The organism is Mesorhizobium sp. CNPSo 4670 (assembly GCF_057784235.1).
The window spans coordinates 108,266-163,702 of the sequence record NZ_JBWJFQ010000009.1 but is presented as its reverse complement, the minus strand read 5'-3'; the positions used below and the strand labels follow the sequence as shown (position 1 = coordinate 163,702).

At 64.0% G+C, this 55,437-nt stretch carries 56 protein-coding genes, 1 tRNA gene and 1 pseudogene (2 of these 58 only partly in view); 27 read left to right on the top strand and 31 right to left on the bottom strand.

The features are described 5' to 3' along the window. Both AC0ZT5_RS17230 and AC0ZT5_RS17225 read right to left on the bottom strand, forming a co-directional pair. Window positions 1–715, bottom strand: partial view of a carbohydrate ABC transporter permease gene (locus tag AC0ZT5_RS17230; protein ID WP_184872491.1) — the 5' portion only. It extends 155 nt beyond the left edge of the window; the window shows 715 of its 870 coding nt (coding positions 1–715); its start codon is at window positions 713–715; the stop codon falls past the left edge of the window. Between the two features lie 212 nt (window positions 716–927). Beyond that, the gene (locus AC0ZT5_RS17225; protein WP_488497393.1) at window positions 928–2,163 is read right to left on the bottom strand and encodes an ABC transporter substrate-binding protein; all 1,236 of its coding nucleotides are present in this window, start codon (window positions 2,161–2,163) and stop codon (window positions 928–930) included. A gap of 181 nt (window positions 2,164–2,344) precedes the next feature. Between AC0ZT5_RS17225 and AC0ZT5_RS17220 the strand changes: the two genes are divergently transcribed. The 3 genes from AC0ZT5_RS17220 to AC0ZT5_RS17210 are packed head-to-tail and all read left to right on the top strand — an operon-like array spanning window position 2,345 to window position 5,113. Further along, window positions 2,345–3,151: an SDR family NAD(P)-dependent oxidoreductase gene (locus tag AC0ZT5_RS17220; protein WP_488497392.1), complete on the top strand. Its 807-nt coding sequence runs from the start codon at window positions 2,345–2,347 to the stop codon at window positions 3,149–3,151. A 2-nt stretch (window positions 3,152–3,153) separates the two neighbouring features. Further along, the gene (locus AC0ZT5_RS17215; protein ID WP_488497391.1) at window positions 3,154–4,221 is read left to right on the top strand and encodes an ABC transporter ATP-binding protein; all 1,068 of its coding nucleotides are present in this window, start codon (window positions 3,154–3,156) and stop codon (window positions 4,219–4,221) included. Window positions 4,222–4,231: 10 nt separating this feature from the next. Further along, window positions 4,232–5,113 carry a MurR/RpiR family transcriptional regulator gene (locus AC0ZT5_RS17210; RefSeq protein ID WP_488497390.1) on the top strand — a complete coding sequence of 294 codons (882 nt, stop codon included), beginning with the start codon at window positions 4,232–4,234 and terminating at the stop codon, window positions 5,111–5,113. 12 nt (window positions 5,114–5,125) lie between these two features. Here AC0ZT5_RS17210 and AC0ZT5_RS17205 read toward each other — a convergent pair whose 3' ends face one another. Continuing rightward, window positions 5,126–5,443 (bottom strand): DUF167 family protein, encoded by a 318-nt coding sequence (locus AC0ZT5_RS17205; protein WP_488497389.1) that lies wholly within the window; start codon window positions 5,441–5,443, stop codon window positions 5,126–5,128. A 12-nt stretch (window positions 5,444–5,455) separates the two neighbouring features. Continuing rightward, window positions 5,456–5,746, bottom strand: coding sequence for a YggT family protein (locus tag AC0ZT5_RS17200; RefSeq protein WP_184872497.1), 291 nt, complete (start codon window positions 5,744–5,746; stop codon window positions 5,456–5,458). 160 nt (window positions 5,747–5,906) lie between these two features. On the opposite strand from AC0ZT5_RS17200, the gene AC0ZT5_RS17195 reads away from it, so the two are divergent. From AC0ZT5_RS17195 to AC0ZT5_RS17180, 4 genes are all read left to right on the top strand, one after another. Continuing rightward, window positions 5,907–5,982, top strand: a tRNA-Ala gene (locus AC0ZT5_RS17195). A 339-nt stretch (window positions 5,983–6,321) separates the two neighbouring features. After that, window positions 6,322–7,104, top strand: coding sequence for a helix-turn-helix domain-containing protein (locus AC0ZT5_RS17190; RefSeq protein WP_488497388.1), 783 nt, complete (start codon window positions 6,322–6,324; stop codon window positions 7,102–7,104). Between the two features lie 556 nt (window positions 7,105–7,660). Next, on the top strand, window positions 7,661–7,912 hold the full coding sequence (locus AC0ZT5_RS17185) for a hypothetical protein (RefSeq protein WP_477284617.1): 252 nt from the start codon (window positions 7,661–7,663) through the stop codon (window positions 7,910–7,912). A gap of 4 nt (window positions 7,913–7,916) precedes the next feature. Beyond that, window positions 7,917–8,171 carry a hypothetical protein gene (locus AC0ZT5_RS17180; RefSeq protein WP_488497387.1) on the top strand — a complete coding sequence of 85 codons (255 nt, stop codon included), beginning with the start codon at window positions 7,917–7,919 and terminating at the stop codon, window positions 8,169–8,171. A gap of 196 nt (window positions 8,172–8,367) precedes the next feature. Here the strand turns inward: AC0ZT5_RS17180 and AC0ZT5_RS17175 are convergent, their stop codons facing one another. Genes AC0ZT5_RS17175 through AC0ZT5_RS17160 form a run of 4 tightly spaced genes read right to left on the bottom strand, consistent with a single transcriptional unit; the run spans window position 8,368 to window position 10,620 of the window. Next, entirely contained in the window at window positions 8,368–9,294 is a 927-nt protein-coding gene (locus AC0ZT5_RS17175) for an energy transducer TonB family protein (RefSeq protein WP_488497386.1), read from the bottom strand. Continuing rightward, window positions 9,291–9,758, bottom strand: a complete 468-nt coding sequence (exbD, locus tag AC0ZT5_RS17170) for a TonB system transport protein ExbD (RefSeq protein ID WP_488497385.1) — start codon at window positions 9,756–9,758, stop codon at window positions 9,291–9,293. Before exbD ends, AC0ZT5_RS17175 begins: the two co-directional genes overlap by 4 nt. A gap of 26 nt (window positions 9,759–9,784) precedes the next feature. Beyond that, complete coding sequence (gene exbB, locus AC0ZT5_RS17165) at window positions 9,785–10,501, bottom strand: tonB-system energizer ExbB (protein ID WP_488497384.1); 717 nt, start codon at window positions 10,499–10,501, stop codon at window positions 9,785–9,787. Further along, entirely contained in the window at window positions 10,492–10,620 is a 129-nt protein-coding gene (locus AC0ZT5_RS17160) for a hypothetical protein (protein WP_488497383.1), read from the bottom strand. Before AC0ZT5_RS17160 ends, exbB begins: the two co-directional genes overlap by 10 nt. A gap of 230 nt (window positions 10,621–10,850) precedes the next feature. Between AC0ZT5_RS17160 and AC0ZT5_RS17155 the strand changes: the two genes are divergently transcribed. Further along, window positions 10,851–11,525: a cysteine hydrolase family protein gene (locus tag AC0ZT5_RS17155; RefSeq protein ID WP_488497382.1), complete on the top strand. Its 675-nt coding sequence runs from the start codon at window positions 10,851–10,853 to the stop codon at window positions 11,523–11,525. Between the two features lie 16 nt (window positions 11,526–11,541). Here AC0ZT5_RS17155 and AC0ZT5_RS17150 read toward each other — a convergent pair whose 3' ends face one another. Beyond that, window positions 11,542–12,483: an LLM class flavin-dependent oxidoreductase gene (locus AC0ZT5_RS17150; protein WP_488497381.1), complete on the bottom strand. Its 942-nt coding sequence runs from the start codon at window positions 12,481–12,483 to the stop codon at window positions 11,542–11,544. A gap of 138 nt (window positions 12,484–12,621) precedes the next feature. Next, on the bottom strand, window positions 12,622–12,777 hold the full coding sequence (locus tag AC0ZT5_RS17145) for a hypothetical protein (protein WP_477284601.1): 156 nt from the start codon (window positions 12,775–12,777) through the stop codon (window positions 12,622–12,624). Between the two features lie 291 nt (window positions 12,778–13,068). Between AC0ZT5_RS17145 and AC0ZT5_RS17140 the strand changes: the two genes are divergently transcribed. After that, the gene (locus tag AC0ZT5_RS17140) at window positions 13,069–13,836 is read left to right on the top strand and encodes an SDR family NAD(P)-dependent oxidoreductase (protein ID WP_488497380.1); all 768 of its coding nucleotides are present in this window, start codon (window positions 13,069–13,071) and stop codon (window positions 13,834–13,836) included. A 92-nt stretch (window positions 13,837–13,928) separates the two neighbouring features. On the opposite strand, the gene AC0ZT5_RS17135 is transcribed toward AC0ZT5_RS17140, so the two are convergent. From AC0ZT5_RS17135 to AC0ZT5_RS17105, 7 genes are all read right to left on the bottom strand, one after another. Next, on the bottom strand, window positions 13,929–14,873 hold the full coding sequence (locus tag AC0ZT5_RS17135; protein ID WP_488497379.1) for an ABC transporter permease: 945 nt from the start codon (window positions 14,871–14,873) through the stop codon (window positions 13,929–13,931). Further along, window positions 14,873–15,925, bottom strand: a complete 1,053-nt coding sequence (locus tag AC0ZT5_RS17130; RefSeq protein ID WP_488497378.1) for an ABC transporter permease — start codon at window positions 15,923–15,925, stop codon at window positions 14,873–14,875. Before AC0ZT5_RS17130 ends, AC0ZT5_RS17135 begins: the two co-directional genes overlap by 1 nt. Further along, entirely contained in the window at window positions 15,925–17,439 is a 1,515-nt protein-coding gene (locus AC0ZT5_RS17125; protein WP_488497377.1) for an ABC transporter ATP-binding protein, read from the bottom strand. The genes AC0ZT5_RS17130 and AC0ZT5_RS17125 overlap by 1 nt, the downstream gene beginning before the upstream one ends. Window positions 17,440–17,708: 269 nt before the next feature. Beyond that, window positions 17,709–18,740: a BMP family protein gene (locus AC0ZT5_RS17120; protein ID WP_488497376.1), complete on the bottom strand. Its 1,032-nt coding sequence runs from the start codon at window positions 18,738–18,740 to the stop codon at window positions 17,709–17,711. 153 nt (window positions 18,741–18,893) lie between these two features. After that, entirely contained in the window at window positions 18,894–20,099 is a 1,206-nt protein-coding gene (pcaF, locus tag AC0ZT5_RS17115; protein WP_488497460.1) for a 3-oxoadipyl-CoA thiolase, read from the bottom strand. A gap of 1 nt (window position 20,100) precedes the next feature. After that, on the bottom strand, window positions 20,101–20,898 hold the full coding sequence (locus AC0ZT5_RS17110; RefSeq protein ID WP_488497375.1) for a CoA-transferase subunit beta: 798 nt from the start codon (window positions 20,896–20,898) through the stop codon (window positions 20,101–20,103). Next, window positions 20,895–21,752 carry a CoA transferase subunit A gene (locus AC0ZT5_RS17105; protein WP_488497374.1) on the bottom strand — a complete coding sequence of 286 codons (858 nt, stop codon included), beginning with the start codon at window positions 21,750–21,752 and terminating at the stop codon, window positions 20,895–20,897. The genes AC0ZT5_RS17110 and AC0ZT5_RS17105 overlap by 4 nt, the downstream gene beginning before the upstream one ends. A gap of 119 nt (window positions 21,753–21,871) precedes the next feature. Between AC0ZT5_RS17105 and AC0ZT5_RS17100 the strand changes: the two genes are divergently transcribed. Next, window positions 21,872–22,642, top strand: a complete 771-nt coding sequence (locus AC0ZT5_RS17100; protein WP_488497373.1) for an IclR family transcriptional regulator domain-containing protein — start codon at window positions 21,872–21,874, stop codon at window positions 22,640–22,642. 66 nt (window positions 22,643–22,708) lie between these two features. Here AC0ZT5_RS17100 and AC0ZT5_RS17095 read toward each other — a convergent pair whose 3' ends face one another. The 4 genes from AC0ZT5_RS17095 to AC0ZT5_RS17080 are packed head-to-tail and all read right to left on the bottom strand — an operon-like array spanning window position 22,709 to window position 27,615. Continuing rightward, window positions 22,709–23,998 (bottom strand): NAD(P)/FAD-dependent oxidoreductase, encoded by a 1,290-nt coding sequence (locus AC0ZT5_RS17095; protein WP_488497372.1) that lies wholly within the window; start codon window positions 23,996–23,998, stop codon window positions 22,709–22,711. Then, window positions 23,998–25,377, bottom strand: coding sequence for a glutamine synthetase family protein (locus AC0ZT5_RS17090; protein WP_488497459.1), 1,380 nt, complete (start codon window positions 25,375–25,377; stop codon window positions 23,998–24,000). Before AC0ZT5_RS17090 ends, AC0ZT5_RS17095 begins: the two co-directional genes overlap by 1 nt. Before the next feature lie 5 nt (window positions 25,378–25,382). After that, complete coding sequence (locus AC0ZT5_RS17085) at window positions 25,383–26,666, bottom strand: nucleotide disphospho-sugar-binding domain-containing protein (RefSeq protein ID WP_488497371.1); 1,284 nt, start codon at window positions 26,664–26,666, stop codon at window positions 25,383–25,385. Between the two features lie 10 nt (window positions 26,667–26,676). Beyond that, complete coding sequence (locus AC0ZT5_RS17080; RefSeq protein ID WP_488497370.1) at window positions 26,677–27,615, bottom strand: GntR family transcriptional regulator; 939 nt, start codon at window positions 27,613–27,615, stop codon at window positions 26,677–26,679. A 231-nt stretch (window positions 27,616–27,846) separates the two neighbouring features. Between AC0ZT5_RS17080 and AC0ZT5_RS17075 the strand changes: the two genes are divergently transcribed. The 9 genes from AC0ZT5_RS17075 (at window position 27,847) to AC0ZT5_RS17035 (ending at window position 35,610) form a co-directional block, all read left to right on the top strand. Continuing rightward, window positions 27,847–28,914, top strand: coding sequence for a polyamine ABC transporter substrate-binding protein (locus AC0ZT5_RS17075; protein ID WP_457152144.1), 1,068 nt, complete (start codon window positions 27,847–27,849; stop codon window positions 28,912–28,914). A gap of 99 nt (window positions 28,915–29,013) precedes the next feature. Beyond that, window positions 29,014–29,856, top strand: a complete 843-nt coding sequence (locus AC0ZT5_RS17070; RefSeq protein WP_457152152.1) for an ABC transporter permease — start codon at window positions 29,014–29,016, stop codon at window positions 29,854–29,856. Beyond that, the gene (locus tag AC0ZT5_RS17065; RefSeq protein WP_488497369.1) at window positions 29,849–30,643 is read left to right on the top strand and encodes an ABC transporter permease; all 795 of its coding nucleotides are present in this window, start codon (window positions 29,849–29,851) and stop codon (window positions 30,641–30,643) included. Before AC0ZT5_RS17070 ends, AC0ZT5_RS17065 begins: the two co-directional genes overlap by 8 nt. Continuing rightward, window positions 30,640–31,713 (top strand): ABC transporter ATP-binding protein, encoded by a 1,074-nt coding sequence (locus AC0ZT5_RS17060; protein WP_488497368.1) that lies wholly within the window; start codon window positions 30,640–30,642, stop codon window positions 31,711–31,713. The genes AC0ZT5_RS17065 and AC0ZT5_RS17060 overlap by 4 nt, the downstream gene beginning before the upstream one ends. A gap of 12 nt (window positions 31,714–31,725) precedes the next feature. Next, window positions 31,726–33,000, top strand: coding sequence for a glycosyltransferase (locus AC0ZT5_RS17055; RefSeq protein WP_488497367.1), 1,275 nt, complete (start codon window positions 31,726–31,728; stop codon window positions 32,998–33,000). Further along, entirely contained in the window at window positions 32,997–33,347 is a 351-nt protein-coding gene (locus AC0ZT5_RS17050; protein WP_488497366.1) for a cupin domain-containing protein, read from the top strand. The genes AC0ZT5_RS17055 and AC0ZT5_RS17050 overlap by 4 nt, the downstream gene beginning before the upstream one ends. Window positions 33,348–33,365: 18 nt before the next feature. Beyond that, complete coding sequence (locus AC0ZT5_RS17045) at window positions 33,366–33,707, top strand: cupin domain-containing protein (RefSeq protein ID WP_488497365.1); 342 nt, start codon at window positions 33,366–33,368, stop codon at window positions 33,705–33,707. A 29-nt stretch (window positions 33,708–33,736) separates the two neighbouring features. Then, complete coding sequence (locus tag AC0ZT5_RS17040; RefSeq protein WP_095084091.1) at window positions 33,737–34,081, top strand: cupin domain-containing protein; 345 nt, start codon at window positions 33,737–33,739, stop codon at window positions 34,079–34,081. 20 nt (window positions 34,082–34,101) lie between these two features. Beyond that, on the top strand, window positions 34,102–35,610 hold the full coding sequence (locus AC0ZT5_RS17035; RefSeq protein WP_488497364.1) for an aldehyde dehydrogenase family protein: 1,509 nt from the start codon (window positions 34,102–34,104) through the stop codon (window positions 35,608–35,610). Window positions 35,611–35,651: 41 nt separating this feature from the next. Here the strand turns inward: AC0ZT5_RS17035 and bla are convergent, their stop codons facing one another. Beyond that, a complete protein-coding gene (bla, locus tag AC0ZT5_RS17030; protein ID WP_488497363.1) occupies window positions 35,652–36,539 on the bottom strand; it encodes a class A beta-lactamase in 888 nt (295 codons plus the stop codon). Between the two features lie 104 nt (window positions 36,540–36,643). On the opposite strand from bla, the pseudogene AC0ZT5_RS17025 reads away from it, so the two are divergent. Beyond that, window positions 36,644–37,530 (top strand): annotated as a pseudogene (locus AC0ZT5_RS17025) (LysR family transcriptional regulator). Between the two features lie 65 nt (window positions 37,531–37,595). Here AC0ZT5_RS17025 and AC0ZT5_RS17020 read toward each other — a convergent pair. The 8 genes from AC0ZT5_RS17020 to AC0ZT5_RS16985 form a co-directional block, all read right to left on the bottom strand. Next, window positions 37,596–39,662 carry a 3-hydroxyacyl-CoA dehydrogenase NAD-binding domain-containing protein gene (locus AC0ZT5_RS17020; RefSeq protein WP_488497362.1) on the bottom strand — a complete coding sequence of 689 codons (2,067 nt, stop codon included), beginning with the start codon at window positions 39,660–39,662 and terminating at the stop codon, window positions 37,596–37,598. Between the two features lie 229 nt (window positions 39,663–39,891). Beyond that, window positions 39,892–40,839 (bottom strand): ABC transporter permease, encoded by a 948-nt coding sequence (locus AC0ZT5_RS17015; RefSeq protein ID WP_488497361.1) that lies wholly within the window; start codon window positions 40,837–40,839, stop codon window positions 39,892–39,894. Between the two features lie 2 nt (window positions 40,840–40,841). Continuing rightward, window positions 40,842–41,822, bottom strand: a complete 981-nt coding sequence (locus AC0ZT5_RS17010; protein WP_488497360.1) for an ABC transporter permease — start codon at window positions 41,820–41,822, stop codon at window positions 40,842–40,844. Between the two features lies 1 nt (window position 41,823). Further along, window positions 41,824–43,293 (bottom strand): sugar ABC transporter ATP-binding protein, encoded by a 1,470-nt coding sequence (locus AC0ZT5_RS17005; protein WP_488497359.1) that lies wholly within the window; start codon window positions 43,291–43,293, stop codon window positions 41,824–41,826. Between the two features lie 49 nt (window positions 43,294–43,342). Continuing rightward, window positions 43,343–44,356 (bottom strand): substrate-binding domain-containing protein, encoded by a 1,014-nt coding sequence (locus AC0ZT5_RS17000; RefSeq protein WP_095084081.1) that lies wholly within the window; start codon window positions 44,354–44,356, stop codon window positions 43,343–43,345. Window positions 44,357–44,450: 94 nt separating this feature from the next. Continuing rightward, on the bottom strand, window positions 44,451–45,341 hold the full coding sequence (locus tag AC0ZT5_RS16995) for an SMP-30/gluconolactonase/LRE family protein (protein ID WP_488497358.1): 891 nt from the start codon (window positions 45,339–45,341) through the stop codon (window positions 44,451–44,453). 213 nt (window positions 45,342–45,554) lie between these two features. Further along, window positions 45,555–46,289, bottom strand: a complete 735-nt coding sequence (locus AC0ZT5_RS16990) for a response regulator (RefSeq protein WP_457150201.1) — start codon at window positions 46,287–46,289, stop codon at window positions 45,555–45,557. After that, complete coding sequence (locus tag AC0ZT5_RS16985) at window positions 46,289–47,575, bottom strand: sensor histidine kinase (RefSeq protein WP_488497357.1); 1,287 nt, start codon at window positions 47,573–47,575, stop codon at window positions 46,289–46,291. The genes AC0ZT5_RS16990 and AC0ZT5_RS16985 overlap by 1 nt, the downstream gene beginning before the upstream one ends. Before the next feature lie 152 nt (window positions 47,576–47,727). Between AC0ZT5_RS16985 and AC0ZT5_RS16980 the strand changes: the two genes are divergently transcribed. Genes AC0ZT5_RS16980 through AC0ZT5_RS16965 form a run of 4 tightly spaced genes read left to right on the top strand, consistent with a single transcriptional unit; the run spans window position 47,728 to window position 53,326 of the window. Continuing rightward, entirely contained in the window at window positions 47,728–50,169 is a 2,442-nt protein-coding gene (locus AC0ZT5_RS16980) for a glucan 1,4-alpha-glucosidase (RefSeq protein ID WP_488497356.1), read from the top strand. 25 nt (window positions 50,170–50,194) lie between these two features. Further along, the gene (gene gnd / locus AC0ZT5_RS16975; RefSeq protein WP_488497355.1) at window positions 50,195–51,208 is read left to right on the top strand and encodes a phosphogluconate dehydrogenase (NAD(+)-dependent, decarboxylating); all 1,014 of its coding nucleotides are present in this window, start codon (window positions 50,195–50,197) and stop codon (window positions 51,206–51,208) included. 22 nt (window positions 51,209–51,230) lie between these two features. Then, on the top strand, window positions 51,231–52,607 hold the full coding sequence (gene zwf / locus AC0ZT5_RS16970; protein WP_488497354.1) for a glucose-6-phosphate dehydrogenase: 1,377 nt from the start codon (window positions 51,231–51,233) through the stop codon (window positions 52,605–52,607). Window positions 52,608–52,621: 14 nt separating this feature from the next. Beyond that, window positions 52,622–53,326, top strand: coding sequence for an ROK family protein (locus AC0ZT5_RS16965; RefSeq protein WP_488497353.1), 705 nt, complete (start codon window positions 52,622–52,624; stop codon window positions 53,324–53,326). A 25-nt stretch (window positions 53,327–53,351) separates the two neighbouring features. Here AC0ZT5_RS16965 and AC0ZT5_RS16960 read toward each other — a convergent pair whose 3' ends face one another. Further along, entirely contained in the window at window positions 53,352–53,483 is a 132-nt protein-coding gene (locus AC0ZT5_RS16960; protein WP_488497352.1) for a hypothetical protein, read from the bottom strand. 59 nt (window positions 53,484–53,542) lie between these two features. Between AC0ZT5_RS16960 and AC0ZT5_RS16955 the strand changes: the two genes are divergently transcribed. The 3 genes from AC0ZT5_RS16955 to AC0ZT5_RS16945 form a co-directional block, all read left to right on the top strand. Continuing rightward, window positions 53,543–54,004 carry a Ros/MucR family transcriptional regulator gene (locus tag AC0ZT5_RS16955; RefSeq protein ID WP_488497351.1) on the top strand — a complete coding sequence of 154 codons (462 nt, stop codon included), beginning with the start codon at window positions 53,543–53,545 and terminating at the stop codon, window positions 54,002–54,004. 121 nt (window positions 54,005–54,125) lie between these two features. Beyond that, entirely contained in the window at window positions 54,126–55,226 is a 1,101-nt protein-coding gene (locus AC0ZT5_RS16950; protein WP_488497350.1) for an aminotransferase class I/II-fold pyridoxal phosphate-dependent enzyme, read from the top strand. A gap of 161 nt (window positions 55,227–55,387) precedes the next feature. Next, window positions 55,388–55,437, top strand: the 5' end (the start) of a protein-coding gene (locus AC0ZT5_RS16945) for an MFS transporter (RefSeq protein WP_488497349.1). The gene runs 1,189 nt beyond the window's last position; 50 of the gene's 1,239 nt are visible here — the first part of the coding sequence; its start codon is at window positions 55,388–55,390; the stop codon falls past the right edge of the window.

The window sequence follows — 55,437 nt, the reverse complement described above, 5'->3', positions numbered from 1 at the left end:
TGGCCGGCCCGCCCTGTGTCATCACCCAGATGATCGGGAAGGAATTGAAGACGTAGATGGTGTTGAGCACGATGGCGATGTTGATGAACGGTTTCAGCAGCGGAAAGGTGATCTCGCGGAACTGTTGCAACGGTGTCGCGCCTTCGAGTGCTGCCGCCTCGTAGAGGTCGTCGGGGATCGACGACAGGCCGCCGAGGAAGATCGTCGTCGTGAACGGCACCGTCACCAGGATGCCGATCATCACCTGCATCGGAAAGGCGGTCTCGGCGCTCGCCAGCCACTGGATGTTGTGGTCGATGAGGCCGAGGCCGATCAGCGCCGAGTTCAGCATGCCGCTTTCGCCGCTCAGCGCCCAGCGCCAGACCACGGCGGTCATCGTCAGCGACACCGCCCAGGGCAGCATGATGATGACGCGGGCGACGCCGCGGCCATAGAAATCGGTGTTGAGGATCATCGCCACCGGGATCGACAGCAGCAGCGCACCACCGACGACCAGCACCGTCCACTGTCCGGTGCGCCAGAGCGCGGCCATGAAATCGGGGTCGGCAGCGAGCGCCGCGAAATTGGCGAAGTCGTTGAATTCGCGAAGCTGGCCGAAGCGGCTGACTTCATGCGTCGAGATCTGGATCAGGTCCCACACCGGCCAGAAGATGACGACAGCCGCCAGGAACAGACTGGGCAAGGTCAGGAGATAGGGCAAGAAGCGATTTTGCATCGGCTGACCTAGAGCAATTCCAGGAAAATGCGGAGCGGTTTTCCGTCCGGGATTGCGTTGAAAACGGAGAGATAGAGCTGTCAGGCGTTTTCTGTTGAACGATGACCCGCTCCGTGGCGAATTCGATATTCGCCTCGGAAAAATGCGGCGCGCCCGATCGTCAGGACGCGCCGCGGGCGCGGGAGAGACGCCCTATTTCTTCAGCACTGCCCCTATTTCTTCAGCACTGCATTGGCCTTGGCGGCGGCGCCCTTCAGTGCCACCTCGGGCTCGGCGCTGCCGAGATAGATCTTCTGCATGGCGTCCGACGTGATCTGGGCGACTTCTTCCCAGCCAGGGATGATCGGTGCGAAGCGGGCGTCAGGCAGCAGGGCGGTGAAAGCCGCCAGATCGGCGTTGTTCACATAGTAGTCCATTTTGGCTTCTTCCTTGTTCACCGGCAGGAAGCCTTCGCCTTGCGTGAACTTGGCGCGCTGCTCGGTGGTGAACAGGAAATCGAGCAGCTTCCAGGCCTCGTCCTTGTTCTTGGAGTTCTTGAACATGATGATGGAATCGGTCACGCCATAGGTGCCGCGCGCACCGGTCGGTCCGGCCGGAATGGCCGCCACGCCGTATTTCAGGTTTGGCGCCTCGTCCTTGATCTGGTTGGACAGGAAGGGTGCCGTGATCATCATGCCGACCTTGCCCTGCTTGAACAGGTTTTGCACATCCTCGCGGTTGTTGGAGGTGACGCCCGGCTCGGTCAGGCCTTCGTCGATCATCGACTTGTAGAGCTTGGCGGCTTCGAGCGCGCCCGGCGTGCCGAGGCCTGAGGTACCGTCCTTGTTGAGGATTTCCGTGCCCTGGGACCACATCGCATAATAGTAATAGACGTCGGTCTCGATCTCCTTGCCCTGCAGGCCGAAACCGAAGGTGCCGGTCCCAAGCGCCTTGATCTTGCGCGCGTCTTCCTGCAGCTCGGTCCAGGTTGCCGGCGGATTGGAGATGCCGGCTTTCTCGAACAGCTCCTTGTTGTAGTACAGCGCACGCGCCGAGGCCGCGATGGGCAGGCCGTAGGTCTTGCCGTCCATGATCGACGGCGACAGGAAGGTGTCGATGAAGCGGCCCTTGAAGTCGGGCGTGATGTAGCTGTCGAGCGGCGCGGCGACATCCTGCTGGACGAAGTCGATCAGCCAGCGCGTGCCGATGATCGACAGATCCGCATTGGTGCCGGCGGTGATGTCGGTGGTCAGCTTCTGCAGCAGCACTTCCCACGGCACCACTTCGAACTTGACAGTGATGCCGGGGTTTGCCGCCTCGAATTCCTTCTTGACGCTGTCGAAATAAGGGCCAGTCTTGGCGCTGTACTCGGCAACGGTGACGCGCACCTCGCCCGCGTTCGCCTGCGCCGCAAATGCCAGCATGCTCATTCCGGCCATCAGGCCGACGGTCCATTTTGCAAGGCTCATTCGATGTCTCCCGTTTTGATTTTGCGCCTGCGCGCCTCTTCGCGACCGGCGCAGAAGATTTATGTTACTTTCCTACATTATCGATGATTTCAGCCCTTGCAAGCGGATTATTCTGTTGCTTAATTACATTTCGTGGACTAGGCCGGATACGATTGTCAGAGCTCCCAGAGGATGATGCACGGTGGTTTCGCAAGCCGAATTCGAAGGCAGGGCCAAGTTCGAAAGCAGGGCCGAGTTCGAAGGCAAGACTGTCGTCGTGACCGGTGCCGGCGGCGGCCTCGGCACCGCCATCGCGGCACTGCTGGCGCAACGGGGCGCCAGGGTCATCGGCTGCGACCAGTCCGGCGAAGCGTTGAACAGCCCACACCTTGCCTCCCGCCATGTCTTCGATCTTCTCGACCGGGCTTCGCTAGACGCTGCGATCGCCGCGATCCTCGACCGGGATGGCGTGCCGGACATTCTCATCAACAATGCCGGCTGGACGCGCGCCGAGACGCTTTCCGCCCTTACCTCAGACAAGATCGAGCACGAACTCGACCTCAACCTGACCGGCGTCATGATGTTCGCCGATCCGCTGGTCAAGGCGATGGCTACCCAAGGCTCCGGCAGCATCGTCTTCATCTCCTCGGTCAATGCCATCGCGCATTTCGGCAATCCCGCCTATGCGGCGGCCAAGGCCGGCATCAACGCCTATGCCAAGGCGATCGCCGTCGAGCTCGGCCGCAGCGGCCTGCGCGCTAATGTGGTTTGCCCCGGATCGATCCGCACTGCCGCCTGGGACCATCGCCTTGCCAAGGATCCTGAAATCCTCGGCAAGCTGCAGCGGCTCTATCCGCTCGGCCGCATTGTCAACGCTTCGGAAGTGGCCGAAGCCGTCGCCTTCCTTGCCTCCGATCGCGCGTCGGGCGTAACTGGGGTGGTGATGCCGGTGGACGCTGGCCTGACGGCAGGTTGCCTGCCATTCATCGACGACATATTGGGAGCGTGACCATGACCGACGTCGAGTTCCGCGACCTGTCGAAATCCTTCGGACAGCACAAGATCCTCGAAAACATCAGCCTCGACATCAAGAGCGGCGAGTTCGTCGTGCTGGTCGGGCCATCCGGCTGCGGCAAGTCGACCTTGCTGCGCATGCTGGCCGGGCTGGAGACGATCACCTCCGGCGACCTGTTGATCGGCGGCGTGCGCGCCAACGCGCTGCCGCCGCAGCAGCGCAACATCGCCATGGTGTTCCAGTCCTATGCGCTGTTTCCGCATCTGAAGGCGTCGGACAATATCGGCTTTGGCCCAAAGATCCGCGGCGAGGCGCGCGCCACGATCGAGGCAAAGGTCAAGAAAGCGTCCGGCGTCCTCAATCTGTTCTCCTATCTCGACCGCTACCCCCGCCAGTTGTCGGGCGGCCAGCGCCAGCGCGTTGCCATGGGCCGCGCCATCGTGCGCGAACCGTCGGTGTTCCTGTTCGACGAGCCCTTGTCCAACCTCGACGCGCAATTGCGCGTGCAGATGCGCGTCGAGATCAAGGCGCTGCACCAACGGCTGAAATCGACGATCGTCTATGTCACCCACGACCAGATCGAGGCCATGACCATGGCCGACCGCATCGTGGTGATGGACCGCGGCAGGATCCAGCAGGTCGGCGCGCCGCTGGAGCTCTATGACCGGCCGGCCAACAAATTCGTCGCCAGCTTCCTCGGCTCGCCTTCGATGAGTTTTGTTTCCGGTTCCCTCAAGACAACGCCTGAGAAAACCTGGTTCGAGTCGACAGGTGGCGGGCGGCTCGCGCTTGCCGGCAAGCAGGTGTCGGCGGGTAGTGCGGTGGAGGCCGGCATCCGGCCCGAACATTTTGTTATCGGCGAGGCCGCCGACGCGATGGCGATCAAGGTGGATGTCGTCGAGCCGACCGGCTCCGAAACCCATGTCTATGGCGCCATCGGCACCGATACGGTGCGCGCCGTGTTCCGCGACAGGGTGCCGGTCAGGCCTGGCGACGTGCTGCCGGTGAGCGTCGATCCCGGCAACATCCACCTGTTCGACAAGGCGACGGGCCTGCCCGTATGAAGACACGGATATGAAGACGCCGGCCGACATCATCACGCGCCTGCAACTGATATTGCAGGACGGCACGAAATCGGATCGCAAGCTGGCCGCCTTCGTGCTTGCCGACCTCGATCTGGTCTCCAAGGCGGCGATCTCGGAAATTGCCGCCCGCGTTGGCGTCAGCGAGCCGACGGTGACCCGGTTCTGCCGCAACCTTGGTTGCGAGGGACTGCGCGACTTCAAATTCTATCTGGCGCAAGCCATCGCCATCGGCGGCCAGTATCTGTCGCCGGAGCCGTTGAGCCGCGACGCCCGCGAACAGCGCATCGCTTCCGCCATCACCGAGGCGGCGATTGCCGCCATCCAGCGCGCCAGTGAAAACCTCGACATGACGACGCTGGTCGCCGTCGCCGCGCGCATCGCCGTCTCCGGCAACGTTCTGTGCATCGGGTCGGGCGGCATTTCCTCTATGATGGCGACCGAGATGCAGAACCGGCTGTTCAGGCTGGGCGTTTCGGTGCTGGCGCAGATCGACGGACAGCTGCAGCGCATGTACGCCGCCGTTGCCACGCCCGACACCACGCTGATCGCCTTTTCGGTTTCCGGCTATGCCCGGTCGGTCATTGATGCGGTGCAGGTCGCCCAGCAATATGGCGCCACAACCATCGCCATCACGCCGCCTGACTCGGCACTCGCCAAAGCCGCTGACACGGTCATCCATTTCCAGTCGCTCGAGGACGGCAACATCTACAAGCCGACATCGTCGCGCTATGCGCTGCTGTCGATCGTCGACATGATCGTCACATCGGTCGCCGAGACGCGCGGACCAAAGGTTCTGGAAAACCTGCGCCGCATCAAGCAGAGCGTGAACACGTTGAAAGTCGACGATCCGCGTCTGCCGCTGGGGGATTGAATCGCCAGCGCATCAGGACTGCTGGCCGAGCGCCTCGATTTTTTTCGCCAGCATCGCCGGGTCGCCTGCAATGCGCACGGTCTTCAGCCGGGCGGTGCCGCCGGCGACGATCGAGACTGCGGACGCCGGCGCGCCCAGCGCCCTGGCGATCAGCTTTTCCAGCGCTTTGTTGGCGGCACCGTTTTCCGGCACGGCGCGGACGCGGGCCTTCAGGTGGCTTCGCCCATCCGCCAGGGTCTCGATGCTTTCAAGCCTGTCCAGCGCCGCTTTTGGTGTCAGCCGGACGAACAGGTCGATACCGTCATCGCGCATGCGGAACGGCGTGCTCATGCAGTCATGGGTTCACAAGACCAGAGGCGCCACTGTGGTGAGCAGGAACTGCCGGAGGAAGAACAGGATCAACAGGAGGATGATCGGCGAGATGTCGATGCCGCCAAGGTCCGGTATGAAACGCCGGATCGGCCGCAACGCCGGCTCGGTCAGCCGGTAGAGCATGTTGCCAATGCTGCCGACGAACTGGTTGCGCGAGTTGACGACGTTGAAGGCGTAGAGCCAGGAAAAGATCGCCGAGGCGATGATGACCCACCAGTAGAGGTCAAGCGCCATGACGATTGTTTGAATGAGGGCGAGCATGCCGGTCTCCAATTGTTGCCGACATGTAGCCATTGCGGGCGAAACCGGCAAGGGCCGCCTTCTCTCGCACGAGGCCTGACGCCCGGCGGCCGCGGATTTCGGCAAAACGCCGCCTTGACAGGAAAGCGCGGCGCCCGATAAATGCGCCAATCCGCTGGACGGGGCTGTAGCTCAGCTGGGAGAGCGCGTCGTTCGCAATGACGAGGTCAGGAGTTCGATCCTCCTCAGCTCCACCAGCGGAATAATCGATTTTCTGCTCTCCACGACAAGAGGAAAGGCACGACGTTTCGCGCTGCCTCCTCTGCGGGCGATATTGTTGTGCCAGCGCACCTCGCAGGCTGCGGCGCAATACTGTGCCGTTATCTCACGCAATCCGGCGAAAACTGCTGTCAATTGGACTTATGGCCGAAGCCGCAAGTCGATTGTTTCCATGTTATTTGCAGGCCGCTCTATTATATTGACGTCACCAGACCAGTTTTTTGTGCGTTGTGACGAGGGCATTTCGGCGAGGGGCGACCGAAGACGCTATATGGATTCTCGAATCGAAATGAAAAGCCGCCTGCGGAAGCAACCACGTGTCAATTCGCGAGAACCTCGCTGCAAACCTTAGACGCCTCTGCAAGGACCATGCCTCCGTAAGCGCGGTATGCCGCGAGCTGGGCATCAACCGCACGCAGTTCGAACGCTACCTGCAAGCACAGACCGTTCCAAACAAGGCCACCGCCAAGCTCATATGCGACTACTTCCGGGTCGACGAAGCCGAACTATACCGGGATCCCGGTATCCCCGAACCCAGGGGGCGCGGCCTGCAGCCGATTTCCGAGAGCCTGTTCACCCGGATGATCCGTCCTCCCAGTCCATCGATCGCGGGAGGCACCTATTTCACCTATTTTTCGATTCCGCACCGCCCCGACCTGTTGATGCGATCGGTGACCTTCGTGCGGCGCGACGCCGAACTGGTCACCTTCAGAAGGGTCAGCGGATGGTCGGAACGGCGGGGATCGGCATGGGCACAGGCGCGCGGCAACCACTATGGGGTAGCGATCTCGCGTCTGAACTGGATCTATTTCGGCGGCATCAATCGCCGCCAGACCGGCGAGCCGTCGCTGATCTCCGTGCAATGGGCCCCCATCTCCGAACCGGTGCTAACGGGCAAGGCCATGCTTCTGACCGAGGCCAGGCCGGCATTCGTATCAGTCATCATGCGGCGCGACACTGCCAACATCCGCCCGAGGCACGCCATCAGCATGGCACATGTCGTCAGGCTCGACGATCCGGGCGTCGACCAGTTGGTGGTCAGCCTCATCCGGGACGGGCCGGGGCTAACCCGTCCCGGCCACGCCGTTTACGCTAAATAAGAATAAGAACGCACCAAAAGAGCGCATACCAACGATTGTCAACTCTGTATCTGAACAAAATCGATATTTTACACTTAAACCTAAGGAAAGATAAGTCACACGACCGCCTTTTTGCGCGCTGCTTTACTACAATTTTAACAAACCATTAACTCTTTCGACCTTACCTTTCTTGTCGTGGATCCCCGTTTTTAGGGTCTTTCAACGGGTCCAATGACGGTGGAGAAGGGATGAAAATGGCCAAGAAAGCGACCCCCGCTCCGAAGCTGACGATTGCCGCCGGCACGCAGACTGTCTTCTTTTCGCAGGCCGGCCATATCGGCCAGAACATGATGCTTGCGCGACCAATCATGGCCAGTCGGCATGCCCCACCGCCGCGCTCGGTCATTCGGCGATCAAGCGCCTGCCTGGTCTCGATCGCCTCACCGATGCGCCGATCTATGCCTTGACCATCTCGACCCCGCAAACATGCCCGTTCCCGGCGGGTCACTCCATCAATTAGCCGGCTTGGTGTGCCAGTGACGCGTCCCTGAGTTCCACCAGATGACAGGAGAAGCACGTGCCAAACCAATCCTTACGTCAGTCCGAGATCGATAGTCTTCAATATATCTCGTCGATGACCAATGAGCTCGTGCAGATGGCCGAAGCAAGCCGTTTTCCCATGATCTCCTATCTGCTCGGCATGGCCTATGCCGAAGCATTCGACGTCCTTCGCGGCGCACGGCCGGCCAGGCATCCGCAGCTCAGCGGCAACCCGCTGCACCCTAAGGCGCAGCCAAAAGACAATCGCGCTCACGCAAGGAGAGCGTAGCCGCATGCAGGCGCCAGCCGCATGCGCGGCGGCAGATTCGACCTTCCGGCCAAACCGTTGGGAGACACTGTGCGCGTTGCAAGGCCTGCTGCCGCTGCTGAAAAGAACCGCCGCGGATATTGGCAGCGCCGACATGGTCTACTGGTTCGAACAGGCCGATGCCGAGGTTGCCAACATCATCAGGGGCAGGCCGTTCGATGCGGCAGCCATTGCGGCCTTGATTGCATCCTGCCCGCACAGCATCCGATCGCCCATGTAAGAGAGGCGTCGGGTTTGATTGAGCCCGCTCCAACCTTTTGTTTTGACGCAATTCCTGGCGGGGACCACACGCAGGTCAGGCCGCGGCGAAAATGATGGGCTCCGAGAACCGGAGCGGAGCGTATGTTTGGGTACGTGAGCATCGGAAGCAGGAGCCCGCCATTTGCAGGCCGGCCTCACCTGAATACCAACAGACCTTAGTTGCGCAGGCTGAACACGAATGGTGCCGTACGGCTTTGACGCGCGCCGAGTTCCGGCGGCGGTGCCGGCACGGTGGCGCCTTGCAGCACGGCGAGCGCCGCACGGTCCAGATCGGCATCCCCGGAGGACCGGGTGAGCCTGGTAGAGAGGACCCGGCCGGATGAGTCGACCGTGAAGGCGACATACGGCTTGCCTTCCACGCCTCGGGCCTTGGCTGAACTGGGGTAGCGCGTGTGCCGCTTGATCCAGGCCCCCAGGCGAGAGTCCCATTTGCTGGAATCGCCGGACCGCGATGCCGATTCCGCCGACTTCGGCGCGGCCGTCCTGGCCGCCGGCCTCGCATCGGCACTGGCGATGCTTGCCGTGTTCGGCGGCGCCGCCTTCTCCTTCTTAGGCCGCGGCTTTGGCTTCTCGACAGGGTTTTTCGCCTTGGCCTCGACCGGTTTCTTGTCCTTGGGAGCCTCGACCGGCTTGGGCTGCGGCAATGGAATAGCCACGTCGGGTGCGACGGCCTCGACAATATCGGGGACGACCTCATCCGGCGGCGGCTGGTCGACCTGTTCAGCCACCTCGGCCTGGGTGGGTTCGGTCTCGTCGGGCGGCACGACTTGCGGCTGTTCGACGACCGGCTGCGCCTTGTCGGCCGGATCTAAAGGCGTCGGCTCGGTATGATCGGGCGTCATCGCGTCCAGCGCGGCCACCTGTTCCTCGACCGCCGGCATCACCACCATCGGCGCCATCTCGATCACCTGGGCCGGTGACGGGCCGCCATCGGCCTCGTTGACCATGCTGAAGTTCTGCACGGCATAGGCGACCGCGACATGGGCTCCAAGCACCAGCGCGGCCGCACCCGCCCACAGGCCAAGGTCGCGCCGGCTGAAGTGCGACAACTCGACCAAGGGCAAGGCGGCCACTCGCGTCATGGCACTGCTGCTCTGGTGGTGGCGGGCGCCGGGGCATCGGCCGCGGGACCCGTTTCCAGGCCGACCAGCGCAATCTTCAGATAGCCCGCACCGCGCAGCAGGTTCATCGCCTCCATCAGGTCGCCATAGGCCACCGCCTTGTCGGCGCGCAGGAAGATGCGGGTTTGCTTGTCGCCCTTCGTCCTGCTGTCGAGCGTGGCGGCGAAAGCCGGGCGTGGTACGCTGTCGTTGCCGATCGCCAGCGTCAGATCGTCCTTCAGCGTCAGGAACAACGGTTTTTCCGGCCGCGGCGCGGGCATAGCGGTCGAGCCCGGAAGATCGACATTGACATCCACCGTCGCCAGCGGTGCGGCGACCATGAAGATGATCAACAGCACCAGGATGACATCGATGAACGGGGTGACGTTGATCTCGTGGCTTTCCTCGAGATCGTCGTCCATGGTCTGTCGGATTCTGCTTGCCATGGCCTTGCTCCGCTAGTCCGCCGCCATCATTCCGCGGCCATCGCCGTTGCCGGCGCGACACTGCGGAAGTCGAGGTCACGGCTGACGAGCCGTTCGACACCCGCCGAGGCATCGGCGAGGATCTGCCGGTAGCCGGCTATCGAGCGCGCAAAGACGTTGTAGATGACGACAGCCGGTATGGCAGCGATAAGGCCCATCGCCGTGGCCAGCAGCGCTTCGGCGATGCCTGGCGCGACCACGGCGAGATTGGTGGTCTGCGCCTGAGAGATGCCGATAAAGGCGTTCATGATGCCCCAGACGGTACCGAACAACCCGACGAAAGGCGCGGTCGAGCCGATCGTCGCCAGCAGGCGTGTGCCGCGCGACATGCGCCGTGACGCCGCCGCCTCGATGCGCGACAGGCGCGAGGTGACCCGTTCCTTCAGCCCGTCTCCCGAGACATGATCGAGCGCTCCGGCCGAGAGGGCGACTTCCTCCTCCGCCGCCCGCACCAGAAGCGCGCCGGGGCCGCCGCTGCGGTCGAGCGCACGGCTGGCCTGCTTTAAGGTGGCGGCATCGCCGATCGCCCGTACGGCATGACGGATGCGCAGCTTGCCGGCGAAAATCTCCAGCGATTTGGCCAGCCATACCGTCCAGGTAGCGAGGGAGGCGAAGGCCAGCCCGATCATCACCGCCTTGACGATGATATCGGCCGCCATGAACATGCCCCATGGCGACAGATCGTGCGGCAAGGTTAGTTCCATCGCTGTCGAAGGCCCTCCGGTTCGAGCGAAACCAGACCGAGCAGCGTCCGCTCGCCGACGGCAAAGCGCACCGCGTCGATGTAAAAAGCCGTCTGGGCATCGGTTCCAGCCACGGTCATGGCTCTTCTCCAGTACGGCCGCCGCATTTGCAGATACTGGTTTTCGGCAGGCCGATGCCCGGTTGATTATAAAACATGACATTGCTAGTCAACATTGAAGATGCCTACAACGATCAACAATTTGTCCCGACCGTCGATATCGGCGAAATTCGGATCCGTGCTGCCGGCATCTGGTGTCGTCGCGTTGTTGCAAAGCAGCTATGGTGTCGGTCGAAGACCGGGAGCCAAAGATGATCAAGGCGACGCCCTTCGACTTCCCTTATGACGGCAGGCTGGTCGCCGAAAACACCGCGCTTGTCGTGATCGACCTGCAACAGGATTTCCTGTCGACGACGGGCTATTTCGCCAGGCAGGGATATGACCCCTCGCCGCTAAGGGCGATCCTGCCGACCGTGAGCCGGCTGATCGCCACCGCCCGCAAGGCCGGCATCAGGATCATCCACACGAGACAGGGTTATCGGGCTGACATGGCCGACATGACGCCGTACGAGAGATGGCGCCGCAAGCGCGCCGGTCTCGAAGGCACCGAAATCCTGCTTCGTTCAGGCCCGGGGTTTCAGATCGTTCCGGAGATCGACGTCGCGCCGCAGGACATCATCGTCGACAAGACCTGCAACAGCGCCTTCACCTATACGGATTTCGAGCTTGTGCTGCGCGCACAAGGCATCACGCATCTGATGTTTACCGGCTGCACGACCGATGTCTGCGTCCACACCACGCTGCGCGAGGCCTGCGACCGCAACTTTCAATGCCTGACGATTTCCGATGCCTGTGCCAGCGGCGACAGACAGGCCCACGAGGCGGCGCTTCATATGGTGACGGTCGAGGACGGCGTCTTCGGCGCCCTGACGGAATCTGCCGCCGTCATCGAAGGCCTGTCGCGGCTAAGTGGCGCGACAGGTTGATTCCAAGGGCGCCTGCTCAGCCCGCTGCACGCACCACTTGTTGCACGCGCGGCGCATATGCCCCGGGCTGCGGCACCTCAGCCTCGCGGCGCGCCAGGGAATTGCGCAGCAGGGCGATCGTTTCGCGGCCGACGGTTGCGATCTCGCGCGGCGTGTCGACGCCGACAATCATGAATTCATCGATCCCGAGAGCCGCATAGGCAAGCAGCGACAGGGCCGCCTGGGCCGGCGGCCCGGCAACATCGACCGCCTTGTGGCCGGTGGCGGAAGCGCCCCGGTGAATCCTGACCGGAAGCGCAAAGCGCAGCTTGCCGGCCCGGCCATGCTCGGCGGCGGCGCCGCGCACCCGCTCCATCAGCCGGCGGACCTCGTCGATCGAACCCGGCGCCAGTTCGAAGACATCGGCATGCCGGCCGGCCACCTTGAGCGCCGTTCCGGACTGCCCGCCCATGCGGATGACGAGATCGGCGCCGTGCGGACCCTTGCGCGGCACATAACCGCCTTTGATGCTGTAGAACGCGCCTTCATGGTCGAACGGCCGGTCGTTCGACCACAGCCGCTTCAACAGCACCAGATATTCGTCGATGCGCTTCCAGATGACGGTGTGCCCGACCGGCCGCGTTTCGGCATCGTCGTCGTTCAGCGGTTCGCTGATCATCCTGAGCGCCAGCCGTCCGCCGCCCTTCCTGTCGATCGACGCCAACTGGCGCGCTGCCACCGTCGGTTCGACCACGCCCGCCCAGTGGGTGAGCACGACTTCCAGCGACGACGTCCGGTCCAGCACCTGGGCTGCAAGATCCATATTGGTCAGCAGCCCGGCCGAATCGTCGACGACGATCTTCCTGAAGCCGCCATCCTCGATCAGCCCGAGCTTGGTCGCGGTCTCGGCAAAGTCGTAGAAAAAGGGAACGGCGGCGTCGGCGGTCTTGCTGGGGACATGCGTAAACTCGATCGGCATTGCCATCTCCTCCATCTCTGGAATCACTGATGCTGTGAAATTCGAATCCCAGCCGCGCGAAAGCGCACCGAGGATCCGGTTCATTCAACTCCGATTGCCTGAAAGCGGTGGCCGGCTAGTCCCGGTCGATCTGATAACTCAGGGAATGAGACCCAGAACAACTGCCCCGGTGAACACGAACGCAAGGGCAAAGACGATATAGGCGAAAGCACCCGCATAGGCCGGGCGAAAGGGCTGTGCATTGACCAGCCGCTGGCCGCTGCGATCCGTCTGAGCGTTCTGGATATAGGACATATCGACCTCCGTCTCGCCGATTAATCTATAAAACTTGTAGACTTTGTCGATTGCTATTTTTCGGCGATGGGCAGAATAATTTTCTGATATTTGATCAAGAATTGGTACTGAGTTGCTGGGACGGCGTGCTTTGGCCACCGCTCGACATGGCACGCCGTGCATTGCTCTGGCCCTGAATGGACCTATGGCCTTGTCCTCGCCGCACCCAATTCGTGCATTGGCCGCCCGGAGCGCGCGGGATAGCATTGCCCAATCGGCAAACACGAAATCGTCTGACAGGGGAGCAGGAAAATGGGCGCGAGACTGGCCGGCAAGGTCGCCATCATTTCGGGCGGCGCGACGGGAATGGGCGGGGCGGCCTCGGAGCTGTTCGCCGCGGAGGGCGCCAGGGTGGCGATCGTCGACCGCAATGGCGAGGCGGCCGCCGCAACCGCAGCGGCGATCCGCGCGCGGGGGCACATAGCCGAGCACTGGGTTGCCGACGTGTCGGATGAGGCCCAGGTCGAGGCGGCTGTGAAGGGCGCAACCGAAACGCTCGGCCCGGTCACCGTCCTGTTCAACCATGCCGGCACCATCGTCATAAAGCCGTTCCTGGAGACGACGGTGCAGGAATGGGACTGGCTGCATGCCGTCAACGTGCGCTCGATGTTCCTGATGACGCGCGCCGTGCTGCCCGGCATGATATCGGCCGGCGGCGGTTCGATCGTCTGCACCTCGTCGATCTCGGCGGTGGCGGCGACACCGATGGAGGTGCTCTACGACACCACCAAGGGGGCCTGCCACATGTTCGCGCGCGCCATCGCCGTCGAGTTCCGCGACCGCAACATCCGCTGCAACGCGGTCTGCCCCGGCTTCATCCGCACGCCGCACGGCCTGCGCGAGGTCGCCGATCTCGGTCGGCTCGGCATCGACGTCTCCGACGCCGCGCTGGCCGCGCAGCAGGGCCGTATCGGCGAGCCGGAAGAGGTGGCAAGAGCCGCGCTTTACCTTGCCAGCGACGAATCCAGCTTCGTCAACGGCACGCATCTGTTCGTCGACAATGGGTTTACCGCGATGTGAGGTTTTCCGGAGTTTAGGTTCTTCGTCCTAAGGACAGCTTGGCGCCTTCCTCTACCCCGTCGATCGGGGGAGAGGAAAAGACACCTACTCGCCTACCGCTCTTCCCTGCGAAACGGCTTCAACAGTGCTGACGGCGCCACCGCGTTGCGCGACATGACAGCCATGGCGACTATGGTGAAGATGAAGGGCAGCATCAGGAATGCCTCGTAGGGGATATGCCCCAGCCCGCTCGCCTGCATGCGCAGTTGCAAGGCATCGACAAAGGCGAACAGCAGCGCAGCCCCTGCCGAACGCCACGGATCCCAGCGACCGAACACGACCAGCGCGATCGCCACCCAGCCGCGCCCCGACACCACGCCGAAGGTGAACGCGTTGAACTGCGCCATCGACAGGAACGCGCCGGCCAGCCCCATCAGCGCACCGCCGAGGATGACCGCCTGGAAACGCGTCGCGATGACGCTGACGCCGGCCGAGTCGGCGGCGCGCGGATTTTCGCCGACCATGCGCACCGACAGGCCCCAGGGCGTGCGATAGAGCACGAAGGCGGCCAGCGGAATGGCAAGGATCGCCATGTAGACCAGCGCAAACTGGTTGAATACCGCCGGTCCGAGCACCGGAATGCTGGAGAGAACCGGGATCGGCAGCGTCTCGAAACCCTTGATGCTTGGCGGTACCGATTGCTGGCCGAAGATCAGCCGATAGAGGAAATAGGCGAGGCCCGAGGAGAACAGCGTGACACCAATGCCGCAGACATGCTGGCTGAGGCCCAGCGCCACCGTGAACAGCGCATGCAGCGCGCCCATCAGCATGCCGGTCAGCACGGCGACGAACACGCCTAGCCACAAGCTGCCGCTGAGGCTGGTGGCGGTGAAGCCGGTCATAGCCGACAACAGCATGATGCCTTCGATGCCGAGATTGAGCACGCCAGCGCGCTCGGAGAACATTTCGCCAAGCGTGGCAAACGCCAACGGCGTGGCGATCCGGATGATCGCGGCCAGGAAGCCGACTTGAAATATCTGTTCGAACACCGCGCTCATCAGGCGGCTCCAACGCGGCGGATGCGGTAGGCAGTGAACAGTAGCGCCACCAGCATGGCAAGCAATGCGGTGCCCTGGATGACATCGCTGAGGAAGGCCGGCACGCCGGTCGCACGCGACATCGCCTCGGCGCCGGTCATCACGGCGGCCAGGAAGATCGCCGCCGGGACCACGCCCAGCGGATTGAGCCGCGCGAGCATGGCAACGACGATGCCGGAATAGCCGTAGCCCGGTGAGATGTCGCTCATCACCTGGAAATGCACGCCGCCGACTTCGCCGACCCCGGCCAGCCCGGCCAGCGCGCCGGACAACAGCGCGGTCGAGATCAGCACGCGCTCGACATGGATGCCGCCATAGCGTGCGGCTTCGGGATTCTCGCCGGTGACCCTGATCCTGAAGCCGAGCGTCGTGCGCACGATCAGGAACCAGATGACCGGCGCTGCGATCAGCGCCACGACAACGCCGAGATGCAGCCTTGTGCCATCGAGCAGAACCGGAAAATTCGCCGAATCCTCGATCGGCGGCGAGATCGGATAGCCGCTGAAACTGTCCTTCCACGGCCCTTCGATCAGCGCCATCAGTGCATAGTAGATGACCGAGTTGAGCAGCAGCGAGCTGACCACGTCGTCGACTTTGAACTTCACCCGCAGCGTCGCCGGCACCAGGGCGACAGCGGCACCAGCCGCAGCACCGGCCACCGCCATCAACAGCATGGCGAGCGGCCCCGGCATCGGGATCGCGCCGACAAAGCAGCTCGCGACCGCGCCGGCCAGCAATTGCCCCTCGGCGCCGATGTTCCAGAATTTTGCCCGGAAGGCGACCGCCACCGCCAGCCCGGTGAAGATCATCGGCGCGGCACGCACCATCGTTTCGGTGATGGCGTAGCTGTCGCCCAGCGAGGCCGTGAACATCACCCCATAGGCATCGATGACGCCGGCGCCGGCCAACGCAATCAGCCCACTGCACAGGACAAGCGTGGCTGCGATCGCCAGCAGCGGCAGGGCCAAATTGAACCAGGCGGGCGTCGAGGTGCGGACTTCCAGGCGAAACATCAGCTATGGCCCTCCGCCCCGGTCATCATCAGTCCGAGCCGGGCGATCGTCGCGTCGGCGCTGTCGAGCGTGCCGACGATGCGGCCCTCATACATCACCGCGATGCGGTCGCAGAGCACCAGCAGCTCCTCTTCCAGATCCTCGCCGATGACGATGATGCCGCAGCCCTTGGCCCGCATGTCGAGGAACTTTTCGTGGATGAAGCGGGCGGCGCCAATGTCGAGCCCGCGCGTCGGCTGCGAGACGATCAGCACCTTCGGATCGAAGGCGAGCTCGCGTGCCAGCAGCGCCTTCTGCAGATTGCCGCCGGACAGCGCCCCGGCGCGGGTCATCGGTCCGGGGCAGCGAATGTCATAGGCCTTGATCTGCGCCTCGGCGAAGGCACGGATCGCATCCGGCTTGAGCAGACCCCTGCTGCTGAACGCCGCTGTGCCGATCCGCGGCAGCACCATCGAATCGGCGAGGGGCAGGTTGGTGACCAGCCCGGTCGTCATGCGATCCTCCGGGATGCGGCCGAGACCGAGCGCCTGCACCTCGCGCGGCGAAAATCCCGACACTTGTCGGCCGGCGATGGTCATCTGGCCGGCATCGGGCACGCGCGTGCCTGAGATCACCTCCGCCAGGGCGCGCTGACCATTGCCCGAGACACCGGCAATACCGAGGATCTCGCCAGCGCGGACCGAAAGCGACACGTCGCGCAACGCCGTGCCTGAATGCCGCAATGTCGAAATGCCATCGAGCGTCAGCACAGCTGCACCGGGGGTCGATGGCCCCCTCGCCGGCGGCACGATCTCGTGGCCGCACATCAGTTGCGCCATTGCGGCAGATGTCGTGTTGGCGGGGTCGTCGACGCGGCCAGCGACGCGGCCATGCCGCAGCACCGTGCAGCGATGGGTCAGTGCCCGCACCTCGTTGAGCTTATGCGAGATGAAGATGATGCCGAGGCCCTGCGCCGCCATCGACCGTAGCGCCGAAAACAGCCCGTCGACCTCCGTTGGCGCCAGCACCGCTGTCGGCTCGTCGAGGATCAACAGCCTGGCGCCGCGAAACAGCGCCTTGACGATTTCGAGCCGCTGCTGCTCGCCGACCGACAGCGCCGACACCGGAAGGTCGGGATCAAGCGTCAACCCATGTTGGCGGCCGATCTCCGCCAGCCGCGCCAACCCTCCAGCGCGGTCGATCCGCCCCGTTTTGCCGGGGATGCCGATGAGCAGGTTCTCCAGCACGGTGAGCCTTGGCGCCAGATGGAAATGCTGGTGCACCATGCCGATACCGGCGGCCAGCGCATCGGCCGAACTGCTGATCCGCACCGGCTGGCCCTGGATGAGGATCTCGCCCGCATCGGGCGCATAGGCGCCGAACAGCACGTTCATCAGCGTCGTCTTGCCGGCGCCGTTCTCGCCCAGCAGACCGAGAATCTCGCCCGGCGCAACGCTGAGATCAACGGCCTCGTTCGCCTTGACGGCGCCGAAGCTCTTGATGATGCCGCGCATTTCGATGAGTGGGGCGGGCAAGATGGCTCCCGGTGAGATGGCGTTGGCGCAGCTCTTCACCCTCCCCCTTGTGCGGGTGAGAAGCGATCCGCGCAGCGGACGAAAAGCCAATTGCTTGGCTTTTCGAGCTTCGAACGCCCTGAGCCTGCGAAGGGCCGGGCGGTGAGTTGCCGGGTCCCCGCTGCTTCGCAGCGTCCCAGCGTTCGCTGGCCTTTCATCGTGCCCGCGGCACGATGAATTCGCCTGCGGCGAACCGGCTGCTCACCCCCACAAGGGGGAGGATAAAAACCTCAATCCGAAACCGGCGTATTCTCATCCACATCGACGCGGAAATTGCCTTCGAGGATTTCGGCCTTCTTCTTCTCGACCAACTCCTTCACGTCCGCCGGCAGCGTCTTGTCGAACTTGTGGTAGGGCGCGAGCTGCGAACCGCCCTTGGCCATGCGCGAGAAATCGCCGTAGTCCTGCGCGGTGAAGACGCCGGCCTTGACCAGTTTGATCGCCTGCTGGACGGTCGGATACATGTCCCAGACCGGGCCGGTGATGACCGTGTCGGGACCGAGGCTCGACTGGTCGGACATGTTGGAGATGGCGAGGATCTTCTTGTCCACCGCCGCTTCGATGACACCGAAACGCTCGGCATAGATCACGTCGACACCGGCGTCGATCTGCGCGACGGCCGCTTCCTTGGCCTTCGGCGGATCGAAGAAGGAACCGATGAAGGCGACCTTCTTCTTGATGTTGGGATTGACCTCCTTGGCGCCGGCGAAGAAGGCGTTGACCAGCCGGTTCACTTCCGGAATGCCCATCGCCGCGACAGCGCCGATCGTGCCCGACTTCGACATCTTGCCGGCGATCATGCCGGACAGATAGGCTGGCTCGTGGATCCAGTTGTCGAAGACGCCGAAATTGGGTTCCGCCGGTCCGGCTCCGGAGCCGAACAGGAAGGCGGTCTTCGGGAATTGCTTGGCGGTGCGGCGCGATTCACGCTCGGCGGCGAAGGCATCGCCCAGCACCAGCTGGTAGCCGCCTTGCGCATATTCGCGCATGACGCGGCTGAAATCGGCGGTCTGCACCTTCTCCGACCATTTGTACTCGATGCCGAGTTCCTTCTCGGCCTTCTGCAAGGCGACATGGATCTGGTTGTCCCATGGCTCCTCGATCGGCGTGGCGAAGATCGCCGCCACCTTCAGCTTCTTGTCCTTGCCGAAGGCGGCGCCTGGCAGCATCGCCGCAGCCAGGCCAAGCGCGCCCAGCTCAAGCACATTGCGTCGCGAAAGCCCTTCGCTTTTTATCTGGAATCTATTCTTCGGATTTTCCATTGCATTCCCCTCTGTTCGACAGCCGTGTCGAGCCGGCCGTTCGTGAAAATGTCAGACAGGGAACTATGGAACGGGTCCGCACTTTTGTCCACATGGTCAAATTTGCGCGCCCGAATCAGCCTCGATCTTAGCCGGCCAAGAAGAGGCTGCCGCTCAGGCCCGTTCGAGCGCGATCGCGATGCCCTGGCCGACACCGATGCACATGGTCGCCAGCGCATAACGGCCGCCGCGTTCGCGAAGCTCCAGCGCCGCCGTACCGGATATGCGGGCGCCGGACATGCCCAAGGGATGGCCGAGCGCGATGGCGCCGCCGTTCGGATTGACGTGCTCGGCATCCTCGGCAATGCCGAGTTGGCGCAGCACGGCGATGCCTTGCGAGGCAAAGGCTTCGTTGAGCTCGATGACGTCGAATTGCTGCGGCGTCAGCCCAAGCCGCGCGCACAGTTTTTGCGTCGCCGGCGCCGGGCCGATGCCCATGATGCGCGGCGCCACACCGGCGGCGGCGCCGCCAAGGATACGGGCGATCGGCGTCAGGCCATATTTCTTGACGGCTGCTTCCGAGGCAACGATCAACGCCGCCGCCCCGTCATTGACGCCGGAGGCATTGCCGGCCGTCACCGTGCCGCCCTGCCGGAATGGCGTCGGCAATTTGGCCAGTGCCTCGACCGTCGTGCCGGCGCGCGGATGCTCGTCCTTCGAGACGACCACCGCATCGCCCTTGCGCTGCGGGATGGTCACCGGGGCGATTTCCTTCGCCAGCCGGCCATTGGCCTGTGCGGCGACAGCCTTGTCCTGGCTGCGCGCGGCAAAGGCGTCCTGGTCGGCGCGCGACACCGAGAAATCCTCGGCGACGTTCTCGCCGGTTTCAGGCATCGAATCGACGCCATACTGCTTTTTCATCACCGGGTTGACGAAGCGCCAGCCGATGGTGGTGTCATAGATCTCGGCATTGCGCGAAAACGCCGTGTCGGCCTTGGGCATGACGAAGGGTGCGCGGCTCATCGATTCGACGCCGCCTGCGATCATCAGTTCGGCCTCGCCGGCCTTGATCGCCCGCGCGGCGATGGTCAGCGCATCCATGCCGGAGCCGCACAGCCGGTTGACGGTGGAGCCCGGGATCTCCTTTGGTAGACCGGCCAGCAGCAGCGCCATGCGCGCCACGTTGCGGTTGTCCTCGCCGGCCTGGTTTGCGCAGCCATAGACGACGTCGTCGATCCCCTGCCAGTCGATACCGGGATGGCGCTCGACCAGTGCTCTCAGGGGTATGGCGCCAAGGTCGTCGGCGCGCACCGAGGACAGCGAGCCGCCGAAGCGGCCGATCGGCGTGCGGATGTAGTCGCAGATATAGGCCTCGGCCATGTCATGCAGCCTTTGCTTTTCCGCTTCCCTCATGCGCCGCCTTGGTACGGGCCTGCAGGTCGCGCAATGTCGTCAGTTCGAGTTCGCTTGGCGCCGGCGTTTCGTCAAGCGCCTCCGCGAACTTTACCATCCAGCCACAGGTCTCCTGCACCTGCTGGCGCGTGACACCGGGATGCAGCGACACGACCGTGAATTCCTTGGTCACCGGATCCGGCTTCCAGATGGCGAGGTCGGTGATCAGCAAGGTCGGGCCCGCAGTGTCGATGCCAAGCCGCTTTCGATGGTCGCCGCCCTCGCCATGGCCGAAGGAGGTGAAGAAGTCGATCTTTTCGACCATGCCGCGCCTGGTCTGCGCCATGGTGATGTAGATCTCCTTCGACGACGTCGCGATCTCCGGCGCACCGCCGCCGCCGGGCAGCCGGGTCTTGGGATGGAAATAGTCGCCGATGACCGTGGTGTTGATATTGCCGAACTTGTCGAGCTGGGCAGCACCCAAAAAACCGATCGAGATACGGCCGCCCTGCAGCCAGTAGCGGAACATTTCCGGCACGGCGACGGTGGTGACGGCTGTTTCGCACAATTCACCATCGCCGATCGACAGCGGCAGCACGTCTGGCGCAGTGCCTATCGTACCGCTCTCGTAGATCAAGGTGATGTCAGGCGCATGCGTCAGCCGCGCGACATTGCAGGCGGCGGATGGCGCACCGATGCCGACGAAGCAGACATCGTCATTGCCCAGCGCGCGGCTGGCGGCGATCGTCATCATCTCGTTGGGGGTGAAGTCCGGACTGTCGCTCATGCCGCTTTCCTCAGATGCTCGACACGGGGCGCGAAATCGTCGGCGCTCCTCTCGATGACGTTCGCCTGCATCCACGCCTGGAATTTGTCCCGGTCGGCGGCGATCTCGTCCCATTCCAGATAGGCCGCATTGTCACGCGCATAATAGCCATGCGCGTAGGACGGGTGCGAGCCGCCGGGCACGACGGAGATCGCCGCGATCGTCCAGCGCGGCAGCACGGTCAGATTGGGGTGCAGATCGTCGAAATTGTCGACCACTTCCTCTACCGTCACCACTGACCGTTTCGCCGCCAGCACCGCCTCCTTCTGGATGCCGACGATGCCTTCGACCAGCACATTGCCTTTCCGGTCGGCCCTCTGCGCATGGATGAAAGTGACATCAGGTCGGATCGAAGGAACGGCTGCCAACACCTCGCCGGTAAACGGACAGGTGACCGACTTGATGTTCGGATTGACTGCCGCGAGGCCTGCGCCGCGATAGCCGCGGAACACCGCGCAGGGCAGGCCGGCAGCACCCGCCTCATAGGCGTTGGCCATGCCGGCATGGCTGTGTTCCTCGATCTCGATCGATCTGGGAAAACCGTTCTCGATGGCGTCGCGAGCGCGGCGCAGCAGACCGACGCCGGGATTGCCGACATAGGAGAAGACGATCTTCTTCGCCATGCCCATGCCGATCATCTGGTCGTAGATCAGGTCCGGTGTCATGCGGATCAGGGTCAGGTCGCGAAAGCCCTGGCGGATCGCCTCATGCGCCGCCGCCGTCGGGATTAGATGGGTGAAGCCCTCGAAGGCGACCGCGTCACCATCGTTCAGGTTCTCGGCCACAGCCTGTTTGAGCGGCAGGAACTTGACCATCGCATCGGCTCCGGGTTCAAAAGTTCGTATTGCGAACATATGTTTTGTATGCGATACTTTCTACACTGGGTGAGAGCATTGAGTCAATCCGGGCGACGGTGCCGCTCCGTGGAGCTGAGATGGACGAAGAGGCCGCTTCCCGTGATCATGTCGGCTCGCTCGAGCGCGGCCTTGCCGTCATGGAGATCCTGGCCCGGCACCCTGCGGGCATGACGCTGACCGAGATGGCCGAGGAAGCCTGCCTGACCCGCGCCGGCGCCCGCCGCTTTCTATTGACGCTTGTCGCCACCGGCTACGCCACCCAGGCCGGCCGTGTGTTTTCGCTGTCGCCGCGCTTGCTGACCGTTGCCCGCACCTGGCTCGGCGGCGCCTCGCTGTGGAGCTTCGCCGCCCCCATCATGCGGGCCGTGGCGGCGCAGTTGAACGAGGCCTGCTCGGCGGCGATCCTGTCGGGCCAGGATGTCGTCTACGTCGCACGCATTCCGGGCCGCCGCATCCTCAGCGTCTCGCTCGACGTCGGCACAAGGCTGCCGGCCTATTGCACCTCGATGGGGCGGATCCTGCTTGCCGGCCTCACGCCAGAGGAATTGAACACATTTCTCGGCCAGGCGACGATCGAGAGACGGACGCCGAAGACGATCACCGATAGGCATTTGCTGGCCGAAGCCATCGGCAAGGCCAAGGCTGGCGGCTTTGCCATCGTCGACGAGGAGCTGGAACTCGGCCTGCGCTCGATCGCCGTGCCGATCCGCGACCGCGCGCAACGCACGGTCGCGGCCATCAACGTCTCGACCCAGTCCGCCCGCTTCTCCGTCGCGGAGATGGAACGGGAAATCCTGCCGGCGCTGCTCGAGGCCAAGCTGCGCATCGAGGATTTTTTCGTCGTCTAAGGGCCTTCGTCCACCCTTCCCAACACGACGGACAGCGCCAGCGTTCGGTCGCCGCGCCGCCAGCGCTCAATGCTTGATGCGGTCGCGCATCGCATACCACAGCATGCCGAGCACATAGAGCGGTGCGCGCAACGCCGTGCCGCCCGGGAACGGCATGGGCGTGAGCGTCGAGAACAGGTCGAGCCGCGAAGCGTCGCCGGTGATCGCCTCGGCCAAAAGCTTGCCCGACAGTGTCGACAGGATGACGCCTTTGCCGGAATAGCCATGCGCGAAATAGACCTCGCCATAGTGCCCGACATGCGGCAGCCGCGACGTCGTCACCGACACCAGCCCGCCCCAGGCATGATCGATGCGGCAGCCCTGAAGTTGCGGAAAGGTCTTTTCCATGTGCGGCCGCACGAAGCCGGCAATGTCGGCCGGCGGCGACGGCGTGTAGCGCTCGCCGCCGCCGAACAGCAGGCGCCCATCGGCCGACATGCGGTAGTAGTTGACGACGAAGCGGGTGTCGGACACCGCGACATTGGCCGGGATGACATTGCGTTTGCCCTCCAGCGGCTCGGTGGCGACGATGTAGTTGCCGACCGGCATGATGCGGCTGTTGACGCGCGGCTCCAGCCCGTTGAGCAGCGCATCGCCCGCCAGCACGACATGTTTCGCCCGGACCGCCCCCTTGGCCGTAGAGACGCGGATCGATGGCTCGCGCTCAAGCCGCACGGCGACCGACTTCTCGTGGATGACGACGCCGGCCGCGACCGCCGCGCGGGCGAGGCCGAGCGTGTAGTTCAGTGGATGCATGTGGCCGCCGAGCGGCTCGTACATCGCGCCGTGGTAGGGCGTGTCGACCTTGCGGCGGGCTTCCGCCGCCGACAGGATCTCGGCATGCGGGAACTTCATCACCGTGGCCAGGCACTCCGCCTCTTCCTCGAGGTCTTTGAGGTCGGAGCTGTTGACCGCCCCGACCAGATGGCCGGTCAGCCTGAGATCGCAATCGATGGCGTGGCGCTCGATGATGTCGAGCACCAGCCCGCGTGCCTCGAAGGCGAGGTCGAACAGCACTTTCGCCCGCTCGGGCCCGTAGAGCTTGACCAGGCCCTTGGCACCCTTGCGCAGGCCAGGGATCATCTGGCCGCCATTGCGGCCCGACGCACCCCAGCCGATCTTGCCGCCTTCGAGCAGCACCACCTTCAGGCCGCGCTCGGCGGCGTGAAGGGCCGCCGACAGGCCGGTGCAGCCGCCGCCGACGACAACCAGGTCGGCGTCGACATCGCCCTGCAGGGCGGGATGGTCGGGCGACGGATTTGCCGTCGCGACATAGTAGGATTTGCCGATATCCAAACCGGAATTGAAGCCCATCATTACACCTTCAGCAGCAGGTGGTCGCGTTCCCAGCTCGTCACCACGCCCTGGAACAGGTCGAGCTCGACGCTCTTGACGCGCAGATAGGTCTGGAAGAAGTCCTCGCCGAGCAGCTCCCGCACCGGCTCGCAAGCGGTGAAACGATCCAGCGCCTCCTCCATGGTTTTCGGCAGCGTGCTTTTGATCTTGTAGGCATTGCCCGACGCCTCTATCGACCGCGCCAGCTTCTGCTCGACACCGAGATAGCCCGCGAGAAGCGAACCGGCGATCGCCAGATAGGGATTGGAATCGGCACCCGGCAAGCGGTTCTCCACCCGCCGCGCGGCGCGGCCACCGGCCGGCACCCGCAGGCCACAGGAGCGGTTGTCGTGCGACCATTCGATGTTGGCCGGCGCGCTGTGGTTCGGCCGGATGCGGCGGAACGAGTTCACGTTCGGTGCAAACAGCGGCATGATCTCCGGGACATATTTCTGCAGGCCGCCGATGAAATGGCCGAACATTTCGGTGTCGGCATCATCAGTGTCGGCAAACAGCGTCTTGCCGGCCTCGTCGATGACCGACATGTGCAGATGCATCGAGCTCCCCGCCTGTGCCGCGATCGGCTTGGCCATGAAGGTGGCATGCATGCCGCTCTGCTGCGCGGCCTGGCGCGTCAGCCGCTTGAACAGCAGCACCTTGTCGGCCAGCGGCAACGCATCGCCGTGCAGGAAGTTGATCTCCAGCTGCGCCGTGCCCGATTCATGGATCAGCGTGTCGAGCGGCAGTCCGGATGCCGCCGCATAGTCATAGATGCGGCGGACCACCGGCTCGAACTCCTCCAGTGCCGCCATATCGTAGGGATGCTGCACGCTCTCGGCGCGGCCATTGCCGCCGACCGGCGCCGTCAGCGGCCGGTCGGGATCGGGATTGGGCGCGGTCAGGTAGAATTCGAGCTCCGGCGCCACCACCGCCCGCCAACCGCGCTGACGGTAGAGGTCGAGCACGGCTCTCAGCACATGGCGCGGCGAGGCCATCCATGGCCGGTCGTCCATGTGAAAGGCATCGGCGAAGACATAGGCCTTGGCTGCCCCGGCGCCGGGCGCCAGGGTAAGCGTCGAAACATCCGGCACCATGCGCATGTCCGGGTCCGAATAGGCAAAACCCTCGTCGATCGAACCGGTATAGCGGCCGTCAATGCTGACCAGGAAGGCGCTGCTCGGCAGATAGAGTGCGCGGTCCTCCAGCGCCTTGAGGAACTTGGCTACCGGCAAGGCCTTGCCGCGCAGGACGCCGTTCATATCAGGCACCAGGCACTCGACTTCGTTGATGCCGTGCTGGGCCAGCCAGGCCTTGGGATCGTTGCCGCTGGAGAGGGAAGTATTCGTGTTCATGTCAGGCATTTCGTTCATGTCCGTATCACAGAGAGTATGGCTTGCGCGGCCACATCCGTTCCGGGTTTCAGCGCCATATGGGTTGCATTGTCCCTTAGGCGGGCGCGCATTGCGTCGTCGGCCAGCAGGCCGAGAATGGCTTTCTCCAATACTCCTTCGGTCCAGGCATCACGGCCGATATGGTCGCCAACGCCGGTCTCCACGGCGCGTCGGCCATTGTCGTGCCCGTCCCAGCAATAGGGCATGATCAGCGACGGCACGCCGAAGCGCAGCGCTTCGCAAAAGCTGTTATTGCCGCCGTGGTGGATGAACAGGTCTGATTTCGCCACCACCGATGGCTGCGGAAACCAGGCGTCGAGGTAGACATTGTCGGGCACAGCGCGATAGGCGTCGCGCAGTCCTCCGGCATTGACGATGAAGCGGGCCGGCAGCCTATCGAACACGGAGAGCATCCGCTCGATCAGGCCGACATCCATGGCGCCGAGACTGCCGAAGCTGAGATAGACCAATGGCCCCTCATTGCGCGGGAACACCGGCACCTGGAACGGTCCTTCCGAACGCACGCAGCCTTCGAGATAGACGAAGCGGGCCGGGTCGAGCGGCTCGGCGCGCTCGCGGCGCACGATCGTCGGTGTCAGCAAAAGGTTGAGGTCTGGCGAGGCTTCGAGAAACAGGCCCTTCGGCAGCGGCGCCAGGCCGGCATCGGTGCGGAAGCGGTTGAAGCGGTCATGCGCGGGCGCCGAGGCCTTGAGATAGCGGGCCTCGAACGCCGCGCGTTGCGGGTCGTCGGCGCCAAGCCCCGACAGATAGGGGGGCACCCGCGCGTCCGGAAGCTCGGTCTCGGCGCAGGAAACGACGCGCACCCATGGGCAGCCGGCGGCAGCGATCGCCGGGAACATGATGACATTGTCGAGCACCACGGCGTCCGGTTTCAGCCGCGCCAGCAATTGGCGCAGCGGCGCTTCGGCGTTGACCGCGGTGTCGACGATCGCCTGCCAGGTCGGCGCGACATAGGTTTCCAGCTGGTCGATGGGGCTCAGCCTGAAATGCGGCAGATGCCTGCGCACGAACGCCTGCCAGTAGCTCTGTCGATCGCTGTCGCTCAGCGGCTCGTCGGTTGGCAGCTGGTATTCCTGAAAACCATAGTCGGCAAAGACACCGGAGAAGCCGGCATGACAGATGAAAACAGGCCGGGCGCCGTTCGCCCGTAGCGCCTGCGCGATGCCGACGCAATTCAACGCCGCGCCGAAACTCGCTTCGGGAAACAGCGCGATGGTCGGGCTGGCTTTTCGCGTCAATTAATCCTCGTCATTCCGGCCGGCTGATCATGCCGAACAGGGCGGGCGCCCCGCGACTGGCCGCTTGCGGTCGCTGGTTGCGGGAGAGCCGCAGGTGAATGCGAAGCAGATCGGCAGCCACCTCATACTGCCGGCTTTCAAGATGGTCGAGTATGTTCAGGTGCTCACGCAGCGATTGCCGCAGCCGGAAGACGTTGACGCCGGCATAGATGCCCGGCAGCCGGCGCAGCCTGAGGTGATCGGCCAACGCGTCGGCCACGAAGCGATTGGCAGAGCCCTCCGCCAGCATGCCGTGAAAATCGATGTCCAGCCGCTGGAACTCGCGTGTGTCGAATGCGGCGTCCGGCAGCGCCAACAGCGCTTCCATGCCTTGGCGCAATGCCGCGGCCCGTGCGCCGTTGAGCCGGAAGCCGGGGGTCAGGATGGCGGCGGGCTCCAGCAGCAAGCGGTACTCATAGCTTTCGCCTTGCGCCTCCGGGTCGTCAGGCGCGCGGCGGAAGAGCCAGGACTGGCCGGGCGCACGGTCGAGCAGATTCTCTTCCGTTAGTCTGTTAAGCGATTTTAGTACCGTCTTGCGTTCAGCATTATACCGCCGCATCAACCCGGCGACGGTCACCGTCTGGTCCAGCCGCCGCGCCGACCGGTCGCGCAGGATCGCCTCGGCGAGTTCGTCCTCCTCGGTAAGCGGCAATTCAGCGGCAACGGCCGGCTGGCTCGTGAGGTCGACGGCAAGGTGATAGCCGGAATCCGCCTCCCAACGCACAACGCCCTGTTCCACAAGCAGGCTAAGCGCTGCTCGTACCGGCGTGCGCGACACATTGCACAGCGAGGCGATCTGCTGTTCCGGCAGGCGCGCGCCGGGTTCGAAGCCGCGCTGCCGGGCCACATCCAGGATGCGCTGCGCCAGGTCGAGGTGGTTGGTGCGGGGTCGTCGGGCGGCGGCTTGCATGACAATGCTCGTGAACGGACATGACCTATATGCTTTGACCGATCGGCTTCACGGACGCAATCGGCCAGATTCCACGGTCGCTTGGCAAATTATGGATTGACGTACTTTTTTCTGCAATAGTACTGTCAGGACAATCGGCACAAAAAAAGACCGAGGGAACAGGATCGAGGCGGCGGCATGGGTCGCCGCCGGCGAATGAATTCGACGATCAACCAGAATGGGGAACCTGTCATGACCGCCACCACTCTCTTGCGGCACCGTTCGCTGAAGATGCCGTCAATCGCACTTGGCCTGGCCTTGGCGCTGGCCGCACCCGCGGCTGCGGCCGACCTGGTCATTTCCAACTGGGACGGCTACATGGCGCCCGACGCCATGGCTGCCTTCAAGACCGCCACCGGCGTCGCCGGCGAAGTGGTTGTCCATGCCACCAATGAAGAGATCATGGGCAAGCTCATCGCCGCCGGCGGCAAGGGCTATGACGTGGTCTTCGTCTCCTCGCCCTTCGCCGAGGTGCTGAACAAGCTCGGCCTGACCGAGCCGATCGACCACGCCAAGGTGCCCAACCTCGCCAACCTCTACCCTGAAGCGACCAAGCTGCCGCATGATGTCGGCAACGCCTTTTCAGTCCCCTACACCTGGGGCACGACAGGCCTCTGCTACCGCTCCGACCTGGTGAAGGTGGCGCCGACCAGCTGGAGCGACCTTCTCGCCCCCTCCGACGACCTCAAGGGCAAAACCACCATGCTGGCGACCGACCGCTGGCTGCTGGCCGCGGGCCAGCTCGACAAGGGTTTTTCGGTCAACGAGACCGATCCGGCCAAGATGGCCGAAGTCAAGGATCTGCTGATCTCGGCCAAGAAGACCCTGCTCGCCTATGACGACACCACCTTCTATTCGAAGCTGGTTTCCGGGGAGGCGCTGATGGTGCAGGCATGGGACGGCTGGTGCAATTACGGCATCGCCGAGAAGCCCGAGATCAAATACGTCATCCCCAAGGAAGGGTCGGACCTGTGGGTCGACACGATGGTGGTGATGAAGGCTTCCGCCAACAAGGATGCGGCCTTCCAGTTCATCAACTTCATGCTCGACGCCAAGAACCATGCCTGGGCGGCGCAGAACATCGACTACAAGGTGCCGAACAAGCCGGCTATGGAAAGCCTGCCAGCCGATTTCCTGGCGAAATTCCCCAACATGGCGATGCCAGTAGCCGATCTCGTCAAGTTCGAGCAGCTGCGTGACGTCGGCGACGCCCAGCGCGACTATTCGAAGATCGTCAGCGAGATCAAGGCCGCGCAGTAAGCAGCGTCAAACCAGACATCACGGCCGGCGGCGCTTCTGCTGCCGGCCTTGAGCGGTACCCGAAAATTGTCCCAGACCCGACTTCGCTCCTCCTTGCTGATGGCCCCGGCGCTGGTCTGGCTGACCGCGCTGATGGTCGTGCCGTGCGCGCTGGTGCTGGCGCTCGCCTTCTTCCGCCGCGGCATCTATGGCGGCATCGAATACACCTTCACGCTGGAGAATTTCGGGCTGGTTTTCGACCCGCTCTATGCCGGCATCTTCCTCAAATCTGCACGCATCGCCGGCACGGCGACGCTGATCGCGGTGGTGATCGGCTATGCCGCCGCCTATGCCATATCAGCAGCACCGCGCCGGCTGCAGCCGGTGCTGCTGTTCTTCGCCGTGCTGCCGTTCTGGTCCAACTATCTGATCCGCACCTATGCCTGGATCGTGCTGCTCAACCGCGAGGGCCTGATCACCCAGCTGCTGCGCTGGTTCGGCTACACCGGCGAGCCGCCGTCGATGCTCTACACCGAAGGTGCCGTCATCGCCGGCCTGGTCTACAACTACCTGCCCTTCGTCATCCTCGCCTGCTACGCACCGCTGTCGCGTCTCAACCCAGAACTCGCCGAGGCTTCGCGTGACCTCGGCGCTTCGGCCATCACCACCTTTCGCCGTGTCATCCTGCCGCTGACCGTGCCCGGCATCGCCGCCGGCGCCGTGTTCGTCTTCGTGCTGTCGATCGGCAACTTCGTTACGCCGGCCCTGCTCGGCGGTGGCCGCTTCCAGATGATCGGCAATCTCGTCTACGACCAGTTCCTGACCGCCAATGACTGGCCCTTCGGCGCGGCGCTCGCCATGATGCTGATCGCCATCATGCTGCTGGTGCTGATGGCGCAGGCGCTGGCCGCCGATCGCGCCTCGGGCCGCGCCGCGCAAGTGAGCGGAGGCGCCGATGGCTGAGCGCTCTCCCGCCACGCGGCGCACGCTCTGGCTCGTACTGAGCCTGGTCTTCGCCTTCCTCTACATCCCGATTGCCGTGCTGGTGGCGCTGTCCTTCAACGAGGGCGGCCTGCCGACCGCATGGTCGGGCTTTTCGCTGAAATGGTATGTCTCGCTGGCCGGCAATTCCGCGATCCTCTCAGCGGCGCTCAACACGCTGATCGTGGCACTGGTGTCGACGGCCATCGCCACCCTGCTCGGCACGCTGCTGGCGATCGGCGTCGAGATGCGCCGACATTATGGCAAGGGCCTCGAGGCGCTGATCTTTGCGCCGATGATCATTCCCGACATCGTGCTGGCGATCGCGCTGCTGTCGTTCTTCTCCATGCTCAACCTGACCATGGGGCTGCACACCATCATCCTTGCCCATGTCGTGTTCAACCTCGCCTTCGTCTGTTCGGTGGTGCGTGCCCGGCTGAAAAGTTTCGACTGGTCGATTGTCGAGGCGTCCACTGACCTTGGCGCGTCCGCAGTGACCACCTTTCGGCGGGTGACATTGCCGGTCATCCTGCCGGCGGTCATCGCCGGCGCGCTGCTTGCGTTCACGCTGTCGGTCGACGAGTTCATCATCGCTTTCTTCACCGCCGGCGCCGGGCGCGCCTCGACCACGCTGCCGATGCAGATCTACGCGATGATCCGCTTCGGCATCACGCCAGAGATCAACGCGCTGGCGACCATCGTCATGGTGGTCTCGATCACCGCGCTGACCTTGTCGCAGCGGCTCAATCGAGGGGTCATCGGCCAATGAGCGAACCGCGCACGCTGCTGGCCATCGATCATGTGTCGAAGAATTTCGGCCGCGTGACCGCTGTCGAGGGCATCTCGCTCGACATCCGCGAGAACGAGTTCTTCGCCCTGCTCGGGCCTTCGGGCTGCGGCAAGACCACGCTGCTGCGCATGCTGGCCGGCTTCGAGACGCCGAATGACGGGCGCATCCTGCTCGACGGCCGCGACATCGCCAGGATCCCGCCCAACAAGCGGCCGGTCAATCTGATGTTCCAGTCCTATGCGCTGTTTCCGCATATGAGCGTCAGGGCCAACGTGTCCTACGGTCTGGAAATGGAGCGTTTGCCGGCTAGCGAAATCCGCTCCCGCGTCGATGCCATCCTGGCGACGACCGAACTCGTCCCCTTCGCCGACCGCAAGCCGGAGCAATTGTCGGGCGGCCAGAAGCAGCGTGTCGCGCTCGCCCGGGCTCTGGTCAAGCGACCCCGGCTGCTGCTGCTCGACGAACCGCTCGGCGCGCTCGACAAGAAGCTGCGCGGCGCCATGCAATTGGAATTGAAGCGCCTGCAGCACGAGGTCGGCATAACCTTCGTCATCGTCACCCACGATCAGGAAGAATCGCTTGTCATGGCCGACCGCATGGCCGTGCTCAAGGATGGCCGGTTGCTGCAATGCGACACCCCACATGCGGTCTATGAGCATCCCGCCGATCGTTTCGTCGCCGACTTCATCGGCGTGATGAATTTCGTGCCGGGCAAGGCAGTCGCCGATGGCGTGCTGGCCGCTAATGGCACGCGGATCGCCGGCAAGGTTCCCCCCAAGCTTGCGCCCGGTGCGTCCGCTGTCGCCTCGGTGCGACCCGAGCGCATCCGGCTGTTCCCGTCAGTGGAGACCGCCAACCGCACCACTGGCACGGTCGAGGCATTGGCCTATCAGGGGCTCGACCTGCAGCTGCATGTCCGCACCCCCCTGTCGCCAAAGCCATTCCTGGTGCGCGTCACCGCCGATGCCGCGGACCGGCGGCCGGTCTCGTCGGGCGACCAGGTCGAACTCGGCTGGGACGCCGCCGATGTCAGAATTTTCGCAGAGTGAAGGAGAAGCCTGATGGCGCAGAAGACGATCGCGTTTTTTCCCGAAGCGGCCTATGGCCCGGCGCTCAATTCCGTCGGCATCGCCCAGGCGGTCGAGGCGCGTGGGCACAAGGCGGTGTTCCTCTCCGATCCTGGCTTCGTCGACGTCTACAAGGGCTACGGCTTCGCAGCCCATCCGGTGAACCTGTCCGAGCCGATGCCGCCCGAGCAGATGGCCAAATTCTGGGAGGACTTCATCAACGGGCATATCCCGAACTTCCGCAAATCGCCCTATGACCAGGTCGACAATTACGTCAAGGATTGCTGGACGGCGATCGTCGACAGCGCCAAATGGGCGCAGAAGGATCTGCCGCGCGTTCTGGCTGGCATCAAGCCGGATGTCATCTGCGTCGACAACGTCATCCTGTTCCCGGCAATCAAGCAGTACGGCAAGCCGTGGGTGCGCGTCATCTCCTGCTCGGAAAACGAGATCGAGGACGAGGACATCCCACCGCATCTCTCCGGCTGCGGCGAGAACGACCATGCCGGGCACCAGCGCTATCGCGACCATTTCAACGCTGTGATCAAGCCGATCCATGACGACTTCAACGCCTTCCTCACCGCCAACAACGAGGCGCCCTATCCGATCGGCCAGTTCTTCGAGGCCTCGCCCTACCTCAACCTGCTGCTCTATCCCGAGGCGGCAAAATTCAAACGGCGCCATCCGCTCGATCCGGCAAAATTCCAATATCTCGAAGGCTGCGTGCGGCAGGAGAAACCCTACACGGTGCCGACCTTTGCAAAAAACAACGACGGCCCGCTGCTTTACGTTTCCTTCGGCAGCCTGGGCGCCGGCGATGTCGACCTGTTGAAGCGCATCATCGCGACGCTGGGCAAGACCCGCTACCGGGCGCTGGTCAATGTCGGCGGCTACAAGGACCAGTACACGGACGTGCCCGGCAACGTCATCGTCGAAAGCTGGTTCCCGCAGCCCTCGGTCATCCCGCAGGTCGATGCGGTGATCCACCATGGCGGCAACAACTCGTTTACCGAGTGCCTCTATTTCGGCAAGCCGGCCATCATCATGCCCTATGTCTGGGACGGCCACGACAACGCCACCCGCGTCGAAGAAACCGGCCACGGCTTCGGCATGCCGCGCTACGACTGGAACGATGCCGAGCTCGTCGCCAAGATCGAGGCCTGCCTGACCGATCCGGCGATGAAGGCCAGGCTGGCGAAGACCTCGGCGCAGACGCACGCGCAGAACGGCCCGGAAAAGGCAGCTGGGTTGCTGGAGGCGCTGCCGTGACCTCCTCCGCACCACACCTCCATCAGGCCTCGACCCGCACCGATCTCGTCGACTGGGGGGCCCAGCCGAATGCGCTGGACGGCGCGTCCCATTCCACCGGCAGGCTGGTGCACAAAGGGCCGAACAACCAGCCGGAATCCGGCATCTGGGTCTGCACGCCTGGCCGCTGGCGCCTTAGCATCCCGCGCGATGAATTGTGCCATTTCGTCGCCGGCCGCGCGACCTACAGGTCGAATGTCGGCGAAGTGATAGAAGTCAGTGCTGGAACCGTGGTCATGTTCCCGGCCGGCTGGGCGGGCGAATGCACCGTGCATGAAACCATGCGCAACGTCTACATGCTGGCCTGATCCTCGGAGCTTCACGATATGCCGACACCGCACTGGCAAAACGCCTCGACAGTGGACCTGGATGATTGGGGCGCGGGCAGCAACACGCTTGCCGGCTCGCCGCGGGCCTTCGGCAAAATCCTGTCGCAGAACCCGGATGGATCGAGCGAATGCGGCCTGTGGTCATGCACACCGGGCACACGGAAGGTCACCTTTCCTGCCGACGAGTTCTGCCATTTCCTGTCGGGACGCGGCAGCTATGTCCATGAGAACGGCGAAGATGTTCCGGTCGAGGCCGGCACGCTTGTGTTCTTCCCCGCCGGCTGGACCGGCATCTCCATCATCACCGAAACGCTGACCAAGGCTTTCATGTGCCGGTGAGCACCAATGCCATTCCAGGGAAAATCGATATGACAACACCGATCATGAAGTCCCCGCTCACTATTACCGACCTCGTCGACTGGGGCGTCATCCCGACGATGATCGAGGGCGAATCCCACACTTCGGGCAAGCTGCTGTACAAAGGGCCTGAAGGCCGTTCCGAATGCGGCCTGTGGGTGTGCACGCCAGGCAAATGGCACTGCCACGTCACCCGCGACGAGTTCTGCCACTTCCTTGAGGGCCGCTGCACCTATGTCCATGAATCCGGCGAGATCATCGAGATCGAGCCGGACACGGCGGCGTTCTTTCCGCAGGACTGGAAAGGCGTCTGCACCGTCCATGAGACGATCAAGAAGGTCTACATGATCCGCTGAGCGGGTCGGAGAGGATATCCATGCATTTCTCCCCTGACCGGCCGACCTTCTTCGTCAATCCCGATTACCGGCAGATGACCGGCGCGACGAAACCGGTAATCGACCCGGCGACGCTGGAAACGGTCGGTGCCATAGCCGCTGTGACAGATGGCGAGATCGATGCAGCGCTGACTGCCGCCACCAAGGCGCAGGCCGCCTGGAAAAGGCTCGACGCCAAGAGCCGCGCCAAGCACCTCCATGCCGTCGCCAATGCCATCGAAGCGGCCGACTTCACGCGTTGTGCCGAACTGATGGTGCGCGAGATGGGCAAGCCCTATCCGGAAGCCATCGGCGAGATCGCCAACTGCGCGCCGATCTTCCGCTACTATGCCGAGATGGCGCGCGACGATGCCGGCAAGATCGCCGGCACGACGCAGGCCGGGTCGTTCCAGTATGCGCGCTACGAGCCCTATGGCGTCTCCGTCCACATCATGCCTTACAATTTCCCGATCCTGCTGATGTGCTGGACAGTCGCGGCATCGCTCGCCGCCGGCAACGCCTGCGTCATCAAGCCGGCCGAGGCGACGACGCTGTCGACGCTCGATTACATGACCGTGTTCCGCTCGCTGCCGGAGGGGATGGTCTCCTGCCTGCCCGGCGGCGCTGCTACCGCGCAAGCGCTGATCGTTTCCGACCGCACCCATGCCGTCGCCTTCACCGGCTCGGTCGCCGCCGGCAAGGCGGTGGCGGTGGCTTGTGCCGAGCGCATGAAGCCGTGCGTCATCGAAGCCGGCGGTAGCGATCCGCTGATCATCAGCCAACACGCCCCGCTCGATGTCGCCGCGGCCGGCAGCGTCACCGCCGCCTTCCACCTCACCGGCCAGGTCTGCACCTCGGCCGAGCGCTTCTTCGTCGTCGACGCGGTGCATGACTGCTTTGTCGACCTGTTCGCCGAAAGGACACGCGCGCTGCGCATCGGCAACGGCATGGACAAGACCGAGATCGGCCCGTTGGTCAGCGAAGTCGCGCGGGCGAAAGTGATGCGCCTTGTTGACGATGCCATTCGCAACGGTGCCAGGGCGGTCACCGGCGGCCGCATCCCGCCCGCACACAACACGGGCTGGTTCTACGAGCCAACGATCCTGACCGGCGTCACTCCTGATATGGCCATCGTACGCGAAGAGTGCTTCGGCCCGGTCGCGGCGATCTGCCGGGTCAAGGATTTCGACGAGGCGATCCGGCTTGCCAATGACAGCCCGTTCGGGCTCGGCGCCTCGGTGTTCACCACCGATCTGGCCGAGGCGCATGAGGCCGCCGAGCGGCTCGAGGCCGGCATGGTCTGGGTCAACAACCCGCTGATCGACAATGACGCCTTGCCCTTCGGCGGCTGGAAGGCTTCAGGCCTTGGCCGCGAGCTCGGACGCCAGGGGCTGGACGCCTTCCGTCGCTCGAAGATGGTGATCATCGACCACAAACCGACGATCCAGGACTGGTGGTATCCCTACCCCGACAGCTGGTTCCGCGAGACCGGCGGCCGCAAACATGTATGAGGGCAGCGGCCCGGCAACACCGCGCCGCCCGATACAGAGATTTACACCGCGATCGCTTCGACCAACGCGCGCGAGACAGAGGCAATGACGGCGTTGCGCTTGGCCAGACTCTGTTTCGTGCCGGTCAGATAGATCGACATCAAAATCGGGTTGCCGGAAGCCGGCCAGATGACGGCTGCGTCGTTGGTGCTGCCGCGCGCGCCCGTTCCGGTCTTGTCGCCGCATGTCCAGCCTTTCGGCAGTGCCGCCCTTATGCGCTCGTCGCCGGTCTTGTTCGCCACCAGCCAATCGACAAGCTGCGCCCGGCCCTTCTTCGACAGGCTGTTGCCGATCGTCAGCCGTTCGAAATTGTCGGCCATGGCCAGCGGTGAGGTCGTGTCGCGCGCGTCACCCGGCAGCGACTCGTTCAGCTCCGGCTCGATCCGGTCCAGCCTGGTCACCTTGTCTCCGATCGAACGCAGATAGGCCGTCAACTGCGCCGGCCCGCCAAAGGACTCCAGCAACAGATTGGCCGCCCCATTGTCGCTGACCGTCACGGCGGCCTCGCAAAGCTGCGCCACCGTCATCTCGCCGCCGGCATGTTTCTTGGTCGTCGGAGAGTTCGCGATGACGGCGTCGTGCGGCATCTTGATGCTCCGGTCGAGCTGCTCGATGCCGCCATCGACCCGATGCAGGATGAACGCCGCCGCGAGTGCCTTGAAGGTGCTGCACATGGGGAACAACTCGTCCTCACGATAGCCGAATTGCGCGGTCGTTCCGGAGATCCGGCAGGCCACGCCGAGCCGGCCGCCGCTTTTCGCCTCGATCCGCCTTATTTTCGGCAAGACCCCATCAAATTTTGTCGGGCTCGTTGCCGCCTTCGCAATGGCGCCAACCGGGGCCGTCAAAACCACCGCGAGACCACTGATGAAACTGCGTCTGCTTGTCATGTCCACACTCTCTGTCGCCCCGCGCAGCAGAACTGGACCGGATCCGGCGCCATCGCAAACGAGTAAACATCGCCCCCGCCATAAGAAAAATTAGGGCTGGGATGATGAAGCGATCGCACCTCCCGTTGAATGGCTTGCGCGCCTTCGAGGCATCTGCAAGGCATCTCAGTTTCACCGGCGCCGGCCTCGAACTGCGCGTCACCCAGGCCGCCGTCAGCCATCAGATCAAGGGCCTCGAAGAGGTCCTTGGAATCAGGCTTTTTCGCCGATTGCCGCACGGCCTCGCTTTGAGCGAAGAAGGCGAGGCTCTGTTGCCGGTACTGAGCGACGCGTTCAACAGGATCAGCGTCACGCTCGACCGCTTCGAGGGTGGCCGCTTCAACGACATCGTCACCATCGGTGTCGTCGGCACTTCGCGTCGGGATGGCTGATTCCCAGATTGCCGGCATTTCACCAGGCCTATCCGGACATCGAGCTGCGCATCTCGACCAACAACAACCGGGTCAATCTCGCCGCCGACGGTCTCGACTTTGCCATCCGTTTCGGCGATGGCTCCTGGCAGGGCACCGAGAACACACCGTTGCTGCCGGGCGCCTTCTCGCCGGCCTGCACGCCCGACATCGCCGCGCGTCTGCGCGACCCGTCCGATCTCGCGCGCGAAACGCTGCTATGCTCCTACCGGGAAGACGAATGGTTGCGCTGGTTCGAGACGGCAGGGTGCCATTGCCCGCCGATCAAGGGCATCGTCTTCGACTCATCGGTCACCATGGCGAACGCTGCCGTCCAGGGCGCCGGAGTGGCGCTGCTGCCGATTTCGATGTTCAGCCGCGAGCTCTGTTCGGCTGAGCTGGTGCAGCCTTTCGACTGCACGGTCGACGTCGGCCGATATTGGCTGTCGGCACGGCGCAGGCGCCAGAACTCGCAGGCAATGATGATCTTCGCTGACTGGTTGAAGGCCGAGACGGAGTGCAATTCCAGGAAAAGTGTGTAGCGGTTTCCGTCTAGAATTGCGTCAAACCAAAGAGATAGAGCGGGTCAGCGTTTCCGGAGAACGCTCTAGCCCCCGGCTTCCCAGGAGCCGATTTCGGCCATCCGCCTGAGCAATGGCGCCACCTTGAACACGTCCTTGCCGGTCCGCTGATGCCAATAGTCGAGCCGCTCGATGAGCTTGGCCAGCCCTTCGAGGCCGGCCCAAAACATCGGGCCGCCCTTGCCGACGGGAAAGCCGTAGCCATTGGCCCAGACGACATCGATGTCGGACGCGCGGGCCGCGATCCCTTCCTCCAAAATCCTGGCGCCCTCGTTGACCAAGGGATAGAGCGTGCGTTCGATGATTTCTTCCGCGCCGATCGCGCGCGGCACGATGCCCTTCTCGGCCGCCTTGTCGCGGATCAGCGCCTCGACTTGCGGATCGGTGACCGGCGTGCGCGCGCCGGCCTCGTAGAGATAGAAACCACGGCCGGTCTTCTGGCCGAAACGGCCCTGTTCGCACAGCGTGTCGGCGATCACGGCCGTCTGGCCGCGCGCCTTGCGGTTGCGCCAGCCAATGTCGAGGCCAGCGAGATCGCCCATCTGGAACGGCCCCATCGGCCAGCCGAAATCGGTGAACGCCTGGTCGATCTGGCGCGGCGTTGCGCCCTCCAGCAGAAGCGTCTCGGATTCGGCGCCACGCGCCGCCAGCATGCGGTTGCCGACGAAGCCGTGGCAGACGCCGACGACGACAGCCACCTTGCCGATCCGCCGCGCCAGATCGACGACGCTCGCCAGCGCATCGGGTGCGGTCTTCTCGGCCCGCACGATCTCCAAGAGCTTCATGACATTGGCCGGCGAAAAGAAATGCAGGCCGAGCACATCCTGCGGGCGCGAGGTCGAGGCGGCGATTTCGTTGATGTCGAGATAGGAGGTATTGGTGGCGAGGATAGCGCCGGGCTTGACCACGGCGTCGAGCTTGCCGAAGACCTCCTTCTTGACCGCCATCTCCTCGAACACCGCCTCGACGATCAGGTCACAATCGGCGAGATCGGCATAGTCGGTGGAACCTTTGAACTGGGCGAGCCGCTGCCGCCTGGCATCTTCGGTCAATGAGCCGCGCGTGACGGAAACTGCATAGTTCCGCTCGATGGTCGCCAATCCGCGCTGTAGCGCCTCCTGGCTGGTCTCCAGCAAGGTGACGGGATAGCCGCCATTGGCGAAGGCCATGGCGATGCCACCGCCCATCGTGCCGGCGCCGATGACGCCGATGCGGGCAATCCTGCGCTTGACGAGATCTTTGCCGGGAACCTTTGCCGCTTCACGTTCGGCGAAGAACAGATGGCGTTGCGCGCGCGACTGGTCGCTGGTGACAAGCTTCACGAACAGCGCGCGTTCCGCCGCCAGCGCCTCATCGAAGTGCAGCGTGACGGCATTGCGCACCGCCTGCGCACACGCGATCGGTGCCTCGAGGCCGCGCGCTTTTTTGGCGAGATCCGCTGCCTCGGCCTCGAAAGTCGCGAAGTCGGTTGCCTTGAGCTCTTCATCGCGATCGCGCACCGGCGTGAAAGGACCACCCTTGCGGGCTATTTCCCTGGCGAAGTTCACGGCATGTGCAGTCAGACCGCCTTCGAAGACGGCATCGACCAGACCGGTGGCATGCGCCTCTTCAGCACCGATCGGCGCCCCGGAAACGATCATCTTGAGCGCCTTCACCGCTCCGACCAGACGTGGCAGCCGCACCGTGCCGCCGCCGCCCGGCAAGAGACCGAGCTTCACCTCCGGCAGGCCGAGCCTGGCGCCGGCGTCGGCGACGCGGAAATGGCAGCCTAGCGCCAGCTCCAGGCCACCGCCCAGCGCGGTGCCGTGGATGGCGGCGATCGTCGGCTTGGCGATGGTTTCCAGCGTTGCCACGATGGCGCGCAGTTCGGGCTGCTGCACCGGCTTGCCGAATTCGGTGATGTCGGCGCCGGCAACGAAAGTTCGGCCGGCACAGACGATGACGATCGCGGCGACCGACGGATCATCCCGCAACCCAACGAGAGCCTGCATCAGCGGTTCGCGAACATGAAAACTCAGCGCATTGACCGGCGGATTGTCGATGGTGACGATGGCGACATCGCCGTCGCGGCTGACCTTCAGGAAATCGGACACGCAAACCTCCCAGCATTGGTGAGCGGCTTAGAGCATGATGCCGAAAAGTGTGAAGCGGTTTTCGGACGACATCATGCTCTATATCTTTGAGTTAGACCGCGCGCACGGGATTTACAGTGCCACGACGCCGATGGGAACCGGGTGCCGGCCTGGCACAATTATTACCGGCCTTGACGTGCTCCTGCGCTGCCGGCAGCCTCCGCCGCCACCACGCTGCGCGCCATCGCAACTACCGGAGCGCCTTCTGCCCACCAGCGGCCGTGATGACACCGACAATGATCAGCCCGGTCAGCAGCAGCCGCACGCCGGCGCTGACACCGAACGTGTTGAGCATGGTCAAAAGCAGCACCAGGAACAGCGCCGCACCCCAGACGCCCGGCACGTTGGCCTTGCCACCGGCCACCGATGTGCCGCCGATGACGACGACGGCGATCGAGGCCAGCAGATACTCGTTGCCGATATCGACATTGGCGCCACGGAAATAGCCGGCGAGCAGCGCCCCGTCGATGCCACCGAGCGCCCCGGACAGCGTATAGGTGAGGAAGCGAATGCGGCCGACATTGACGCCGGCAAGCCACGCCGCGCGGATGTTCTGGCCGATCGCCAGCACCGAGCGGCCATAGATCATGCGTTGCAGCGCGATAGCAGCACCGATGGTGAACAGCACGGTAAGGATCGCCAGCACCGGAATGCCCAGCACCTGCCAGTTGGCGAAATCGGCGAAGCCGGGCGGCGGCTTGATCTGCAGCCCGCGCCCATAGCTGATGTCGATCGACTGGATGATGAAGCTGGCCGACAGCGTGGCGATGATCGGCGGGATGCGTAGCGCCCAGATCAGCAAATAGTTGGCGGCGCCGATCGCGGCACCCGTGGCGAGCGCCGCCAAAAGCCCGACCACGATCATGGCATCGCTGCCGTCCATCACCTTCATGGCGACGGCGCTGGCAAGGCCGATATTGGCCGGCAGCGACAGATCGACATTGCCCGGCCCAAGCGTGATGACGAACATCTGGCCGATGCCGACAATGACGGTGAACACCGCCAGCGACAGCGCCGCCGTGACCATGCCGCCGGCGCCATAACCGCCGGTGAAGGCGATCGTCGCCAGCCACACCAGCAAGGCACCGAGGAACGACCAGATCCAGGGTTTGGCAAGCAGTGGTTTCAATGCGGCCATGGCTACCTCTCCCTGCGGCTGATCAGGACGCGGGCCGCCAGCACGATGATCAGGATGGCGCCATTGGCGGCCACCTGCCAGTCGGGCGGAATGTGCATGAAGGTGAGCAGCGGCGAGGCGGCCAGCGCCAGCGTAAGCGCACCGATCACCGCACCGATCGGCGACACCCGGCCACCGACGAATTCGCCGCCGCCGAGGATGACGCCGGCAATCGCCAGCAGCGTATAGCCATTGCCGATATTGGCATCGGCCGAGGTGGTGATGCCGATCAGCGCCATGCCGGACAGCACGCCGAACAGGCCAGCCAGCGCAAACAGCACGATCTTGGTCTTGAGCAGTGACCAGCCGGCGCGCCCGAGTGCTGCCGGATTGCCGCCGGAACCGCGCAGGATCACGCCGTAGGAGGTGCGCATCAGCCCGAAATGGACAATGAGGCCGATCAGCAGCGCGGCGATGATCGGGAACGGCACGAGAGGCGGCTTGAACGCCATGAACGCCAGCAGCCAGTCCGGCGCCTTGCCGCCGGGTTTGGGCAGGACGAGAATGGCCAACCCCTGCCAGACGAAGCTCATGCCCAGCGTCACCACGATCGAGGGCAGGTTGCGCAGATGGATCAGCGCGCCGAGCAAGGCATAGACACCGATCGACCCGAGCAGGATCAAGACACCGATCAGCGGCGCGTCCTTCAGCCAGGTCGCGGTCACGCAGCCGACAAAGCCGACGAAGGTGCCGATCGATAGGTCGAGTTCGTTGCCGGCGATGACGAACATCTGCGCGATCGTGGCCAGGGCGATCGGGATCGCCAGGTTCAGCATCAGGCTGAAGCCGAAATAGCTGATGGCGCGCGGATTGAGCCAGGCGATGGCGAGCAGCACAAGCGCCAGCGACAGCGCCGGCAACAATCCGCGCAGCAGGCGGGCGCGTGCCAGCGCGCCACGCTCGGCAGAACTCTTGGCGGTGGTTTCTAGGCTGGCGGCCGTCATCTCACGCCGCATCGCCGAACGAGGACTGGATGATCTTCTCTTCGGTCAATTCGTCGCGGCCCAGATTGGCGACGATGCGGCCGTTCTTGAAGACATAGATGTGGTCGCAATTGTCGAGCTCTTCGGTTTCCGTGGTGTACCAGAGGAAGGTGCGGCCGCGGCGGGCCTCTTCCTGTACGAGGTCATAGACCTCCAGTTTGGTGCCTATATCGACGCCGCGCATCGGGTCGTCCATCAGCACGATCTGCGCGTCCGAGCCAAGCGCCCGGGCAAACAGCGCCTTCTGCTGGTTGCCACCCGACAGCGAGAAGATGTTATTGTTCATGTCCGGCGTGCGGATGCCGATCTTCTTTTGCCAGACTGCAGCGAGCTCGGCCTCGCGCTGCGGCGAGATCAACAGCCCGTTGCGCAAACGCGCCAGCGAGCGGATGCCGATATTCTGCGCAATCGACCATTGCGGGAAGATGCCGTCCGACTGGCGGTCGCCGGCCACCAGCGCCACCGGCGCGGTGACCTCGATACCGGCTCGGGCCCGCGATGCAGCAGCGAAGATCGCCAGCAACAGGTCGGTCTGGCCATGGCCCGCCAGACCGGCCAGGCCGATGATCTCGCCGGCACGGGCGACAAGGTCGGTGCCGTCCTTCTGCACGGCGGGTCGCGCCCGCACCCGCAGCGCGCTGGCCCCTGGTTTGGCGTGGGCGACTTGCGCCGCGATCTTCTGGCGCGCTTCCGCCCCGCCCATCGCCGTCACCAGCCGGTCGCGGTCGAAGGCACCAGCGGCGTCGGCGACAACCACCTTGCCGTCGCGCATCACCACGATGCGATCGGCATTCCGCAACACCTCGCCCAGCACATGCGAGATCAGGATGCAGCTTTTGCCGCCGGCGACGAAGCGGCGCACGAAGGCCAACAACTGTCCTGCCGTGTGCGCGTCGAGCGACGATGTCGGCTCGTCCAGGATGACGAGGTCGAGCCGATCCTGCGTGACCGTGAAGGCGCGCGCCACCTCGACCATCTGGCGCCGGCCGATCGACAGGTCGCCGACGATGTCAGACGCCGAGATGCTGTGACCAGGAAAGATCTCGTCGAGCTTGGCGGCGATCAGTTCGGCAGCCTTGCGCCGCCAGCCGAAGCCGCGCAGCGAGGCATGGTTGATGCGCGTGTTTTCGGCGACGCTGAGATTGGGACACAACGACAGTTCCTGGAACACGCAGCGTATGCCCAGTTGCTGTGCCCGCGACACCGAGTAATTGTCCTCGATGCCGCCATGCACGCCGATCTGGCCGCTGTCGGGCACGAGCGTGCCCGCAACCATGTGCATCAGCGTCGACTTACCGGCGCCATTGTGGCCGACAAGCCCGACGCATTCGCCCGGGCCAACGTGGAAATCCACGCCGCCCAGCGCGCGAACGGCGCCGAAGTGTTTTTCGGCGCCGTTCAGTCTGATGATGTCAGCGTTCCCTGCAACCATGCTCAACGATATCCGCTCGACGATACGGACGGCAACGCTTCTCCGACACTCACTTGATGTTGGCTTTGATGGCCGCGATCGCGTCCTCTTGCGTGTATTCGTGACTGGCGACGCCACCCTTGACGATCTTCGGCAGCTCGGCCTCGAAATCGTCCTGGGTGAAGGCCAGATACGGCACTAGCAGATCGTGCGGGATATCGGTGCGGCCGTCGAGTACCTGTTGCGCCACCCAGAAAGCGAGCGACGACACGCCCGGCGCGATCGACGCCGACCAGGTCTTGTAGCCGTCCTTGTCCTTCTGTTCCTTCCACCACTGCAACTCATCCTGCCGGTTGCCCATGATGATGGTCGGGCGCGGCTTGCCGGCTGCGGCAAAGGCCTGCGCCGCGCCATAGCCGTCACCGCCCTGGTCCACGATGCCGACGACATCGGGCAGCGACGGCAGGATGGTCGCGACCGCCTTCTGCGCGGTGGTCTGGTCCCAATCGCCGGTCACCGAGCCGACAATCTTGAACTCGGGATGGGCAGCGACACCTTCAAGGATGCCGGCATGGATGGCGTCGTCGATCGAAGTGCCGGCAAGGCCACGGATTTCCAGCAGATTGCCGCCCTTGGGCTGGAACTTGGCCATCTGCTCGACTTCCTGCTTGCCCATGTCCTTGAAGTCGACGACGACGCGATAGGCGCAAGGTTCGGTGACGGTGCCGTCGAAGGAGACGACGGTGATGCCGGCGTCACACGCCTGCTTGATGGCGCCGTTGAGCGCGTCCGGCGAAGCGGAGTTGATGACGATCGCGTCATAGCCCTGCAGGATCAGGTTCTGCACTTGAGCCGCCTGCGTCGGCACTTCCTTGTCGGCGGTCGTGAAGATATCGGCCGCGCCGACGACCTTGTCGGCGACCGCCTTCTTGGTGACGATGCCATAGCTGTCGAGCATCGCCTGCCGCCACGAATTGCCGGCGTAGTTGTTGGAGAAGGCGATCTTCTTGCCACTGGTGTCGGCAAGTGCGGTGCCCGAGGCGAGCATCGCCGCCAGAGCGCCCAAGACAAACAGTTTCTTCATGTCGTAATCCTCCCAGATGTTTACTGCTGCAGTTCCTGCCGGTTTTGACCCCGGCCTCGCTCCCAATCTGATTTGAGCACGGACGGTCCCGAACTCAAAACAGTCTCAATCCCGGCACGCGCACCCGGAGCCGGTACAGCGACGTCGATGCGGCGATGTAGAGGCTCCTCAGATCGTCGTCGCCGAAGGTGAAATTCGCACAGTCTTCCGGCGTGCGGATGACGCCCAGAATGGCACCCGACGCATCGAAGACATGGATGCCTCCGGGGCCGGTGCAGTAGACATTGCCGCGGCTGTCGATCTTCATGCCGTCCGGCGCTCCCGGTCCGTCGCCTTCGGTCACCGCCCACACCGCACCGCCGTTGAGGTCGCCATCCGCCTCGACGCCGAACACCCTGATGTGTCCGCGTTCGGTGTCGTTGATGAATAACCGCGACTCGTCCAGCGAGAAGCAAAGTCCGTTCGGCTGCACGAAATCGTCGGCCAGCAATGTCAGCCGGGCGCCGTCGCCGTCGATGCGGTAGACGCCCTGGAAAGACAATTCCTGCGGCCGCGGCACGCCGTAGAATTCCACCCTGCCATAGCCCGGATCGGTGAAGTAGATCGAGCCGCCGGTGGCAACGACGATATCGTTCGGGCTGTTGAGCTGCTTGTCCTGGTGGTGTGTGGCAAGCACGGTCACGCTGCCATTGGGCTCGGCGCGGGTCACCCGGCTCGTCGCGTGCTCGCAGGTGACCAACCGTCCCTGGCGATCCAGCGTGTTGCCATTGGCCTTGTGGCTGGGCTCACGAAACAGTTCGATCTCGCCTGCGGCACTGCGGCGGTACATGCGGCTTTCCGGAATGTCGGAGAAAACCAGCCACTTCTCATAGGGATGCCACACCGGCCCTTCGAGGAACCCGAAGCCGCTTGCCAGCGTTTCGATCGCCGCATCGCCGACGACGTCGTCGAAGCCGGAATGGCGAGCTCGCGCCGACACCGACATCACTGGTGCCTGGCGGCGCGAACAGCCGTGCGAATTCGCATGGCGACGAATGGCATGAGCGCTTCCCGATATGTTTTCTTATTGGGGATCGAAGGTAGTTGCGCCACCGGCGTGGCGATACGGGTCAAAGCGCATGCCCGACTGTGCATTTGCACAGTCGCACCCGAGCAAAGCAAAAGTGTCAAACGGTTTTCCGAACCGCTCTGGCTGCATTCAGTGATCGGGCGAAGCCTGCGCCAGCCAGGCGTCGAGCCGGTCCTGCTCGCGGCGCAGCGCGTCGATGTTGATCAGGCCTCGCGCCATGGCGAGGTAGATCGCCCGCGTCCGCGAGTTGAACACGGATGCATCGCCGGCCCCGTCCTCCGCCGGCACGATACCGAGCTTGTCGTAGACATGCTTGATGCGGCTCTGCGCGCCGCGGATCGACAGGCCGCGGCGTGCGGCGATCGCCCGGTCGGTCAGGCCAAGCGCGATGTCGATCAGGCTTTCATATTCGCCGTCGGTGATGCCCTCGAACTTGTCCTGGACGCGGTGCTGGATACCGCGGATCTCGCGGTCGATGATGCAGTGGCCCTCGCGGAAAACGCCACGCAAGGCCGAGCGCATGCCTTCCTCCGTTGCCGATTTGAGCACATAGCCATAGACCGAGCCGGGCGGCACGATGCGCGCCACGCCGCGCACATAGGCCTCGTCGGCGAAATTCGACCAGAACAGGATGTGCGTGCCGGCGCGGCGGTTCCAGATCGCCCTGGCAACCTCGATCCCGGTCGCCTTCGGCATCTGGAGGTCGAGGACGACATGCGGCGGTTCGCGCTCGGCCGCAAGGTTGATGGCGTCCTCGCCGTCGCTCGCTTCGATCACCTCGACATCGCCGGGCCACAATTGCTCGACGGTGCGCCGCGCGAAGGTACGGTGCAGTCCGTCATTTTCGGCGATCATCACAAGCATCACATGGTCTCCGACACGGCGAGCTGGCCGGGCGCCGCTGCAGCCGCCGCAACCGGCAACTCCCGCGACGGCCGGCGGTCGATCTCAACGACGACACGGGTGCCGCCGCTCTTGCGGCCGGCCGGCCCGATGCGCAGCCGCGCACCGATCAGCGCGGCGCGCGTATGCATGTGGCCAATGCCGCCATGGGCGGCCGGATCGACAGTGCCGCAGCCCTGGCCGTCATCGGTGACGATCACCCGCAGCACGCTTGCGGTCGAAGCCAGCAGCACGTCGATGCGGCGCGGCGCAGCATGCCGAACCGCATTGTTGATGGCTTCCTGCACGATCCGGTAAAGTGCCGTGCGGACGGGCTCCGGCAGATTGTCGGCGCTGCCGTCGCTGGTGTCTGCGATGCGCACGGCGATGGGCGGCTTGGCTCTGGCGACGCTGCGGTTGAGATGCGCTTCGACCGCATCGCGCAGGCCGAACAGTTCGAGCACGCTCGGCCGCATGTCGTCGACGATGTGGCGCAGTTCCGTCAGGCAGCCGGCGACCTCCTGCTCGAGGTCGGCAAGCTGCGCCGCCCGCGCCACGCCCTGGCCGCGCAGGGCCGAAAGCTGGCGTGCGATGCGGGCGAGGTCGGCAAGCGTCTGGTCATGCAGGTCCATCGCCATGCGCCGGCGTTCGCGCTCCATGCCCTCGGTCAGTTGCGAGGCGCCGACGCGCAGCAATTCGACGCGATTGCGCGCCTCGCTCTCGGCAAGCATGGCGCGGCGCGCCTCCTCGGTCTGGATCAGCGCAAAGATATAAGGCGCGATCAGGTCGGCGCATTGCTGGGCGACCGCGACATCGGCAAGCGTGTAGCAGCCGACCTCGTGCCGGCTGATGTTCAGCGCCCCGATGATGCCGCCACGTGCCCTGAGCGGCACGACGATGCGGCTGCGCAGCTTGGCGGCGAAGATCGGTCCGTCGATCGCCGTGGCGAAATGGAAGCGCTCGTCGCGCAGCGCGTCGTCGGAAAGCAGATAAGCCACCTCGCCCCACAGCACCGAGCGAATCGGGCTGACTTCGGTCGGCAGCGGATGTTGGGCAAGCTCGCTCCAGCTGGTGTGGAAGCCGGCTTCATAACAGGCATGCCTGCGCCCGTCATGCGACAGCACCGCCAGATCCATATGGTCGTGCGGAATGAGCGTGCCGATCTCGATGGCTGTGGCGCGAAACGCCGTGCCGGGATCGATATGGCCGGCAAGCGCCGCCGAAATCGCCAGCAACCGGTCGATCAGGACCAGGGACACCTCCGGCATGGCTTCGCGATCCTCCCGTGCCTGGAATAGTGGACGCTACGCGGCGCCACTGTCAACGAGGGCCTCATTGGCGGTGGCGATCAACTTGCGGTGCAATGATTGAAAAAGGTTCGCGTCCTGGTCTAGGGAAAGGGCCAGGAGATCGCAACAGAATGCCAGTGACGCCAACCGTTGCTCCGGGCGCCCCGGGAATTCCGGCCCGCTGGACGTCAAGCGCCAAGAGTGGCGTTGGAACGTCCCTTTCGCCAAGCGGCCATATCTGGTTCACGATCAGCCATGGCATTCTCAACGAGATTTACTATCCGCACCTCGACAGCGCCTGCACGCGCGACCTCGGCCTGATCGTCACCGGCCCCGACGGCTATTTCTCCGAAGAAAAACGCGATGCCGCGCACGCCATCGAGCCATTCGAGGACGGCGTGCCGGCCTACAGGCTGGTCAACACCGCGACTGACGGCGCCTACCGGATCGAAAAGCGCATCCTTGCCGACCCGGCGCGGCCCGCTTTGCTGCAGGAAATTACCTTCACAGCGCTCAAGGGTGCCGCCGGCGACCTTCGCGTCTACGCCTTGCTGGCGCCGCATCTCGTCAATGCTGGCATGGGCAACACCGCCTGGGTCGGTGACCACAAGGGAAAACCTGTGCTGTTCGCCTCGGGGCGCGGCACCTGCCTGGCGCTGGCCTCGTCACTGCCCTGGCGCACCGGCTCGGCCGGCTATGTCGGCGTCTCCGACGGCTGGCAGCAGCTCCACAATACCGGCGAGCTCGATCCGGCCTCCCAGCGGGCCGAGGACGGCAATGTCGCGCTGACCGGCGAGATCGGCTTTACCGCTTCCAAGGCAACGGCCTTGCTGGCGCTGGGGTTTGGCGCGACAGCCGACGAGGCGGCCGAAAATGCCTTCGCCAGCCTGAAGCAAGGCTTTGAGCCCGCCGCCAAAGCCTACGTCGAGAGATGGCGCAAATGGCAAAAGAGCCTGCTGCCCCTGGACCGGCATGGCGGAACCGGGATCAACTTCTATCGCGTCTCGACCGCAGTTCTGTCGACCCACCGGTCGATCGCGATACCGGGTGCGGCGGTCGCCAGCCTTTCGATTCCGTGGGGCTTCAACAAGGGTGACGACGACCTCGGCGGCTACCATCTGGTCTGGCCGCGCGATCTGGTCGAGACCGCCGGTGGTTTTCTCGCCGCCGGCGATGCCGCGTCGGCCCTGCAAATCCTCGACTATCTCAGTTCCATCCAGCAGCCGGACGGCCACTGGCCGCAGAACGCCTGGCTCGACGGGTCGGCCTATTGGCCAGGCATCCAGATGGATGAATGCGCCTTCCCGTTGCTGCTGGCCGATGCGCTGCACCGCGCCGGGCACCTGCCGCAGGCCAGGCTGCTCGCCTTTCAGCCGATGATCGAGCGCGCCGCCAGCTATGTCGTGCGCAATGGACCCGTCACCGGCGAGGACCGATGGGAAGAGGACGCCGGCTACAGCCCGTTCACGCTTGCCGTCGAGATCGCGGCTCTGCTTGCCGCGGCCGACTTGCTCGACGCCTGCGGCAAGCAAGATGCCGCAGGCTATCTGCGCGAGACCGCCGATGTCTGGAACGAACAGGTCGAGCGCTGGACCTATGTCACCGGCACGGCACTCTGCAGGCAGGCCGGCGTTGGCGGCTATTACGTTCGCATCGCTCCACCCGACAGCGCGGAGGCCGGTTCACCGAAGGACGGCTATGTCCCGATCAAGAACCGGCCGCCCGGCGATTCCGACCAGCCGGCCGAGGCAATCGTCAGCCCGGACGCTCTGGCGCTCGTCCGCTTCGGCCTGAGGGCAGCCGACGATCCGCGTATCGTCGACACGGTCACGGTCATCGATGCGCAATTGCGCTGCGACCTGCCGCAAGGGTCGCTCTGGTACCGCTACAATGGCGATGGCTATGGCGAGCATAAGGATGGCGCGCCCTTCGACGGCACCGGCCAGGGCCGGCCGTGGCCGTTGCTCGCCGGCGAACGCGCCCATTACGAGCTTGCAGCCGGACGCAAGGACAGAGCTGTGGACCTGCTGGCGGCACTGGAGGGCTCGGCCGGGCCGGGTGGCCTGCTGCCCGAACAGGTCTGGGACGGCGCCGACATGGCCGAGCGCGAACTGCTGCACGGTCGCCCCTCGGGCAGCGCCATGCCGCTGGTCTGGGCGCATTCGGAGCATATCAAGCTGTTGCGCTCGGTGCGCGACGGCACGGTCTTCGACATGCCGCCGCAAGGCGTCAAGCGCTACATCGAGGACAAGACAGTATCGCCGTTCAGGACATGGCGCTTCAACAACAAGATCCGCACGCTGCCGGCCGGCAAGACGCTGCGCGTCGAGCTCTTGGCCCCGGCGACGGTCCGCTGGAGCAGCGACAATTGGGCGACCGCCGCCGACAGCCAGACGATCGAGAACGGTTTCGGCATCCATCTTGTCGATCTGCCCACGGCCAGTCTCCCCTGCGGAAGTTCGCTGATCTTCACTTTTTTCTGGCCCGGAGCCGGCGATTGGGAGAATGTCGACTTGTCCGTCATATCAGGCGATCAGGATAGCCAGTCGATCCTTCCTCGACAAATCCAGTAAATCTTCAGGAAACAGGGGCGAAACCATGCAGATCGGAATGATGGGATTGGGCCGGATGGGCGCCAACATGGTCCGGCGCCTGATGCACGACGGCCACGAATGCGTCGTCTACGACATCAACCCGGCCAGCGTCGCGGCTCTGGTGACCGACGGCGCTTCAGGAACGGCATCCATGGAAGAATTCGTCGGCAAGCTGGTCAAGCCGCGCTGCGTCTGGCTGATGCTGCCGGCGGCGATCACCGGCAAGATCATCGATCAGGTCGCCGCCCTGATGGAACCCGGCGACATCATCATCGACGGTGGCAATTCCTACTATCACGACGCCGTCGACCAGGCCGCGAAACTGGCCGCCAAGGGTATCCATCTTGTCGATGTCGGAACCAGCGGCGGTGTCTGGGGCCTTGAGCGTGGCTATTGCCTGATGATCGGCGGTCCCGACGTGGCGGTGCAGCACCTCGATTCGATCTTTGCCACGCTGGCGCCCGGTGCCGATGCCGGCTCCAATCCGCCCAAGGATGCCGGGACCGCACCCTTTGGCTATCTGCATTGCGGGCCGAGCGGTGCCGGCCACTTCGTCAAGATGGTGCACAACGGCATCGAATATGGCGTGATGGCCGCCTATGCAGAAGGCATGAACATCCTGAAGTCGGCCAATGCCGGCAAGCGGCAACGAACTGCGGACGCCGAGACCAGCCCCCTGGAAAACCCGCAATACTACCAGTTCGACGTCGACCTGCCTCAGGTGGCCGAGGTCTGGCGGCATGGCAGCGTCATCGGCTCCTGGTTGCTCGATCTCACCGCGGGCGCGCTGAAGAATGATCCGGACCTGGCGAATTTCGGCGGCCGCGTCTCGGATTCCGGCGAAGGTCGCTGGACGCTGAAGGCGGCGATCGACACCGGCGTGCCGGCGCCGGTTCTGTCCTCGGCGCTGTTCGACCGCTTCTCCTCGCAAGGCGAATCCGAATTCTCCGACAAGCTGCTCTCGGCAATGCGTTATGCCTTTGGCGGCCATGTCGAGAAGCCGAAGTCCGGCTCGTGATGGCGGCAGGGGAGACACGCCGATGACCCCGGAACGGTCCGACACGCTGGTGCTCTTCGGTGCCACCGGCGACCTCGCCCACAAGAAGATATTTCCAGCCCTTTACCAGATGGTGGCCAAGGGCACGCTCACGGAACCGGTGATCGGCGTGGCGTTCGACGCCTGGGACCTTCAGCAATTGCAGGCGCGTGCCCACGACGGCATCGTCAATGCGCTCGGCAAGATCGACGAAAAATTGTTCGCCAAGTTCGCCTCCCTGCTGCGTTATGTCAGCGGCGACTATCGCGATCCGGCGACGTTCGAGAGACTGAAAAGCGCGCTCGGCACCGCCCAGCGGCCGCTGCACTACATGGCGGTGCCGCCGACCATGTTCGAAACCGTCGTCCAGGGACTGGAGCAATCGGGCACGGCTCGTGGCGCGCGGCTGATGGTCGAAAAGCCCTTCGGCCACGACCTGCAATCGGCGCGCTGGCTGAACCGTGTCCTGCATCTGGTGTTCGACGAACAGTCGATCTTCCGCATCGACCACTATCTCGGCAAGGAAGCGATCCAGAACCTGCTCTATTTCCGCTTCGCCAATTCCTTTCTGGAGCCGATCTGGAACCGCAACTTCGTCGAGAGCGTGCAGATTACCATGGCCGAGGATTTCGGCGTCGAGGGGCGTGGCCGCTTCTATGACAATGTCGGCTGCATCAGGGACGTTATCGAAAACCATCTGCTCAACATCCTTTTGCTGCTTGCCATGGAGCCACCCGTCGGCCGTTCCGCCGACGATTTGATCGACGAGAAGGTGCAGGTGCTGAGAGCGATCCGCACCTTGGCGAAAGACGACGTCGTGCGCGGTCAGTTCACCGGCTATCTCGCCGAACCCGGCGTGGCGCCGAACTCACCGGTCGAGACCTTTGCGGCGGTGCGTTTCTTCGTCGACACCTGGCGCTGGCAGGACGTGCCGTTCTTCATCCGCGCCGGCAAGAACATGCCGGTGCATGTCACCGAAGTTGTGGTGCGGCTGAAGCGGCCGCCGCTCGACGTCTTCGATCCGATCAAGCCGGCCGACCAGAACTACGTTCGCTTCCGCATCGATCCGCAAGTGGTGATCGCCGTCGGCGCCCAGCGCAAGGCGGCGGGCGACGACATGATCGGCGAACAGGTCGAACTGACGGCGCTCGACGACAGCAAGAGCGACATGCCGCCCTATGAGCGGCTGATCGGCGATGCCATGAACGGCAACGGCCAGCTGTTCACCCGCCAGGATGCCAGCGAACTGGCCTGGCGCATCGTCGGCCCGGTGCTCGGCGACACCACGCCGCCGCACCTCTATGAACCGCTCACATGGGGTCCGGCGGACGCGATGGCCGGGTTCGGGCCGCCCAATGGCTGGATCGATCCGGTAAAGTGAGTGGAGGTGGCGCAATGGCCAAAGCGGTGAAGCAACCGGCATCGGACGCCCAGAAGATCGTGCTTGCGATTGATATTGGCGGCTCGCATGTCAAGATCCTCAGCAGCGCCGGCGGCGTGGAGCGGCGCGCCGACTCCGGGCCCGGCCTGACGCCGCAGCAGATGACCGATGCAGTGAAGAAGCTTGCCGAGGGCTTGTCCTACGACGTCATCTCGATGGGCTACCCCGGCCCGGTCACCCACAACAGGCCGCTCACCGATCCTGCCAATCTCGGCAAGGGCTGGGCCGGCTACGATTTCGCCGCGCAATTCGGCAAGCCGGTGAAGGTGGTCAACGACGCGCTGATGCAGGCCATCGGCAGCTATGAAGGCGGCCGCATGCTGTTCATCGGACTGGGAACCGGCCTCGGTGCCGCGATGATCGTCGACAATGTCGCCCAGCCGATGGAACTCGCTCATCTTCCCTACAAGAACGGCAAGAGTTTCGAGGACTATGTCGGCGAACGCGGCCTGGAAAAGCGTGGCAAGAAGAGATGGCGGAAATACGTCTTCGACGTCGTCGACCGGCTCCGCGCCGCCATGCAGCCCGACTACGTCGTCATTGGCGGCGGCAATGTCGACAAGCTCGATGAATTGCCCGCCGACAGCCGGCGCGGCGACAACACACGCGCCTTCGAAGGCGGATTTCGTTTGTGGCGCGACAAGGCGCTGATAGTCTGATATTGTTATTGTTTAATATAGTTGTTCAAAATAACGTGTGCCGCAGCATCAAGTCATTGCGCTGCGCAGATTTGCCGACTAGGAATTTCGCGCCACAAACAACGCTGCCCGTCCCGTGGATGCACGAAGGACGCCGCAGCATTTTAATCTTGCGCATGATCCTTTCCGGGAATCGAATCCGATTTTCAGGTCATTCGCTTTAGACGGAGGAATAGATTGACCGACGATAGCAACAGCGCCCGTAAAGACATCGACCTGCTCGAGCTGACCGCTCACATCGTGTCCGCTTATGTCGAGAAGAACCGCCTGCCCGCTTCTGGTCTCGCCGATCTCATCGCCAGCGTCAGCACTTCGATAAGCGGGCTCGGCCAGCCACCGGTCCCGGTGGCGGCACCGCTGGTTCCGGCGGTCAACCCCAAGAAATCGGTGACGCCGGACTTCATCATCTGCCTCGAAGACGGCAAGAAGTTCAAATCCCTGAAGCGTCACCTCGGCGTGCATTTCGGCCTGACGCCGGACGCCTATCGCGCCAAATGGGGCTTGCCATCGGATTATCCCATGGTCGCCCCCAACTATGCCGCATCGCGTTCGCTGCTGGCGAAGTCGATCGGCCTCGGCCGCAAGGCCGCCGAGGTGGTGCCCGCCAAGGGCAGAGGCAGGAAGAAGGCCTCGGCCTGAGCAATTCGATCCTGAGCCAACACTTAGGACCACTGGAACAGAAGCCTGCCGGCGAATCCGCCTTGGCAGGCTTCATGTTTTTGTGGCTTGGATGAACCGGACGGGTTCTTTGGGGGAAGCCATGAACTACACAAGGATGGTGATCGAGAAAGAGGCGCCGGAAGAGTACGGCTACGACCGGATCCGCTACAACCTCTCCGAAAGTTCGATCGCCGACCAGAAACTCTCCGACATCGGCCTGTCCTTGCCCGATCTCACGCTTTTCTACGGCGAGCATCGCGGCGACAAGGAGTTGCGCGCGCTGATTGCCGCGCAGGACGCCGGCGTCTCGCCCGATGATGTCCTGGTCACCGCCGGTGCCGCCGGGGCGCTGTTCATCATCTCGACCTCGCTGTTGTCACAGAGCGATCATCTGGTCGTCATCAGGCCCAACTACGCCACCAACATCGAGACCCCAAGGGCGATCGGCTGCGCCATCAGCTTTGTCGACCTGGCCTTCGAGGCCGGCTTTGCCATCGATGTCGAACGCATCAAGGCGGTGATCCAGCCTAACACCAGGCTGATCAGCGTCACCTGCCCGCACAACCCGACCGGCACGATGATGGACCGGGCCGACCTCGATGCGCTGGTAGCGCTAGCGGAAAGCAGGGGCTGCCATTTGCTGGTCGACGAGACTTATCGCGACCTCTCCTATGGCAGGCGCCTTCCGTCGGCTGCCTCGCTGAGCCCGAAGGCGATCAGCGTCTCGTCGCTGTCCAAGGCCTTCGGGATTCCCGGCATCCGCATCGGCTGGCTGATCACCAGGGATGCGGAACTTCAGGAGAAATTCCTCGCCGCCAAGGAGCAGATCGGCATCTGCGGCAGCGTCATCGACGAAGGCATCGCGCGCGGCATGCTGCAGCGCCGGGACGCGTTCCTGGCGACGCTGCTGCCCGAAATGGCCAGGCGCCGCGACATGGTCCAGGCCTGGATCGACCGCGAGCCGCTGGTCGACTGGGTACGCCCTGAAGGCGGTGTCGTCGGCTTCCCGCGCCTGAACGTCGATCCCGGCTTCGACCTCGACCGGTTCTATGTGAACCTGCTGGAGAACCATGGCGCCTATGTCGGACCCGGCCATTGGTTCGAAATGCCGAAGCGCTTCTTCCGCGTCGGTTTTGGCTGGCCGACGGAAGCCGAGTTGAGGAGCGGCCTCGACGCCATCTCTGCGGCGCTCAGGCAATAACGTCCTCGTGCAATCAACGGAACAGGGTCAAAATTCGTTGATCCAGCGCTGATTTTGGCGCACATCGGGCTGCGAACTTTGTTAGAAGTTCCCTTGGTCGGAACAGCGCCCATCCGGGAAGTGCCCCGCCGGCCGATGCCATCGCAACGGGGCCTCGATCCATGACTGCCGCACAAACCTCGCCGGACCAGCGCTATGCCGCGTTCCGCCA

Bases quoted from the DNA above. Each gene is read 5' to 3' on its own strand.
- AC0ZT5_RS17225 (WP_488497393.1), bottom strand. From the start codon at position 2,163: ATGAGCCTTGCAAAATGGACCGTCGGCCTGATGGCCGGAATGAGCATG.
- AC0ZT5_RS17215 (WP_488497391.1), top strand. From the start codon at position 3,154: ATGACCGACGTCGAGTTCCGCGACCTGTCGAAATCCTTCGGACAGCAC.
- AC0ZT5_RS17210 (WP_488497390.1), top strand. From the start codon at position 4,232: ATGAAGACGCCGGCCGACATCATCACGCGCCTGCAACTGATATTGCAG.
- AC0ZT5_RS17205 (WP_488497389.1), bottom strand. From the start codon at position 5,443: ATGAGCACGCCGTTCCGCATGCGCGATGACGGTATCGACCTGTTCGTC.
- AC0ZT5_RS17200 (WP_184872497.1), bottom strand. From the start codon at position 5,746: ATGCTCGCCCTCATTCAAACAATCGTCATGGCGCTTGACCTCTACTGG.
- AC0ZT5_RS17180 (WP_488497387.1), top strand. From the start codon at position 7,917: ATGCAGGCGCCAGCCGCATGCGCGGCGGCAGATTCGACCTTCCGGCCA.
- AC0ZT5_RS17175 (WP_488497386.1), bottom strand. From the start codon at position 9,294: ATGACGCGAGTGGCCGCCTTGCCCTTGGTCGAGTTGTCGCACTTCAGC.
- exbD (WP_488497385.1), bottom strand. From the start codon at position 9,758: ATGGCAAGCAGAATCCGACAGACCATGGACGACGATCTCGAGGAAAGC.
- exbB (WP_488497384.1), bottom strand. From the start codon at position 10,501: ATGGAACTAACCTTGCCGCACGATCTGTCGCCATGGGGCATGTTCATG.
- AC0ZT5_RS17160 (WP_488497383.1), bottom strand. From the start codon at position 10,620: ATGACCGTGGCTGGAACCGATGCCCAGACGGCTTTTTACATCGACGCG.
- AC0ZT5_RS17155 (WP_488497382.1), top strand. From the start codon at position 10,851: ATGATCAAGGCGACGCCCTTCGACTTCCCTTATGACGGCAGGCTGGTC.
- AC0ZT5_RS17150 (WP_488497381.1), bottom strand. From the start codon at position 12,483: ATGCCGATCGAGTTTACGCATGTCCCCAGCAAGACCGCCGACGCCGCC.
- AC0ZT5_RS17145 (WP_477284601.1), bottom strand. From the start codon at position 12,777: ATGTCCTATATCCAGAACGCTCAGACGGATCGCAGCGGCCAGCGGCTG.
- AC0ZT5_RS17140 (WP_488497380.1), top strand. From the start codon at position 13,069: ATGGGCGCGAGACTGGCCGGCAAGGTCGCCATCATTTCGGGCGGCGCG.
- AC0ZT5_RS17135 (WP_488497379.1), bottom strand. From the start codon at position 14,873: ATGAGCGCGGTGTTCGAACAGATATTTCAAGTCGGCTTCCTGGCCGCG.
- AC0ZT5_RS17130 (WP_488497378.1), bottom strand. From the start codon at position 15,925: ATGTTTCGCCTGGAAGTCCGCACCTCGACGCCCGCCTGGTTCAATTTG.
- AC0ZT5_RS17120 (WP_488497376.1), bottom strand. From the start codon at position 18,740: ATGGAAAATCCGAAGAATAGATTCCAGATAAAAAGCGAAGGGCTTTCG.
- pcaF (WP_488497460.1), bottom strand. From the start codon at position 20,099: ATGGCCGAGGCCTATATCTGCGACTACATCCGCACGCCGATCGGCCGC.
- AC0ZT5_RS17110 (WP_488497375.1), bottom strand. From the start codon at position 20,898: ATGAGCGACAGTCCGGACTTCACCCCCAACGAGATGATGACGATCGCC.
- AC0ZT5_RS17105 (WP_488497374.1), bottom strand. From the start codon at position 21,752: ATGGTCAAGTTCCTGCCGCTCAAACAGGCTGTGGCCGAGAACCTGAAC.
- AC0ZT5_RS17100 (WP_488497373.1), top strand. From the start codon at position 21,872: ATGGACGAAGAGGCCGCTTCCCGTGATCATGTCGGCTCGCTCGAGCGC.
- AC0ZT5_RS17095 (WP_488497372.1), bottom strand. From the start codon at position 23,998: ATGATGGGCTTCAATTCCGGTTTGGATATCGGCAAATCCTACTATGTC.
- AC0ZT5_RS17090 (WP_488497459.1), bottom strand. From the start codon at position 25,377: ATGCCTGACATGAACACGAATACTTCCCTCTCCAGCGGCAACGATCCC.
- AC0ZT5_RS17080 (WP_488497370.1), bottom strand. From the start codon at position 27,615: ATGCAAGCCGCCGCCCGACGACCCCGCACCAACCACCTCGACCTGGCG.
- AC0ZT5_RS17075 (WP_457152144.1), top strand. From the start codon at position 27,847: ATGACCGCCACCACTCTCTTGCGGCACCGTTCGCTGAAGATGCCGTCA.
- AC0ZT5_RS17070 (WP_457152152.1), top strand. From the start codon at position 29,014: ATGGCCCCGGCGCTGGTCTGGCTGACCGCGCTGATGGTCGTGCCGTGC.
- AC0ZT5_RS17065 (WP_488497369.1), top strand. From the start codon at position 29,849: ATGGCTGAGCGCTCTCCCGCCACGCGGCGCACGCTCTGGCTCGTACTG.
- AC0ZT5_RS17060 (WP_488497368.1), top strand. From the start codon at position 30,640: ATGAGCGAACCGCGCACGCTGCTGGCCATCGATCATGTGTCGAAGAAT.
- AC0ZT5_RS17055 (WP_488497367.1), top strand. From the start codon at position 31,726: ATGGCGCAGAAGACGATCGCGTTTTTTCCCGAAGCGGCCTATGGCCCG.
- AC0ZT5_RS17045 (WP_488497365.1), top strand. From the start codon at position 33,366: ATGCCGACACCGCACTGGCAAAACGCCTCGACAGTGGACCTGGATGAT.
- AC0ZT5_RS17040 (WP_095084091.1), top strand. From the start codon at position 33,737: ATGACAACACCGATCATGAAGTCCCCGCTCACTATTACCGACCTCGTC.
- AC0ZT5_RS17035 (WP_488497364.1), top strand. From the start codon at position 34,102: ATGCATTTCTCCCCTGACCGGCCGACCTTCTTCGTCAATCCCGATTAC.
- bla (WP_488497363.1), bottom strand. From the start codon at position 36,539: ATGACAAGCAGACGCAGTTTCATCAGTGGTCTCGCGGTGGTTTTGACG.
- AC0ZT5_RS17015 (WP_488497361.1), bottom strand. From the start codon at position 40,839: ATGGCCGCATTGAAACCACTGCTTGCCAAACCCTGGATCTGGTCGTTC.
- AC0ZT5_RS17010 (WP_488497360.1), bottom strand. From the start codon at position 41,822: ATGACGGCCGCCAGCCTAGAAACCACCGCCAAGAGTTCTGCCGAGCGT.
- AC0ZT5_RS17005 (WP_488497359.1), bottom strand. From the start codon at position 43,293: ATGGTTGCAGGGAACGCTGACATCATCAGACTGAACGGCGCCGAAAAA.
- AC0ZT5_RS17000 (WP_095084081.1), bottom strand. From the start codon at position 44,356: ATGAAGAAACTGTTTGTCTTGGGCGCTCTGGCGGCGATGCTCGCCTCG.
- AC0ZT5_RS16995 (WP_488497358.1), bottom strand. From the start codon at position 45,341: ATGTCGGTGTCGGCGCGAGCTCGCCATTCCGGCTTCGACGACGTCGTC.
- AC0ZT5_RS16990 (WP_457150201.1), bottom strand. From the start codon at position 46,289: ATGCTTGTGATGATCGCCGAAAATGACGGACTGCACCGTACCTTCGCG.
- AC0ZT5_RS16985 (WP_488497357.1), bottom strand. From the start codon at position 47,575: ATGCCGGAGGTGTCCCTGGTCCTGATCGACCGGTTGCTGGCGATTTCG.
- AC0ZT5_RS16980 (WP_488497356.1), top strand. From the start codon at position 47,728: ATGCCAGTGACGCCAACCGTTGCTCCGGGCGCCCCGGGAATTCCGGCC.
- gnd (WP_488497355.1), top strand. From the start codon at position 50,195: ATGCAGATCGGAATGATGGGATTGGGCCGGATGGGCGCCAACATGGTC.
- zwf (WP_488497354.1), top strand. From the start codon at position 51,231: ATGACCCCGGAACGGTCCGACACGCTGGTGCTCTTCGGTGCCACCGGC.
- AC0ZT5_RS16965 (WP_488497353.1), top strand. From the start codon at position 52,622: ATGGCCAAAGCGGTGAAGCAACCGGCATCGGACGCCCAGAAGATCGTG.
- AC0ZT5_RS16960 (WP_488497352.1), bottom strand. From the start codon at position 53,483: ATGCGCAAGATTAAAATGCTGCGGCGTCCTTCGTGCATCCACGGGACG.
- AC0ZT5_RS16950 (WP_488497350.1), top strand. From the start codon at position 54,126: ATGAACTACACAAGGATGGTGATCGAGAAAGAGGCGCCGGAAGAGTAC.